A 50,431-nucleotide genomic window follows, 5' to 3' on the forward strand; every position below is an offset into this window, starting at 1 on the left:
GAGAACGCCTGCGCACGGTCTGCCTCGCGAGAGCCACGACGTCGTGGGCATCGCCGTGGGCATCGTCGTGGCCCTCTTGCCTGACGACGCCGTGCTGGTGGAATGCGACGGTGCCCGACTGCGCTGCCTGCGCGCGTATAGCTGCCTCGTTGCGCCCGAACCCGGCGATCGCGTCGTCGTCTCTTGCGCCGATCCGCAGCAGCGCTATGTGCTGGCTATCCTCGAACGCGTGTCGGCGAGTGAGACGCGGCTTCGCTTCGACGGCGACCTGCTCGTCGAAACGACGCAGAGCCTGCGTTTTTGCGCGGGTCGGGACATCGCCGTCGAAGCCACCCAGGTGCTGCAACTCGACAGCCGACGAATAACCGTCGCAACCGACGAAGCCGAACTCAGCGCCGCTACTGCGGCGCTCGATTGCCGCGACCTGCAGGCCCGCTTCGGCGCGCTACGCCTGATCGGAAAGACGCTGGAGACGGTCGTCGAACGCATCGTGCAGATCAGCAAAAGCAGCTTCCGCACGATCGAAGCCATCGATCATCTACGCACCCGTCATCTCGACTACGCGGCCTCCGCAAGCCTGCGCCTGCATGGCAAGAACGCGCTGTTGACGGCGGAGCGGCTGTCGAAGATCGATGCCGAACAAATCCATCTCGGTTAGGAGAACCTCATATATGGTCATGGTCAACTCAAGCTCGGGCGGCGCCAACGGTGCCGTCTGCGTCAACAAGACGCCCCCGTTCGGCGTCCCGGTGGCTTACGACAACAATGCGCAGCGCACCCAGGCCATCCCGAACGTCAGCAACATCCTGACCGGCGGCGCCCCGACGCACAACCTCGCCACCCTCATTCCCGTCACCAGCGGCGACGCGCCGGGTTCGATGGGCGGCGTCGTGTCGGGCACCGTCTGCTCCACCTCGCGCAATATCAACGGCGCGAATACGGTGCTGCTGCACGGCATGCCCACCACCCGCATGACCGATCCAACCCAGCAGAACGCCAACAATGCCATCGGCACCGGCACGTCGCCCAGTCAGACCCACATCCTGAACCTGGCGCCCTGATCCCTCCATGGCCACGTCATGATCAAACACACCCCCCGCCACGCCCTGCATCTGCTCGGCGCAGCCGTCCTGCTGAGCGCCTGCGCCGCGACACCCCAGGCCGTGCCGGTTCCGTACGACCTCTATCTCGCGGCCGGATCGCAGGTGAATCCGGACAGCCGCGGGCGACCCGCGCCGATTCTGGTCGGCATCTACGAACTGAAGTCCACAGCAGCGTTCGATTCCGGCGACTTCACGGCCTTGCAGGATCACGCGGCCGCCACCCTCGGCGACGACCTGGTCTCGTTCGAACAACTGATCCTGCTGCCGGGCGAGCACAAGCTGATGCGCCGGCCGGGGAATCCGGCGAGCCGTGCGCTCGGCATCGTCGCCGGTTATCGGGTGCTCGGCAAAAACGTCTGGAAAACCACGGTTGTGCTGCCCGAGGGCAAGGACACGAGCGCGTTCATGCTCTGGTGGTCCGCGCCGCAACCGCTGCGCTTGCAAGTGAAATTGGACGCCGGCGGCCTGACCGCCACAACGACGGACTGGACCCATTGATGAAGCATGAAAATCTGCCGCTGAAGGACTCCGGCGTGTCCAGAGGCAAAGTCGTCTGGTCGGAAGGCATGTACTTGCGGCCACAACATTTTCAGCAACTCGAGCGCTATGTCGAAAGCTACGTCCAGCAGCGCTGCCTGGGATTGCAGGGGGCGTTCTGGGGCTTCCTCGGCGTCGAGATCGATCACGACGCGCTCGCCCTGGGCAAGGTGTCGTTGACGATGGCGCACGGGGTGTTTCCCGACGGCACCCCGTTTCGGCTTACCAGTCCGGATGAGCTTCCGGCGCCGCTCGACGTTCCCGCCCATGCGAGAGACGAGATCGTGCTGCTCGCCTTGCCGCTCAGGCGGCCCGGCGGCGAAGACACGATCTTCGAAGAGCAGGCCGATTCGCCGGCGCGCTACGGCGTGTGCTCGCGCGAAATCGCCGACAGCAATGCCATCGCGCTCGGACCTGCCACCGTGCAGATCGCCCGGGCGCGTCTTCGTCTGGTGCTGGCATCGCAGCTCGGTAGCGAGTGGCAGGCGCTCGGTCTGCTGCGCATCGTCGAGCGGCGCAGCGACAACCACCTGGTGCTCGACCCCGGCTATATCCCGCCGATGCTCGTCGCCGGCCAGCACCCCACGCTCTTCAACTACCTGCGCGAACTGGACGGACTGCTCGAACAGCGCGGCGAAGCGCTCGCACAGCGGCTCTCGCAGCCGGGCCGCGGCGGTGTGTCCGAGGTGGCGGATTTTCTGCTGCTGGCGTTGATCAACCGCGCTCAGGCCGACACCTGGCACGTTCGGGAGACGGGCCAGGTGCATCCCGAGCAACTCTTTCAGCAGTGGCTAGGACTCGCCTTCGATCTCTGCACTTACACGCGCAACGAGCGCCGGCCCGTGGTACGTCCGGCTTACCGTCACGACGACCTGCAAGGCAGCTTCGTGCCGCTCATGACCGAGCTGCGCCGCGCCTTGTCGACCGTGCTCGAACAGAATGCCGTCGCCATCGAACTGCAGGAGCGCGCGCAGCGGGTCTGGGTCGCGCAGGTTCCCAATCTGGAACTCCTGCGCAACGCCGGTTTCGTGCTGGCCGTGCATGCCGACCTGCCGGCCGAGACGCTGCGCACGCGCTATCCGGCGCAGGTCAAGATTGGCCCGGCCGAACGGCTGGCGGAACTGGTGCATCTGCATCTTCCGGGCATCGCGCTGCGCCTGCTGCCGGTCGCGCCCAGGCAGATTCCGTACAACGCCGGCTATCACTACTTCGAGCTGGATACCGGCGGCGAGTTGTGGAGGCAACTGGAGAAATCGAGCGGCCTTGCCTTGCATGTCGCCGGCGATCTGCCGGGACTCGCCATGGAGTGCTGGGCGATCCGCGGCTAACCCACGCGCCAAGCGAAGCTAAACGAGACGAGAGCTGACGGAGAAGCCCGATGAGTGCCGCTGTTCAATCGCACACACCCCCACCGCCGGCGAGCTCAGCGAATGCGCTGGTCGTCGCCGCCCATACCTTGCTCGCCACGCTCGCGCAAATGCGCGTCGACGCGGCGATCCAGCCGGAGCGCTTGCGCGAATATCTGGTCGACGAAATCAGACAGTTCCAGACTCGCGCGCAGCAAGCCGCGATCTCCGTCGAGACCATCGTCGGCGCGCGCTATTGCCTGTGCTGCGCGCTCGACGAAGCCGCGGCGCTCACGCCTTGGGGCGGCGGCGGAGTCTGGTCGGCGCACAGCCTGCTGGTCGCGTTCCACAACGAGACCTGGGGCGGCGAAAAATTCTTCCAGTTGCTGGCGCGCCTGTCGTCGAGTCCGCACGAGCATCGAAACATTATCGAACTGCAGTACTTCTGCCTCGCGCTGGGATTCCAGGGACGCTACCGCGTCATCCAGAACGGCGCCGCGCAACTGGCGACGCTCATGCGGCGGCTGCACAAACTGCTGCACGAGACGGGCGGCGGTTACGCACATCCGCTGTCCCCTTCCTGGCGCGCCGCCGATCGCAAGGCTTCGGTCACGCTGCGCCGCGGGCTGCCGGCGTGGGCATGGCTGTGTCTCGCCGGTCTGCTCGGCAGCCTGAGCTTCGCCGTCTATCTGTGGTCGTCGAACCGCGACGGCGACCGGACCACGGCCGCCATCGACGCCATCCGTCTGCCGGCCATCAGCGCGGCCAAGCCTACCGCGTTTTCATCGGGCATCGCGCCGTTGCTCGATGCGGAACTGACAAGCGGCGCGATTACGGTGCGCGACGAAGCCGACCGCAGCGTCGTCGAAATCCGCGGCGACGGCCTGTTCGACTCAGGCTCCGCGACCACCAAAGCGGCCTATTTGCCGGTGCTGATGCGGATCGCCGAGGTACTCAACCGGCTCGAAGGAGACATTGTGATCACGGGACATACCGACAACCAGCCGATCCGCGACAAGCGCTTCGCCTCGAATCTCGAACTCGCGCGGGCCCGTGCGGAAGCGGTCAGGCAGTTGCTGCTGTCGGCCGGCCTCGACCGTACGCGCCCTATCGTGGCGGTAGGACGCGGCGACACCCAGCCCGTCGATACCAATACGACGGCGGAGGGCCGCTCTCATAACCGGCGCGTGGATATCGCGCTCCTGACGCCCGCCGTCACGCGGGATCTTTCCGGAACGACGCGCAGATGAACGTTCTCAAGCGGCTGTTGGGGTTGTTGCTGTCCCGTGAAGCATGGGTGCTGGCCGGCCTTCTATTGCTCGTGCCGGTGGTCTGGGTCTACGGCCCCTTGCTGGCGATCGGCGACATCCGTCCTCTGGCGGCGGCTGGCGCGCGCTGCCTGTGCATCGGGCTGGTGCTGCTCGTCTGGCTCGCCTGGGTGATCCACCGCAGCCCGGCGCGGCCAGCCAGCGAAGGCGTATTGGCGCGTTTGCGCCGACGCCAGGCGACACCGCGCGATAACCCTGCCGGCGACGCAGACGGCGAACGTATCGCCGAGTTGCGCACGCGTTTTCGCGAGGCGCTCCATCTGCTGCGTCACGCTACGGTGCATGCGGGCCGCTTCTCGGCCTGGCTCGACAGGTTGACCGGCCAGTATGTCTATCGGCTGCCGTGGTATCTGGTCGTCGGCAGCAGCGGCGCGGGCAAGACCGCCGCGCTTGTCAACGGTGGACTTGAATGGTCGATCGCCGAACAGTCGGGCGAGGCCGCGAGCCGCCGCGTCGAACCGACCCAGCAATGCCGCTGGTGGTTCAGCAACGATGCGGTCCTCGTCGACACGCCGGGCCCTTACCTGGAAGCAGCCGATGCCGGCGAGCGGCGCGGGGCCGAATGGGGAGAACTGCTCGCCCTGCTGAGAAAATACCGGCCGCGCCAGCCGGTCAACGGCGTGCTGCTGATGGTCGGCATCGACGATCTCCTGGCCTTGAACGAAGCCGACCGCGCAGCCTATGCAACGCGACTGCGCAAGCCATTGCAGCTCCTGCAGGCGAAGCTCGATGTCCGCGTGCCGATCTATCTGTGCTTCACGCGGATGGATCGCCTGAGCGGCTTCAGCGATTATTTTTCCGGGCTGAATCGCGATGACCGGGCGCAGGTCTGGGGGATGGCGGCGACGCCGGAGGACACGACACCTGGCCACTCGGGTTGGCTCTCCGGCGCCGCCTTCGATGCCCTGGCGCGGCGTTTGACCGACGGCTTGCGGGATGTGCTGATCGCGGACCCGGACCTCGACAGCCGCGCGCGGGCCTATCTGTTTCCACAGCAATTCGCCAGCCTGAAGGAAGTCATCGGAGACTTCTGCCAGACGCTGTTCAGGCATTCGCCGATCGAGACCAATCCGCGGGCGCGCGGCATCTACTTCACGAGCGCCCAGCAGAACGGACCGACGCTCGACCGGGTTCTGACGCCGATCAGGCAGGCGCTGCAGTTATCTGACGCAACGCCTGTGCGCGACGCTGCGCATCGCAGCCGAAGCTATTTCCTCAAGCAGTTCCTGCACGATGCGGTGTTCGCCGACGCGGGATGGGCTGGCGTGAGTCGCTCTGTACGGCGACGACGGCTGATGCTGCATGCGAGCGTGGTAGCGTTGCTCGGCCTCGTTCTGCTGACGTTGCTGTGTGGCTGGACGTTCAGCTACTGGAACAACCGGGCCTATCTCGGCGAAGTGAACGCGCATGTCGCGGCGCTCGACCAGCAGACCCAGCAGCCGCTGGAGCTTGCCGGCGGCGCGTTGCTGCCGCTTGTGCCGCTGCTCGACGCGTTGCGGAGCCTGCCGCGCAGCGAGCGCTTCGAGCTGGACGCGCCTTCGTTCCTGCGCTACCGGATGGGCTTATATCAAGGCAGGAAAACCGGCGACGCAGCCGATGCCGTCTACCGGCGAGCGCTCGACGAGCGGCTGTTGCCGCAAGCCGCTACCCGTCTCGAGAAGATTCTCGCCACCGCACCGGCCGACGACAGCGAATTCAGCTATGACGCGCTGAAGGCGTATCTGATGCTCCATGACGCGGCTCACTATGACGCAGGCTTTCTCACCGCATGGCTGATGCTCGACGCGGAAAAGACGCTACCGTCGAACACCGCGCCGGATGAAACCGCGCGGCTGGCAGCGCATCTCACCAACCTGTTCGGCTCGCGCACGGTGAGTTCGCCGTTTGCGCTGAACGAGTCGCTCGTGAACAGCGTGCGCGAGCGGTTAGTACGCGATTCGCTGGCACAGCGCACCTATCACCTGCTGCGTCGGGAACTGCTGCGCAGCGCGGGCGGTGAAACGGTTAGCGTCGTCAGTGCCGGTGGTCCGCAGGCTGGTCTCGTGTTCACCCGTCACAGCGGCAAGCCCCTGACCGACGGCATTCCCGCGCTCTACACCTATCAAGGGTACTGGGACGTCTTCGCTAAACGGGTCGACGGCGCCACAACCCGACTGGAGAACGAGGAACCGTGGGTGCTCGGTATCCAACCTGAGCCGCAGGGCGAAGAGGCGCGGCGCAAGCAATGGATCGCCGAGGTCAAACGTGCGTACCTCAACGACTACATCGACATATGGGACGCCTATCTGAACGACGTCGGGCTGATCGACAGCAAATCGCTCGCGCAAAGCATCCAGATCGCCCGCACGCTCTCCGCCCCCGATTCGCCGTTGAGGCAATTCCTGCAGGTTGCAGCGAACGAGACGACTTTGCTGCGCACACGCAGCAGCGGAGCGGCCGCGACCGGACAAGCGCCGAAGGGCGGCGCCGAAGCCGGTCAGGCGCTCTCCGCGCTGTTCGGCAGCGGGTCTTCCGGTCAGCCGCAATACGATGACGCGCGACCCGAGAGCATCGTGGACACTCATTTCGAGCCGCTGCGGCGGCTGGTCGCCGCAACCGGATCCGGCGGCGACGCGGGTGCCGCACCGCTCGAAAGCAACCTGCGTCTGCTCGACGAACTGTACGGTTATCTGAGCTCGGCCAATGCCGCCTTGAGCAGCGGAGCGCCTGCGCCGCAAACGGACGTCTTCGACAAACTGCGTGCGGACGCGGATCGCATGCCGACGCCGTTGCGGAACATGTTCGGCGACTTGTCGCGCAGCGCGGCAGGGCAGATCAACGGCGCCGCGCGGCAGAACCTCGCTCATGACGCGCAGGGCAGTATCGGCAAGGCGTGCCGGCAGACGATCGCCGGGCGCTATCCGTTCGCGCGCGATGCCGGCCGGGATGTCGCGCTCGACGATTTCTCACGGTTTTTCGCCGCCGGTGGCCTGATGGACAGCTTCTTCCAGAAGAATCTTGCGGCGCAGACCGACACCGGCGCAAGCCGTTGGACCTTCAGGCGCAACCTTGCCGGCGGCATGCCCGCCGACACGCACCTGCTCGGCTCCTTTCAGAATGCGGACACGATCCGCAACGTGTTCTTCGCCGGCAATGCGACGGCACCGTCGCTGCAGATCGAGCTCACACCGCTCGATCTGGACCCCGGCATCACGCAATACTCGCTGGACGTCGACGGTCAAACGATCCGCTACGCGCACGGCCCGCAGATTCCAGCGACAGTGAAATGGCCGGGCTCACGCGGCGCAAATCTGGTCAGCCTGCAGATCAGTACACCGAATGGTTCCGACGGCCTGCAAACGCAAGGCCCCTGGGCGCTGCACCGCTTGCTCGACAAAGCGCGTATCACGCCAGGTGCGGCGCCTGAGAGTTTTGTCGCCACCTTCGACTTCAGCGGGCGAAAGCTGGCGCTGCGCGTCACTGCCAGCAGCAGCTATAACCCGTTTCGCCTGTCGCAGATGGAGGCGTTCGCTTGTCCTTCGTGATCTGCATCCGACACGCCGCGTGGCGCGTGGCGCGGCGCCGTGAGCACGCGCTTCGCGACCGGCGGCCTCTCGCCTCGATTCGCTTTTTCGTTTGTTTCGTTTGTTTCGTCTGCCATCAGGAACCTGACGTATGCCCTCCTCTCACATCACACTGACTGTCGTTGCCTACCATGGCCAGGCGCTCGTCGACGGCGCTCGCGCAACGTTCGATACGCACGGCGGCACGATCGGACGGGACGGCAGCAACCTGCTGCCGCTGCCCGGCGACGACGGGCTGGTCGCGCGCCACCATGCCACTGTCAGCTCGCAAACTGGTCATTGGCAACTGCTCAACACCAGCGGCTACGCGGCGATCGCAATCAACGGCAAGATGCTGGCGCCGGGCGCGCAAACGAACCTGCAGGCGGGCGACATCGTCAATATGGGCGCCTATGTCTTGCGAGCCGGCGTGGATGCAGTGCCCGCTGCGTGGGACTTGCCGGCGCTTGCCGCGCTCGCCGGATCTGAGCGCACTGGCGTGCACGTGGAAGCTGCGGCGCCGCTGCGCTTCGGGATGCCCGCCGCCCCATATCCGGCGGATCCCCTGACAGGCTTCGGATCAAGCGCCGGGACGGCCGATCTGCTTGACACGCCGCTCGATCCGCTCCTGCTGTTCGGCACGGCTCCGGCCTGGTCCAGCGCAACCGCGCTGGAGCCGCCGGGGTTGTTTGCCGACCTGTCCGACACGCGGTCATCCTCTGCCTTCGACGCTTCGAGTCGCCCCAATATGCACGGGTATGCCGTGCGCGATGCGGTGCCGGAACACGGCAGTCATCTGCGCTTGCAGATTGCTTCGCTCGCGCCCGCTGCGGTTCAGGCGCAAGCGCAACCGGCCGCCGAGGTGTGGAACTTCGATCCATCCAGCTTCGAGCGCCCGAGGCCGGACAGTTCTGGCAGCGTGACGAGCGGGGATGCAGGGGATGCCACCGCTCCGGGCTTGCCAAACGTACCAGACGTACCAGGCGCACCAGGCACCGCCCGGACCGTCGCGCCGGAGTACGGTGCCCAGTTCGGGGCGCCGACCGTGTTGCGGCCAGCCGGTCCGATCAGGATTGTGGAACCGACTGCCGCCGCCCCGCTCGTCGAGCCGGCCGACCACCACGCACCCATCCTGCACGAGCTGGCCCGACACTTCCTTGAGGGCGCGGCGATCGAACCCGGCTCTGCAGCCGAGGCCGGCTTGAACCGGCAGGTCATGTATACGCTCGGGAAGCTCGTCCGCAGTCTGATGCCGCCACGCTAACGACGAAGGCGAAGGTGAGGAGCGACCCACTGAACCATAGCGACGCTCGCCCAGCGCCCGCCCGCCGCCAGAAAGCCAGGCGGCGCCAAACCGCGGGACAGCCGGCCAGACAGGCGGGTACGGTCCCCTCTGCTATATTCTTCCCATCCTGCCCTTTACCAGTTCGCGACACGTGGAACAACTACCGTTATGGGCGCAGATAGGCGCCGTCTTCCTGCTGCTTATCTGCTCCAGTTTCTTTTCGATCTCCGAAACGGCGATGATGGCGCTCAACCGTCACCGCCTGAAGCATCTGTCCAATCAGGGCGTGCTCGGCGCCAAGACGACGCAAGGCCTGCTCGCCCACACCGACGAGCTGCTGAGCGTCATCCTGATCGGCAACAATCTGTTCAACACGATCATCCCGGTGCTGACCACCTCGGTCGCGCTGCATACGTTCGGCCGCAACAATCTGGTGCTGTCGATTGCGACCGGTATCGTCGCATTCCTGATCATCGTCTTCGCGGAGATCACGCCGAAGATCGTCGGCGCGACGTTTCCGGAAAAAATCGCCTTGCCGGCGAGTCTGCTGATCGCCCCGCTGATGCGCGCGACGAAGCCGATCGTCTGGTTCGTCAACCTGTTCGCCAACGGCATCCTGCGCATCCTGCACATCAATACGAAGGGCGCGCACGACCAGCGACTTTCGACCGAGGAGCTGCGCACCATCGTCCTCGAGTCCGGCAGCTTCATGCCGACCAAGCACCGCAGCATCCTTCTGAACCTGTTCGATCTGGAGAACATCTCCGTCGACGACGTGATGATTCCGCGCCGCCGGATCGAAGCGCTCGATTTCGATGCGCCGTTCGAGCAGATTCTGCATCAGCTCGAAACCTGCTATCACAACAAGCTGATCGTCTATCAGGGCGACATCGACCGTGTGCTCGGCGTATTGCACGTGCGCAAGACGCTGTCGGCGCTGCACAACCAGGAGCTTGAGCGCGAGACCTTGCGCGAGCTGCTCGCCGAACCGTATTTCGTGCCGAGCGGCACGCCCGTGTTTCAGCAGTTGCAGTACTTCCAGGAGAGCCGTCACCGAACCGCGCTGGTCGTCAACGAATACGGCGAACTGCAGGGGCTGGTCACGCCGGAAGACATCATCGAGGAACTGATCGGCGAGTTCACCACCTCGATCCCGCGTAGCGCGAATTCGCGCGGCGGCTGGAACGAGAACGGCGAATGCATCGTCGCCGGCAGCATGCCGCTGCGCGAACTGAACCGCTGGCTGCAGCTCACCCTGCCGACCGACGGGCCGAAGACCCTGAATGGCCTGATTCTGGAAATCCTCGAAGAGATTCCGGATGGCGACGTGTGCGTGCAGATCGCGGGCATCAAACTCGAAGTGATGCGCAGCGACGATCAGGCGGTGCGCACCGTCAAGATTTTCAAGCCGGGCGCGAAGGGTGGGAAAAAGCTGCGGAGCTGATGGGTAGGTGTGCTGGGCGTAACTAGTGCCGGGATCTGTCCATCGAACGGATGGGCTTTCCGCGGCCGTCTGCCGTCTGCCGTCTGCCGTCTGCCGTCTGCGGCATACCTGGCCATCCGGCCGAATGGCGGCAACGCTCCGCCTGCCCGATGATGGAGTCGTCTTGTTCTACAGGCGGCTCCCGGCCGGTTTCCGATGTCATCCTCGCCCCGCTTCACACCGGCTAGCACCGCTGATCGTCTGGCGCCCACCGTTACAACGGGCGTGCCCTATCGTGCCATGGCACTCGAGGTCGAGCCTGCCGCCGCACCTGCCACGCCCGCACCCGCGCCGCCGGCCCAGCATTCGGCACGCGCGTTCGACAGTACAAGCCGCGACGACACGCCCCGCCGCGAGCCAACGCCCGGCCTCGCCGAAGCGGACAACACCCCCGCAGTCCGTCTGCTGAGCGACACGCTGCGGGAAGCCACCCGCCGTAACGCCTCGGACCTGCATGTCGAACCCACCGAACATGGCTGGCGCATGCGGTTGCGCATCGACGGCGTGCTGCACGCCATCGCGCAACCGCCGGCCCATCTGCGCGACGCCTTCATCACCCGCGTGAAAGTGCTCGCGCGCATGGACATCGCCGAACGGCGCGTGCCGCAGGACGGACGCCTGCGCATCGCCACCACCCCAGGCAAGTTCGAAGACTATCGCGTGAACTCGCTGCCCACGTTGTTCGGGGAAAAGCTCGTCCTGCGACGACTCGACGCGCTGCCCGCCGCCCTCTCGCTCGATTCGCTTGGCCTCGATCCCGCTCAGCGCGCCACGCTCGAGGCAGCCATCAGCGCGCCGCACGGACTGGTGCTGGTGACGGGTCCAACCGGCAGCGGCAAGACGCTCTCGCTGTACTGCTTCCTGCAGAAGCTCAACGCCGAATCGCGCAACCTCTGCTCGGTCGAAGATCCGGCGGAAATCCAGCTCGCCGGCATCAACCAGGTCAGCGTGCGCGAGAAGGCCGGTCTCACGTTCGCCGTCGCGTTGCGCGCGTTTCTGCGCCAGGATCCGGACGTGATCATGGTCGGCGAAATCCGTGACGAAGAGACCGCCGACGTCGCCGTCAAGGCGGCGCAAACCGGCCACCTCGTGCTCTCTACGCTGCACACCAACGACGCGCCGGCCGCCATCGCGCGCCTGATCGATATCGGCGTCGAGCCGTATCACCTGGCCGCCGCGCTACGCATGGTCACCGCGCAACGGCTGGTGCGGCGGCTATGCGTCGTCTGCCGGACAGCGGCGCCGCAATCGGCAGCCGCGTTGCGCGCGGCCGGCTTCAGCGAGGATCAACTCGACGGCTGGCATCCCTACGTCGCTGCGGGCTGCGACGCTTGCCACCGCATTGGCTACCGTGGGCGCGTCGGCATTCACCAGGTGATGCCGGTGTCGGACGCGATGCGCGAGCTGATCGTCGCGAATGCAGGCACGCTCTCGCTCGCCCGGCAGGCCCAGGCTGAACGGGTGGGCACGCTGCGCGAGGCCGCGTTGGCGCGCGTGCGGGACGGCACGACCAGTCTCGCCGAAGCACTCGGCGCAACCGAGGTCGTATAACCATGAGGACAACTGAAGCCGAAGCACGCGAAATGCGCTTTGCATGGCGCGGCGTCGATGCTGCGGGCACACAGCACAGCGGCACGCTTATCGCGGCAGACGCGAGTGCCGTGCGCACACTGCTCAAGCGCGACAACCTGTTCATCGTCGAACTCTCGCCGCGCGGCGTCGCGCCACGCCCTCAGGCACGCGCCTCGGAAGTCACGCGCTTCACCCGTCAACTCGCCAGTCTGCTGCGCGCCGGATTGCCGCTCGCGTCTTCGCTCGAACTGCTCGCGCAAGCCCCTGCGCCACGCCAGCGCGGTATGTCGCGCATCGTCGGCGCGCTGGCGCGCGACATCACGAGCGGCCTGAGTTTCTCGGCAGCGCTCGCACGGCATCCGGCCCAGTTTAACCCGCTGTATTGCCAGTTAGTCGCGGTCGGCGAAGCGGCGGGCGCGCTCCCCGCGGTACTGGCGCGCGTCGCCGACGACCGCGAACGGGGCGCCGCGCAACGCGCCAAGGTCAAGGCCGCGCTCACCTATCCCGTCGCGATCCTGCTGCTGGCACTCGCCATCACGGCTGCGTTGCTGGTATGGGTGGTGCCGACCTTCAAGCAGATCTTCGACGGCTTCGGCGCCCGCTTGCCGGCGCCCACGCAAATCGTCCTGGCGCTCTCCGACGCCACGGCGCGCTGGAGCGTGCCGGTGCTCGCGTCGACGGTGTGCGCCGGTTTTGCCATGGCTTCCCTGCTGCGGCGCTCTGAAGCAGCACGCGTGACGCTAGCCCGCCTGATGCTGCGCCTGCCGGTCGCCGGCACGCTGCTCGCGACCCTGTGTGCGGCACGCTGGAGTCGGGCGCTCGGTACGCTGCTGTCAGCCGGTACGCCGCTCGCCGACGCATTCGACTCGCTGACCCATGCCACCGGCAACGCCTGGTTCGATCGGGCCACGGTCGAGATCGCCGCCCGCCTGCGGCGCGGCGAACGGCTCGCCGCCGCCATGCGTGCCGCGCGTTGCTTTCCGGCCGAGGTGGTTCAGCCCGTCGCCGTCGCAGAGGAGTCCGGTGCATTGGATACGATGCTGATCGACGTGGCCTCGCTTAGCGATCGTCAGGTTGACGAAAAGATCGGCACCCTGGCGAGCCTCTGCGAACCGCTGGTGATTATCGTGCTGGGGACGCTGGTCGGCGGCCTTGTCATCGCGATGTATCTTCCCATTATTCAACTCGGCAACGTGGTGTAGCATCGCAGCCGAATCCAACTATTTCGCCATGCCGGCTACTCAAGCACTCGTGTCAGATACTTCCTTCAGCGCCCTTCATGGTCACGTCGCGGCCAGCCTCGGCGCCACCTTCGGCAGCTTGCCCGCCGGCGTGCAGATTGCGTTTGCAATCGTGTTCGGCCTGGTCATCGGCAGCTTTCTGAGCGTAGTCGCGCATCGGCTGCCCATCATGCTCGAGCGTGCATGGCGCGAAGAAGTCAGCGAGGCAACCGGCGTGCCGCTCGAAGACGACGGCCTGCCCGCGCGCTACAACCTGTGGCTGCCGCGCAGCGGATGCCCGCACTGCGGCCACGTCCTGCGCTCATGGGAGAACATCCCAGTGCTGAGTTATCTGCTGCTGCGCGGTCGCTGTTCGGCATGCAAGGCCTCCGTCTCCGCGCGCTATCCGTTGCTTGAGATCGCCAGCGCCGCGTGCGCAGCGGGTGCGCTGGCCGTGTTCGGCCCAAACGCCATGGCGCTGGCCGCCTTCGGCCTGTGCGCGGCCTTGCTGGCCATGAGCGCGATTGACATCGACACGCATCTGCTGCCCGACTCGCTGACGCTGCCGCTGCTCTGGGCCGGCCTGATCGTCAATTTCAACGACATGTTCGCGAGCTTGCACGACGCCGTGCTGGGCGCGATTGCGGGCTATCTTGTACTCTGGGTGGTGCACTGGCTGTTCAAGCTCGTACGCGGCGTCGAAGGCATGGGCTATGGCGACTTCAAGCTGCTCGCCGCGCTCGGCGCATGGCTCGGCTGGGCCGCGTTGCCGCAGATCGTGCTGATCGCCGCGGTGGCCGGTGCGGTCGTCGGCCTGGCGGCGACCTGGCGTGGCCGCATGCGCTTCGAGGAGCCGCTGCCGTTCGGTCCGTTCCTCGCCGCAGGCGGCGCGCTTACGCTGTTTCTCGGCACGCCCCTCTATCTGGCACTCGGAGGCTGAAGCATGTTTGCTGTGGGACTGACGGGCGGCATCGGCAGCGGCAAGTCGACCGTCGCCGACCTGTTTGCCGCGCGCGGCGCGGCGATCGTCGACACCGACCTGATCGCGCATCAGATCACTGCGCCAAACGGCGTCGCAATGCCGAAGATCGCCACTGAGTTCGGCGCCTCGTTCGTCGCAGCGGACGGCTCGCTCGACCGTGCCCGCATGCGCACCCTGATCTTCGGCGACGAGGGCGCACGCCGGCGTCTCGAAGCCATCACGCACCCGCTTATCCGGACCGAGACCGAACGGGCAAGGCATGAGGCCAGCGGCCCATATGTGATGCTGGTGGTGCCGCTGCTGGTCGAGTCGGGCAGTTGGAAAGCGCGCGTGAACCGGGTCCTGACGGTGGACTGCAGCGTCGAGACGCAGATCGCCCGTGTGATGCGCCGCAACGCCTTCAGCCGCGAGCAGGTTGTCGCGATCATCGCCCGTCAGGCGGCTCGCGAAGCACGCCTTGCCGCCGCGGACGACGTGATCGTCAACGAAAACGCTTCCGTAGAAGAACTCGGCGCGCAGGTCGAAGCGCAACATAGGCTGTATTTGTCCCTGGCAGACGCATGAGACTGCGGCACCCGCCCGCGGCGACAAGAAGGCGGCTTGCCCTGCTGTCGCAATAAAGCACGGACAGCACACTCAAACAGGCGCGAAACAAGCGCAAAAATCAGCGAAAGCGCATCGGGAAAGTGTGTGATTGCTAGGGTAGTCTCACGGCATTAGAATGTTCTGCATTCCCGTCACCGACCACGCCCGAGGCGAGCCCGCTTGATCCTTTACGAGTATCCCTTCAACGAGCGAATCCGGACGCTGCTGCGCCTCGAAGACCTCTTCGAGCGCTTCACGTTCTTTCTGACTCAGGAAGATGCCAGGGAACACCATGTCGCGCTGACAACGCTGTTCGAAATCTCTGAAGTCGCCGGTCGCGCGGATCTGAAGTCGGATCTGATGAAGGAACTGGAGCGGCAGCGGCAAACGCTTGCGCCGTTCCGCGGCAACCCGGGCATCGAGCAGAACGCGTTAGAGGCCGTGCTGGGCGAGATCGAACAAACCCTCTCGGGGCTCTCGCAGATGCAGGGCAAGACCGGCCAGCATCTGGCGGACAACGAGTGGCTCGCCAGCATCCGCAGCCGCGCCATCATCCCGGGCGGCACCTGCAAGTTCGACCTGCCGTCGTACTACGCCTGGCAACAGACACATCCGGACCAGCGCCGTCAGGACATCGCGAAGTGGGTGACGCCGCTCTTGCCGCTGCGCGACGCCGCCACCATCGTCCTGCGCCTCGCGCGCGAGTCCGGTCAGGCCTCGAAGGTCATGGCAATGCAGGGCAGCTACCAGCAGATGCTGTCGGGCCGCTCGTATCAGTTGATGCAGGTGCGTGTGTCGCCGGAATTGCGGGTAATTCCCGAGGCCAGCGCCAACAAGTACATGCTGTGGGTGCGGTTCACCGTGCAGGACGGCGATCTGCGGCCGCGTGCGGTCGACGTGGACGTGCCGTTTCAACTCACGCTTTGCAGTCTGTAGCGCAGATTACGCCGTCGCGGGGCAGCGCCTTTCAAGCAGCGAAAATGCCCCTATATTAGAAACTTGTCCCGTTTGCGATTGACTGCCTGAGCGAATGATCACTGTCGTTAAATGCCCCACCTGCGGCAAGGATGTCCGCTGGACACCGGAGAGCCGCTTCCGCCCCTTCTGTTCCGAGCGCTGCAAGCAGATCGACCTCGGCGCCTGGGCCGCTGAGAAGTACAAGATCGGCAGCACCGACGAAGAACCGCCCTCGGACGACGAGCCGAGCGGCGATTACAACCCGCATTAGGCGCGGGCTGGCCGGCGCGGTAAAACGTGCGGCCGGCGTACGGCCGCGTCGATCTTACCGCCTTGCCGCCGCTATTCGGCGGCAAGCCATTCAAGCACCGGAATGGTCGCCGGCAATAAAGGCGACACCTCGGCCGGCAGCGATTGCCAGACAAATGCCTGGCCTTCGCGGCCGTGCGGCTCGCCGGTCCACTGCGTCACCTTGCAGAAGTAAAGCCGCACGTAGGCATGCGGGTAATCGTGCTCCAGCGTATGCCAGCGGTGGCTCGCCTCTACCTCGATGCCCAGTTCCTCGTGCAGTTCGCGGGCCAGCGCCGCCTCGACCGACTCACCGGGCTCCAGCTTGCCGCCCGGAAATTCCCAGTACCCTTCATAGGGCTTGCCGGCCGGCCGCTGGGCCAGAAGATAGCGCCCATCCGGCTGCACCAGCACGCCGACGGCCACTTCCGTGACCGGGCGCCCGTCGGGGTTCACGGCGGGGTTGGCTGCGGTCGTGGAAGCCGTCATGCCTGCGACTTCCGGCCGGAGCGGTCACGGGCGAACTGCCACGCCACGCGTCCCGAGCGCGAACCGCGTTCGAGCGCCCACACCAGCGCGTCGCCACGCGCCGCCTCGACTTCGGCGGCATCGCAGCCGAAATGCTGCAGCCAGTGCCCGACAATCGTCAGATAGTCGTCCTGCTTGAACGGATAGAAGCTGACCCACAAGCCGAAGCGCTCGGACAGCGAGATCTTCTCTTCCACCACTTCGCCCGGATGAATCTCGCCATCGGACGTGTGCTTGTAGGTCTCGTTGTCGCTCATGTACTCAGGCAACAGATGGCGCCGGTTCGACGTGGCGTAGATCACCACATTGTCGGATTGCGCGGCCACCGAACCGTCGAGCGCCACCTTCAACGCCTTGTAGCCCGACTCGCCCTCTTCGAACGACAAGTCGTCGCAGAACACGACGAAGCGTTCCGGACGCTGCGAGATCAGGTCGACGATATCGCCCAGATCGTGCAGGTCGTCCTTGTCCACTTCGATCAGCCGTAGCCCGTCTTTGGCGTACGCATTCAGGCAGGCCTTGATCAGCGACGACTTGCCGGTGCCGCGCGCACCCGTCAACAGCACGTTGTTGGCCGGCTGCTTGTGCACGAACTGACGCGTGTTCTGCTCGATCAGGCCTTTCTGGCGGTCGATATTCTGCAGGTCGTCGAGCGTGATGTCCGAGATGGCCGGCACCGGCTGCAGGTAGCCGCGGCCCTGGCGCTTGCGCCAGCGGAAGGCGACCGCCGCCGACCAGTCGACGTCAGGCGTTGCAGGCGGAAGCACGGCTTCAAGGCGGCCAAGCAAGGCCTCGGCACGAGTCAAAAACTGTTCGAGTTTATCCATGACGAAGAATCAAAGCGGTTGAGGTGCGAGTCACCAGCGAGCGTACCCGCCAGGTGACAGACTGGATCACGAGCGATAGTCGGCGTTGATGCTCACGTAGTCGTGCGACAGGTCGCAGGTCCAGATCGTGGCCTGCGCATCGCCACGGCCCAGCACGACGCGGATCAGAATCTCCGCCTTTTTCATCACACGCTGGCCGTCTTCCTCGCGGTATTCGGGATTGCGGCCGCCTGCCTTCGCCACCAGCACGTCGTCGAGATACAGGTCGATCTTGCCGACGTCGAGGTCGGTCACGCCCGCGTAGCCGATCGCCGCGAGAATGCGGCCCAGGTTCGGGTCCGATGCGTAGAAGGCCGTCTTCACCAGCGGCGAATGGCCGATCGCGTAAGCGATCTGGCGGCATTCCGCCACATTCGAACCGCCTTCCACCTGCACCGTCATGAACTTGGTGGCGCCCTCGCCGTCACGCACGATCAACTGGGCGAGCGTCTGCGCGACCTCGGTCACCGCATCGCGCAACGCCGCGTAGGCGGGCGAATCGGTGGACGTAATCGCCGGCAGACTGGACTTGCCCGACGCGATCAGGATGAACGAGTCGTTGGTCGACGTATCGCCGTCGATGGTGATGCAATTGAACGAACGGTCCGCCACGTGCTTGACCAGCGCGTCGAGCACCGGCTGCGCCACCGCGGCGTCGAACGCGAGGAAGCCGAGCATGGTCGCCATGTTCGGCTTGATCATGCCCGCGCCCTTGCTGATGCCGGTCAGCGTCACCGTATGACCGTCGATGCTCACCTGACGCGAGGCCGCCTTGGGCAGCGTGTCCGTGGTCATGATCGCCTGCGCGGCGTCATACCAGTGTGCGGCCTGGCGGTTCGCCAGCGCGGCCGGCAGGCCGGCCTTCAGACGGTCGAGCGGCAGCGGTTCGAGAATCACGCCGGTCGAGAACGGCAGCACCTGCTCCGGTGCAATACCGGCCAGACGCGCCAGTTCGACGCAGGTTTCACGAGCGATCACGAGGCCCGGCTCGCCGGTGCCCGCATTCGCATTCCCCGTGTTCACCACCAGCGCACGAATCCCTTTACCGCTTTCACGCACATGTTCGAGATGCTCGCGGCAGACGATGACCGGCGCCGCGCAAAAACGGTTCGACGTGAACACGCCGCCGACCGTCGCACCTTCTTCGACGGAAATGACGAGCACGTCCTTGCGGTTCGGTTTACGGATGTTCGCCTCGGCCCAGCCTAGCGTAACGCCGGCGACGGGGTGAAGTTGGGCGGCATCGATGGAAGGGAAATTGACAGCCATGGTCGCGACCTGTTGTCCAAGTTGAAAATGCCGGCATGAAGCCGGCATCGGAAAATCATAAAAGGGTAGTGCGGCAGGAGCCTCACCACCGTGGAATTACCAGCAAAGCGCTGGGTAAAACAACGCGGCGCGCTTTACGCGCGCCGCCTTTTCAGTCTCACGCAATCTTGCCGTGGCACTGCTTGTACTTCTTGCCGCTGCCGCACGGGCAAGGGTCGTTACGGCCCACCTTCGGCACGCTGTCGCCCAGCGGCTCGGCGGAGGCATGCGTGCTGTGGCTCATGGCGTCGCCGATCATCGCGGCCGTAGCCGCCTCAGCGGCAACCGGCGCGGCGGCCTCGGCGAATTCGGCATGGCGGAACTCGACATGTTCCAGCTGGCTAGTACCCTGCTCTTCGAGATCTTCCGCCACCTGTTCCAGCTGCGCCGGCGATTCCACCTGCACGTTCATCACCACACGCGTGACGTCGAGCTTCACCGCGTCGAGCATGGCCGCAAACAGTTCGAAGGCTTCGCGCTTGTATTCCTGCTTCGGATTCTTCTGCGCATAGCCGCGCAGATGGATACCCTGGCGCAGGTGATCGAGCGCGGCCAGATGTTCGCGCCACGCGCGGTCCAGCGTCTGCAGCATGATTGAACGCTCGAAGCCGCTGAAGTTCTCGCGACCCACCAGTTCGACCTTTGCCTCGTACGCTTCGTCCGCAGCGGCAATCACCGCTTCGAGGATTTCATCCACGCTGATCGACGACGACTCGTTGATCATTTCCTGAATGGCGAGATCGAGCTGCCATTCGTTGCGCAGCACTTCTTCCAGCTCGGGCACGGACCATTGCTCTTCGATGCTGCCGGCCGGCACGAACTGATGGACGATGTCGGTAATCACACCATGACGCATGGCGCCGATGGTTTCGGTGATGTCGTTCGCCTCGAGCAATTCATTGCGCTGCTGGTAAATCACCTTGCGCTGATCGTTCGACACATCGTCGTATTCGAGCAATTGCTTACGAATATCGAAGTTGCGTGCCTCGACCTTGCGCTGTGCCGATTCGATCGAGCGCGTGACGATGCCCGCTTCGATCGCCTCGCCTTCCGGCATCTTCAGGCGGTCCATGATGGAGCGCACCCGGTCGCCGGCAAAAATGCGCAGCAGCGGATCTTCCAGCGACAGGTAGAAGCGCGACGAACCCGGGTCACCCTGACGGCCGGCACGGCCGCGCAGCTGATTGTCGATCCGGCGCGATTCGTGACGTTCGGTGCCGATGATGTGCAGACCGCCTGCGGCCTTCACCTTGTCGTGCAGTTCCTGCCATTCGTCGTGCAGCTTCTGGATGCGGCGCTGTTTCTCGTCGGCGGAGATGGCCTCGTCGAGTTCGATGAAGGTCGCCTGCTTCTCGGCGTTGCCGCCCAGCACGATGTCGGTACCGCGACCGGCCATGTTGGTGGCGATCGTCACGCGTTGCGGACGACCCGCTTCCGCCACGATCTCGGCTTCGCGCGCGTGCTGCTTGGCGTTCAGCACTTCATGCGGCAAGCCGGCCTGCTTCAGCAGATGCGACAGCAGTTCGGAGTTTTCGATCGAAGTGGTACCCACCAGCACCGGCTGGCCACGCTCGTGACAGTCGCGGATATCGCGGATGACGGCGTCGTAACGTTCCTTCGCCGTCTTGTAGATCTGATCCTGCTTGTCGATCCGCTTGGGCGGACGATTGGTCGGGATCACGACCGTTTCCAGCCCGTAGATCTCGTTGAATTCGTACGCTTCCGTATCCGCCGTACCGGTCATGCCGGACAGCTTGGCGTACATGCGGAAGTAGTTCTGGAACGTGATCGAAGCGAGCGTCTGGTTTTCGCTCTGGATCTTGACGTGTTCCTTCGCTTCGACGGCCTGGTGCAGACCGTCCGACCAGCGGCGGCCCGACATCAGACGGCCCGTGAATTCGTCGACGATCACCACTTCGTTGTTCTGCACCACGTAATGCTGGTCTTTGTAGAACAGCGTGTGGGCGCGCAGCGCGGCGTACACGTGGTGCATCAGCGTGATGTTCTGCGGCGCGTACAGGCTCTCGCCCTCGCCGATCAGGCCCCACTCGGCGAGCAGCCGCTCAGCCTTTTCGTGGCCCGATTCCGTCAGGAATACTTGACGACCCTTTTCGTCCAGCGTGTAGTCGCCCGGCTTTTCGACGCCCGTGCCATCGGCCTTTTCTTCGCCAATCTGGCGCTCGAGCAGCGGCGGCAGCGCGTTCATCCGCACGTACAGGTCAGTGTGATCTTCAGCCTGACCGGAGATGATCAGCGGCGTACGGGCTTCGTCGATCAGGATCGAGTCCACTTCGTCGACCACCGCGAAATTCAGCGAGCGCTGCACGCGCGCGTCGGTCTCGTAGACCATGTTGTCGCGCAGGTAGTCGAAGCCGAATTCGTTGTTGGTGCCGTAGGTGATGTCCGAGGCGTAAGCCTGCTGCTTCATGCCATGGTCCATCTGCGACAGGTTGATGCCCACCGACAGACCGAGGAAGTTGTACAGGCGCGCCATCCATTCGGCGTCGCGTTGTGCAAGGTAATCGTTCACCGTCACGACGTGCACGCCGCGGCCGGTCAGCGCATTCAGGTACACCGGCAGCGTGGCGACGAGCGTCTTGCCCTCACCTGTGCGCATTTCGCCGATCTTGCCGTAATGCAGCACCATCCCGCCGATCAACTGGACGTCGAAGTGGCGCATTTTCAGCACGCGCTTGCTCGCTTCCCGGCAGACCGCGAAAGCCTCCGGCAGCAGCTTGTCGAGCGACTCGCCGCTGGCGATGCGCTGGCGGAATTCACCCGTTTTGGCGCGCAGTTGATCGTCCGTCAATTGCTCGATCTGCGGCTCGAGCGCATTGATCGCCGTGACGGTCTTTTGATATTGCTTGACTAGCCGCTGGTTGCGGCTGCCAAAAATCTTTTGTAGAAAACCGGTGGTCATCGGATCGGTGTCTGCGTCGCGGCTTCGGCCGGCTCACGGCATGCGGTTTGCCCACATGCTGGCCCGGGGTCGGAAATGCCTCGGCGGCTTAGTCCAAGAGTGAATTCGAATCGGGCATTTTAGCACGCGCCCCAGCGCGCGCCTGTGTCAAGGGCGCGACGCAGGGACACCGTGCAGAGCCCCGGCCCAGGCCCCACTGGAGCCGGCCGCGAGCCTATCCCGCGCGGTACAATCCGGGCGTGGGTGCGCATTGTGCGCGCTCACGCCGTCACTATCCTACATGAGCCGCTCCCCGTCGTTTTCAAGGCCGCCGCCGAAGCAGTTCAACACGCGCCGTCCGCAACCGGTCGCCGAGGTGCTCAAGCGCACCGATGCGTTTGCCGCCCTGCGCGCCGGCGTGGAGCAGATCGCCGCGCTCGAAAAGGACCTGCGCCAGTTGCTGCCGGATTATCTGGGTTCGGGCGTCGAGCCCGGCTTCATCAAGGACGGCGTCCTGGCACTATTTGCCGCGCACAACGCGCTGGCGGCCCGTTTGCGCCACCTCGAGCCGCGATTGCTGTCCGATCTGCAGCAACGCGGCTGGGCGGTGAACGCGCTGCGCATCCGCGTGCGTCCGCAGGCGGTGAAGGAACCGCCGCCCATCAAGCAGGCCCGCATGACGCCCGTCGGGGCCGATGCGCTGCACGCGCTGAGCGAATCGCTCGCGCCCTCGCCCTTGCAGGCGGCGCTCGCCAGGATGGCGGCCCGGCATCTACGGAATCGCGAACCCAAAAAATAAGCGGCCCCGAGGGGCCGCTTATTTTTCATCCGCTTCGACTACGCGCCGGGCGCGCCTGAAAATACCCAAACGGGATCAGGCAAACGCCGTCTGCGTGTCGTACGCAAAGCCACGCGGGGCTTTCTGCGTGTCGTTGAAGGTGACGATTTCATACGCGTCTTCGTGCGCCAGCAGTTCGCGCAGCAGCGCGTTGTTCACGCCGTGGCCCGACTTGTAGGCGGTGTACGACGCCAGCAACGGATGCCCGACCACGTACAGGTCGCCGATGGCATCCAGCATCTTGTGCTTCACGAACTCGTCGTCGTAGCGCAGGCCGTCGTTATTGAGGATGCGGTACTCGTCCAGCGCGATTGCGTTGTCCATGCTCGCGCCACGGGCCAGGCCCATTTCGCGCAGCATTTCCACTTCGTGGGCATAACCGAAGGTACGGGCACGGGCGATGTCGCGCACATACGAGGTATGCGCGAAATCCACTTCCAGCGCCTGACCGGTTTTGTCCACGGCCGGGTGGCGGAAATCGATGGTGAACTTCAGCTTGAAGCCAAAAAACGGATCCAGGCGGGCGAACTTGTCGCCGTCGCGGACTTCGACCGGCTTCGTGACCTTGATGAACTTCTTCGCCGCGCCCTGCTCTTCAATGCCTGCCGACTGGATCAGGAACACGAACGACGCTGCGCTGCCGTCCATGATCGGAATCTCTTCCGCGGTGACGTCGACATACAGGTTGTCGATGCCGAGGCCCGCGCAGGCGGACATCAGATGCTCAACCGTCGAAACGCGCGCACCGTCTTTCTGCAGGACCGAAGCGAGGCGCGTGTCGCCAATCGCCATCGCGGACGCAGGAATGTCCACCGGCGTGGGCAAATCCACGCGCGAGAACACGATTCCGGTGTTCGGGCCGGCCGGGCGGAGCGTCAATTCGACCTTGCGGCCGGAGTGCAGGCCGATGCCGACTGTCTTGACGATCGATTTGATAGTGCGCTGCTTCAACATGGTGATCTTCTATTCGATTGAAAATCCCAATCGGGACTTTTTATTCCATAGCGCGAAGTATACTCCATTACCCTGGGATGCGTCGTTTCCAAGGGCGTATCAATCTGTTTCGCTACATTACCCAATCGGCAAAGCGTGACGGGCCGATGCCCGGAACGGAGGCGTTTCCGGACATCAGCCCGCGTTACGGCTTGTCACACGAATGCCTTGCGGCCGTTGCCCCGGCACAACGTCGCGCCGGAAAAGGGCCGTTCAGCACTCCAGAACTAGCTCAACGTAGCGAGGATACTCCCAGCATCGCTGACTTCGAACTTGCCGGGTGCCTCGACGTGCAGCGTCTTGACCACGCCGTCGTCGACCACCATCGCGTAGCGCTGGGAACGGATTCCCATGCCGCGCGCCGACAGGTCCTGCTCCAGACCGAGCGCCCGCGTGAAAGCCGCACTACCGTCCGCCATCATGCGCACCTTGCCCGAGGTGTGCTGATCGCGTCCCCACGCGCCCATCACGAACGCGTCGTTGACGGACACGCACCAGATCTCGTCGATGCCGGCAGCGCGCAACTGCTCGGCGTGTTCGACATAACCCGGTACATGTTTGGCCGAACAGGTCGGGGTGAACGCGCCCGGCAATCCGAAGATCACCACGCGCTTGCCCGCAGTCTGTCCGCGCACGTCGAAGCTGTTCGGCCCGATCGTGCAGCCCGCACGCTCGTCTTCGATCAATTCAAAGACGGTTGCGTCGGGTAGCTTTTCACCCACCTTAATCATGCTCAGTCCTTCACATCGATGCGGAGCGTGCCCGCACGTTGTCGTGTCGCAGTGGATCATGCAGTTGCGCACCTGCCCCTACTTGTCGCGCCATCTGCCGGCGACAGCCGCCCCTTCCGCTTCGCGAATCCGAAGAGGGCACCTGTCCTGGCCGCGTCTCACAAGAAAACGCAGCCTGCTTTGCCGTTCCACCCGCCACGCTCGTGCACTCCCTGCTGGCACGCAATCCACGTGCCGCAGCGAAAGCCTGCTCGTGCGCGTCAGTCCGCCTGCTTGCGCAGGAATGCCGGAATATCGTACGTATCGACGCCCTTTTCCTGCAGCGCCTGCACGTGCGAAGCCGCCGTGTCACGCGAAGTGCGCCACACTGCCGGCGTATCCAGCGCGCCGTAGTCTGCCGTGCTTGCGTGGTGTTGCGGAGCGTACGCGTGTTGCATTGCACCAATCGGCTGATTGTCCGTGCCGGTGCGCAGCAGCGTCATCGGAGCCGATTGCTGCTTCTTCGCCGCACGGCCCAGACCCGTTGCCACGACCGTCACGCGCAGCGCGTCGCCCATTGCATCATCGTATACCGCGCCGAAAATCACGGTAGCGTCTTCTGCAGCGTAGCTCTTGATGGTGTTCATCACTTCGCGCGTTTCCGACAGACGCAGCGAACGGCTCGAGGTGATGTTCACCAGCACGCCGCGTGCACCCGACAGGTCCACGCCTTCCAGCAGCGGGCTAGCCACAGCCTGCTCGGCAGCCAGACGGGCGCGATCGACGCCGGCGACCGTCGCCGTGCCCATCATCGCCTTGCCCTGCTCGCCCATCACCGTCTTCACGTCTTCGAAGTCGACGTTCACCAGACCGTCGACGTTGATGATTTCCGCGATACCGGCAACTGCGTTGTTCAGAACGTCGTCTGCGCACTGGAAGCACTTGTCCATCTCGGCGTCATCGCCCATCACCTCGAACAGCTTGTCGTTCAGAACGACGATCAGCGAGTCGACGTGATCCTCCAGTTGCTGCGAACCGGCTTCTGCTACACGCATGCGCTTGCCGCCTTCGAATTCGAACGGCTTGCTGACCACGCCAACAGTCAAGATACCCATTTCCTTGGCGATCTGCGCCACGACCGGAGCAGCCCCCGTGCCCGTGCCGCCACCCATGCCTGCGGTGATGAACACCATGTGCGCGCCACGCAGTGCGTCTGCGATGCGCTCACGTGCTTCTTCTGCTGCGGCGCGGCCCATTTCCGGCTTGGCGCCGGCGCCGAGACCGGTATTGCCGAGCTGGATCACCGCGGTGGCACGCGAACGCGACAGAGCCTGCGCGTCCGTGTTCATCACGATGAAGTCGACGCCTTGCACGCCGCGGTTGATCATGTGCTGAACGGCATTGCCGCCAGCGCCACCGACTCCGACCACCTTGATAATGGTGCCGTTGGTTTCGGTTTCCAGCATCTGGAATTCCATGTTGCCTCCGTCAAGATAAAAAATTGCAGCCACTCGGCCGTTATTCGGCAGGAGATCGGGCAACCTCCTGTCGCGCGCCAGCCGCCGGCACCAGCGCGTGTTTTGAAAACTGTTCGTACAGCGAATGCTTTAGAAATTGCCCAGGAACCAGTCCTTCATGCGCGTGAACACCTGGCCCATCGAACCGGATTGCACCGCCACCTTGCGGCCGCGCATCCGTTGCGAACGTCCTTCCACCAGCAGGCCCATCGCGGTCGAGTAGCGCGGATTGCGCACCACGTCGGCCAGACCGCCCGCGTACTCCGGCACGCCAATCCGCACCGGCTTCAGGAAAATGTCCTCACCCAGTTCGACCATGCCGATCATCATCGACGCACCACCGGTCAACACCACGCCGGAGCTCAGCAGTTCCTCGTAACCCGACTCGCGCACCACCTGCTGCACGAGCGAAAACAGTTCTTCGACACGCGGCTCGATCACCGCCGCCAGCGCCTGGCGCGACAGCGTGCGCGGACCGCGCTCGCCCAGACCCGGCACTTCGATCATCTCGTCCGGATCGGCGAGAGCCTGCTTGGCGATGCCGTAGTCCACCTTGATGTCTTCCGCGTCCGGCGTCGGCGTGCGCAGCGCCATGGCGATGTCGCTGGTGATCTGGTCGCCGGCAATCGGAATCACCGCGGTGTGACGGATCGCGCCTTCGCTGAAGATCGCGATGTCCGTCGTGCCGCCGCCGATATCCACCAGCACCACGCCCAGTTCCTTCTCGTCCTCGGTCAGCACCGCCAGCGACGACGCCAGCGGCTGCAGGATCAGGTCGTTCACTTCGAGCCCGCAGCGGCGCACGCACTTGACGATGTTCTGCGCCGCGCTCACCGCGCCCGTCACGATATGCACCTTCACTTCGAGGCGGATGCCGCTCATGCCGATCGGCTCGCGCACGTCTTCCTGACCGTCGATGATGAATTCCTGGGTCAGGATGTGCAGCACCTGCTGATCGGTCGGGATGTTGATCGCCTTGGCCGTCTCGATCACGCGGGCGACATCGGCCTGCGTCACTTCCTTTTCCTTGATCGCCACCATGCCGCTCGAATTGAACGAGCGGATATGGCTGCCGGCGATCCCGGTGAATACGTTCGTGATCTTGCAGTCGGCCATCAGCTCGGCTTCTTCAAGCGCACGCTGAATAGACTGCACGGTGGCCTCGATGTTCACCACCACGCCTTTCTTGAGCCCCTTCGATTCGCTCTGGCCGAGGCCGATCACCTCGTAGTGACCTTCGCCTTTCAGCTCGGCGACGATGGCCACGACCTTCGACGTCCCAATGTCGAGGGCGACCAGCAGATCTTTATAGTCTTTACTCATAGCGTGCTCATTGCGTGTGATGTTCCGTTACTTCTTGCCTTTGTCGGGTTCGCTGATAAAGCGCATGCCTGCTGCGCGAATCGCGAAACCGTTCGGATAGCGCAAGTCCGCATACTCAATGTCCTTCCCCCAACGTTGCGTCACTGCCGCCCACGCCGCCGTCAGGCGCCGGCTGCGATCGAACAGCGTCTGCTGGTTGCGCTCGCGCCCCAGCTCCACCTGCGTGCCGTTCGACAGCTTCACCGTCCAGGCGTAACGCGGCGACAGCGTCACTTCGTCCGGCGTCGCGCCCAGCGGCGCAAACCATTTCTTGAAGTCGCGATACCGCGCGACCACTTCTTGCGCCGTGCCGTCGGGACCGTCGAAGGCCGGCAAGTCTTCTTCGAGCTCGCCCTGGTTCGCCGTGAACAGTTCGCCGTCCACGCTCACCAGTTGATCGCTGCCCCACGTTCCAAGCGGTTTGTACTCTTCCAGCGTGACAGCCAGCGCATTCGGCCAGACGCGCCGCACACTTGCGTGACGCACCCACGGCATCTGCTCGAAGGCCTGGCGCGCCGCATCCAGATCCACGGTAAAAAAGTTGCCCTTCAGCCGGCCCACGACACCGGCGCGCACCGTCGGCGTGTTGATGTGCTCGGTGTCGCCGTCTATCTGGATTTCGCGCAGCGCGAAGCTCGGCCGCTGCACCAGCCAGATCCCACCTGCCGCCAGCAGCACGAGCACCAGCAACGCGTGCAGCGCGTTGGCGGCGAGATTGAGCTGGCGAACGTTGTTCCACATAGCGATGACGTCAGTCCTTCAGCGTGAGCGCCAACACGCTCACGACCAGTTCTTTGTAGCTGATGCCGACCGCGCGCGCCGCTTTCGGCGGCAGCGAGTGATCGGTCATGCCCGGCGCCGTATTCACTTCGAGGAAATACGGGTTGCCCGCGCCGTCCAGCATGAAATCGGCACGGCCCCAATCGGTGCAGCCGAGCACGTCGAAGGCGCGGCGCGCCAGCGTCTTCAGGCGCGCTTCCTCCGCCGGCGCCACGCCGCACGGAATCAGGTACTGCGTGTCGTTGGCGACGTACTTCGCGTGATAGTCGTAGAACTCGCCCGCCGGCACGATGCGGATCACCGGCAGATCGAGGTCGCCGGCGATGCATGCGGTGTACTCGCCGCCGCCTTCGATGCTCTTTTCCACCACCACGATCCTGTCGAACTTCGCGGCTTCTTCGAGCGCGGCCGGCAACGCGTCGGCGCTCTTCACCTTGATCACCGCGACGCTCGAACCTTCGCTCGCCGGCTTTACGAAAAGCGGCAAACCGAGCTTTGCGACGATCTCCGCGGCACGCGCCGCGTAGTCGTCACCGCGCAGCACTGCTTCGAACGGCGGCGTCGGCACGCCCAGTTGCTGCCACACGAGCTTGGTGCGGAACTTGTCCAGACCGAGCGCCGAACCCAGCACGCCGCTGCCGGTATAGCGAATGCCGTAAAAATCGAGCGCGCCCTGGATCTGGCCGTTCTCGCCATAGCCGCCGTGCAGCGCGTTGAACGCGCGCACAAAGCCCTCTTCCTTCAACGCCGCGAGCGGACGCTCGGCGGGGTCGAACGGATGCGCGTCGATGCCGGCCTCGCGCAGCCCTTGCACCACGAGGCGGCCCGAGTTCAGCGACACTTCGCGCTCGGCGGATTCACCGCCGAGCAGCACCGCCACTTTGCCGAACGCTTTAGGATCGATACTGCTCATTTCACACCTTCGTTTTGCGCGAGACGACCCGGCACACCGCCGATCGAACCCGCACCCATCGTGATCACCACATCGCCTTCGCGCACCAGGCTCGCGAGCGCATCCGGCACTTCATCCACCGTTTCGACAAACACCGGCTCGGTCTTGCCCGCGACGCGGATCGCGCGTGCGAGCGCCCGGCCGTCGGCTGCGACGATCGGCGCTTCGCCCGCCGAATAAACTTCCGTCAGCACCAGCGCGTCGACGGTGGACAGCACCTTCACAAAGTCCTCGAAGCAGTCGCGCGTACGCGTGAAGCGGTGCGGCTGGAACGCCAGCACCAGACGCCGGTCCGGGAACGCACCGCGCGCCGCTGCGATGGTCGCGGCCATTTCGACCGGGTGATGGCCGTAGTCGTCGACCAGCGTGTAGGTACCGCCGGTCTCGCCACCCGAGCTCACCGGCACTTCGCCGTAGCGCTGGAAGCGCCGGCCTACGCCGTTGAAATCTGCCAGCGCTCGCTGGATATCGGCATCTTTCACCTCAAGTTCAGTCGCAATCGCAATGGCGGCGAGGGCGTTCTGAACATTGTGGATACCCGGCAGGTTCAACACGATGTCGAGCGGCGCCGCATCTTCGCGCATCGCCGTGAAATGCATCTTGCCGTCATGCGCCTCGACGTTGACCGCGCGCACCTGCGCATCGGCCGCGAGACCATAGCGGATGATCGGCTTCGAGACGAACGGCAGGATCTCCTTCACGTTCGGATCGTCGACGCACAGCACCGCGATGCCGTAGAACGGCAAGCGGTGCGTGAACTCGATGAACGCCTGCTTGAGCCGCGCGAAATCGTGGCCGTAGGTGTCCATATGATCGGCGTCGATGTTCGTGATGACTTCGATCACCGGGAACAGATTCAGGAACGAAGCGTCCGACTCGTCCGCTTCGGCGACGATGAAGTCGCCCGTACCCAGACGTGCATTGGCGCCGGCACTGATCAGCCGGCCGCCGATCACGAAGGTCGGATCGAGTCCGCCCGCGGCGAGCACGCTCGCCACCAGCGAGGTGGTCGTGGTCTTGCCATGCGTGCCGGCGATCGCGATGCCCTGCTTCAGGCGCATCAGTTCCGCGAGCATCACGGCACGCGGCACGATCGGAATGCGCCGATGGCGCGCCGCCAGCACTTCCGGGTTGTCGCTGCGCACGGCCGTCGATACGACCACGGCGTTCGCCCCTTCGATGTTCTCAGCGGCATGGCCAATCGCAATGCGTGCGCCAAGCGCCGCGAGCCGGTCGGTCACCGCGTTCTTCGTGAGATCCGAGCCGCTCACCTGATAGCCGAGGTTGACCAGCACCTCGGCGATGCCGCTCATCCCTGCGCCGCCGATGCCGACGAAATGAATATGTTTGACGATGTGTTTCATTGTTGCCTTCCTTCTGTGCTCGGGCTCCGGCTCGGGGCGACGCCTGCCGCTTCCGCGCAAATCTGCGCGACCTGCTCGGTGGCATCGGGTTTCGCGAGCGAGCGCGAACGCTCTGCCATCTCCGCGAGACTCTCGCGGGTCTGACCGCGCAACCATGCAGCGAGGCCATCCGCCGTAAGGTCGCGTTGCTGCACCACCAGCGCCGCGCCGTGGTCGGCGAGGAACGCTGCGTTGGTTGTCTGGTGATCGTCGACCGCGAACGGAAACGGCACGAAAAACGCCGCCACGCCCACTGCCGCGATCTCGGCGACCGTCATCGCGCCCGAACGGCAGATCACCAGATCCGCGTTCGCGTAGGCGCTCGTCATGTCGTCGATGAACGGCACGAGTTGCACGTCCTCACCGGTCTGCAAGCCTGCTTCCGCGTAGTTCGCCCGCAGCCCGTCGATATGCTTCGCGCCCGCCTGATGCACGATGCGCGGACGTTGCTGCGGCGTCAAAACAGCCAGCGCGCGCGGCACCACTTCGTTAAGCGCGGTGGCGCCCAGACTGCCGCCCACCACCAGCACATTCAGCGGACCGCTGCGTTGTGCGTAGCGTGCTTTGGGTGGCAATGTGCGCGCAAGTTCCTCACGAATCGGATTGCCGGTCCATTCAGCGTGCGGCAATGCGTTCGGGAACGCCACCAGCACACGTCTGGCGAGCTTCGCGAGCACCTTGTTCGCGAGGCCGGCGATCGAATTCTGTTCGTGCAGCACGAGCGGACGACCGCTTAACGCCGTCATCACGCCGGCCGGGAAGGTGATGTAACCGCCCATGCCGAGCACCACATCGGGCTTCACACGACGCAGCACGCTCAGGCTTTGCGCGCACGCACGCAGCAGGTTGACCGGCAGCATCAGCTTGGTCTTCAGTCCCTTGCCGCGCACGCCGCCGAAACGCACGGATTCCATCGGGATGCCGTGCTTCGCGACGAGGGTTGCTTCCATGCCCGCGGGGTTGCCGAGCCACACGACTTTCCAGCCCCACGCCTGCATCAGATGAGCGACCGCCAGCCCCGGGAACACGTGTCCCCCGGTGCCGCCGGCCATCACCATCAGCGTGCGCTGTTGCGTGGGGGTCATACTTTCCCTCCGCGCATCAACACCCGGTTCTCGTAATCCACTCGCATCAGCAAAGCCACCGCCACGCAGTTCAGCAAAATGCCCGAGCCGCCGTAGCTGACGAGCGGCAGCGTGAGACCTTTGGTGGGCAGCAAGCCGAGGTTCACGCCCATGTTGATGAAGGTCTGCGCGCCGAACCACAGGCCAATGCCCTTCGCGACCAGTCCCGCAAACGTGCGATCCAGCGCCAGCGCCTGGCGGCCGATTTCGAACGAACGGCGCACGATCCAGTAAAACATCAGGATCACCACCAGCACGCCGACAAAACCGAGTTCCTCGCCGATCACCGCGAGGATGAAGTCGGTATGCGCTTCCGGCAGATAGTTGAGCTTTTCGACGCTGCCGCCGAGACCCACGCCGAACCACTCGCCGCGCCCGAACGCGATCAGCGAGTGCGTCAACTGATACGCCTTGCCTTGCGCGTACCGGTCGTCCCACGGATCGAGATACGCGAAAATCCGCTCGCGACGCCACGGCGACGCCCACACCAGCAAGCTGAACGTGCCGACCGCGGTGGCCACGAGGCCGCCGAACAGCTTGCCGTTCACACCGCCGAGGAACAGCACGCCCATCGCGATGGCCGCGATCACCATGAACGCGCCCATGTCCGGTTCGAGCAGCAGCAGCGCGCCGACCACGCCGACCGCGAAGGCCATCGGCAGAAAGCCCTTGGCGAAGCTGTGCATGTACTCCTGCTTGCGCACCGTATAGTTCGCCGCGTAGATCGTCACGGCGAGCTTCATGATTTCCGACGGCTGCATGTTCGTGATGCCGAGCGGAATCCAGCGGCGCGCGCCGTTCACGCCCTTGCCGACGTGCGGAATCAGCACGATCACGAGACTGACCAGCGCGAGCAGGAAGATCTTCGGCGCGTATTTGTCCCACGTCGAAACCGGGATGCGGAAAGCCGCCACGCCAATCACCGAACCCAGCACCACGAAGATGATCTGGCGGACAAGAAAGGCCCAGTCGCGATACGACGAGTACTTCGGCGAGTCCGGCATCGCGATCGACGCCGAGTACACCATCACGATGCCGAGGCCGAGCAGCGCGATCACCACCCACAGCAGCGAGTGATCGTAGTCGAGCATGCGCGAGCGCAGCGGACGCACGCCGTTGACGGCGCTCGCAAGCCCGCTCGCGGTGCGGCTGGCGCTTGCATCGCCGACTGAGCCGCGCTGTTTGGCGAGGCGCGAACCGAAGCGTTCCGACCAGCTCATATCATCGTCCCCCGTTCAGCCGCGATGTCTTCCACCGTGCTGCGGAACACCGCGGCACGATGCGCGTAACCCTTGAACATGTCGAAGCTCGCGCAGGCCGGCGACAGCAGCACCGCGTCGCCCGGCTGCGCGAGCGCCGTGGCGGCGCGCGTGGCGTCTTCGAGCGTGGCGTGATCGGTGAGGGCGATGCCGGTGTCGGCGAGCGCGGCACGAATCTGCGGCGCATCGCGGCCGATCAGCATGACCCCGCGGCACCAGCGCATCACCGGTGCGGCGAGCGGCTCGAAGTCCTGGCCCTTACCGTCGCCGCCGGCGATCAGCACCACACGTTGCGCCAGACCGTCGAGCGCCGCGACCGTCGCGCCGACGTTGGTGCCCTTGCTGTCGTCCACGTAGTCGATGCCTTCGATCGACGCGATCAGCTCGACCCGATGCGGTTCGCCGCGGTATTCGCGCAAGCCGTGCAGCAACGGTGCGCCCGGCAGGTCGATGGCACGCGCGAGCGCATAAGCCGCGAGCGCGTTGGCCGCGTTGTGCAGGCCGCGGATGCGCAGCGCGTCGGCCGGCATCAGGCGCTTGAGGCCGAGGTTCGGCGGTGCGGCGGTTTCGCCCTTGCGACGGCGGGTCGGCGCGGGTTCGTCCGAGGCGTCGCGGTCGTGCGCTTCCACCAGCCAGATGATGCCGTTATCGCGCAGCAGACCGTAGTCGCCGGGACGCGTCGGCTCGGTGACGCCGAAGGTAATCGCCGGTGCCGGGCTGTCGCCCGCTGCGGCGTCCTTCGCGGGGCTTGCCGCGAGCGCCATCACGCGGGCGTCGTCGCGATTGAGCACGCGCACGGTCTGCGGTCCGAAGATCCGGCCTTTGGCGGCGGCGTAGGCATCCAGGCCACCGTGCCAGTCGAGGTGGTCCTGCGTAATGTTGAGAATGACGGCCGCGTCCGGCGCGAACGTGTGCGCCGTTTCCAGCTGGAAGCTCGACAGTTCGAGCACCCATACATCGGGCAACGCGGTGTGGTCGATCGCTTCGGTGAGCTTGTCGAGCGCAGCCGGGCTGATATTGCCCGCCACCGCGACCTTCTTGCCGGCGCGTTCGCACAACAGGCCGGTCAGGCTCGTGGTGGTGGTCTTGCCGTTGGTGCCGGTGATCGCTATTACCTTCGGCGCGTAGCCGCTCTCGCCGAGCGTCTTCAGCGCCTGGGCGAAAAATTCGAGTTCGCCCCACACGGGGATGTCTTTTTCACGGGCTTCGCCAATCAGCGGCAACAGATCCGCGGCGAGCGGCGACAGGCCGGGGCTGATCGCCACCAGCTCGACACCTTCGAGCAGCACAGGCGAAAACGGGCCGCCGACAAAGTCGGCATCGATGCCGTGCGCTTCGAGTCCGGACAGATTCGGCGGCACCTCGCGCGTATCCGCCACGCGCAGCCGACACCCGTGCCGCGCACACCAGCGCGCCATCGCGAGACCGGATTCACCGAGTCCCAGCACGAGCACCATCGGCTTTTGCCGATCCCGAAACTTCTCGCCAAACATTGCTGACTTTCCCTTTGACTTCGAAAACGGCTTAACGCAACTTGAGCGTGGACAACCCGAACAGACACAGCATCAACGTGATGATCCAGAAGCGCACGACAACCTGCGTTTCTTTCCAGCCGGACAATTCGAAATGGTGATGCAGCGGCGCCATCTTGAAGAGACGCCGGCCTTCGCCGAAACGGCGCTTGGTGAACTTGAACCACGTCACCTGCAACATCACCGAGAGCGTTTCCGCGACGAAGATGCCGCCCATGATGAAGAGCACGATTTCCTGACGCACGATCACCGCGACCGTGCCGAGCGCGCCGCCCAGCGCCAGCGCGCCCACGTCGCCCATGAACATCTGCGCGGGGTGCGTGTTGAACCAGAGGAACGCCAGCCCGGCCCCACCCATGGCGGAGCAGAAAATCAGCAACTCGCCGGCGCCGGCAATGTGCGGAAACAGCAGATACTTCGAATAGACCGAACTGCCCATCACATACGCGAACACGCCCAGCGACGCGCCCACCAGCACGACCGGCATGATCACCAGGCCGTCGAGACCGTCGGTGAGGTTCACCGCGTTGCTCGCGCCGACGATCACCAGATACGTCAGCACGATGAAGCCCCACACGCCGAGCGGATAGCTGATCGACTTGAAGAACGGCAGCATCAGGTCGGCGTGCGGGGGCAGGCCCATCGACAGGCCGCTGCGCACCCACGCCATGAACAGGTCGTACACGCGCACGTTGCTCGCTTCGGAGACACTGAAGGCGAGATACACGGCGGCGAACAGGCCGATCACCGACTGCCAGAAATACTTCTCGCGCGACGACATGCCGCGCGGATCCTTGTAGACCACCTTGCGGTAATCGTCGACCCAGCCGATCACGCCGAAGCCGAACGTCACCAGAATCACGATCCAGATAAAGCGGTTGGTCAGATCGGCCCACAGCAGCGTCGATACCGCGATGCCGAGCAGGATCAGCACGCCGCCCATGGTGGGCGTGCCGGATTTGACGAGGTGAGTTTGCGGGCCGTCTTTACGGACAGCCTGGCCCACCTTCATGGCGGTCAGCTTGCGGATCACCGCCGGGCCGCAGACGAGCCCGATCAACAGCGCGGTAATCGTCGCCGCCACCGCTCGGAAAGTCAGATAACTGAACACGCGCAAGAAGCTTGCGTCATTCTGCAGCCATTGCGCCAGCGCCAGTAGCATGCTTCGGTCCTTCCAGTTCAATGCGCACCGGGCGCTGCGCCCGGTGCAGTGGGTTGTGGACTCGTTACGGCGTCCACCACGCGTTCCATTTGCATGAAGCGCGAGCCTTTCACGAGAAGCGTTGCCGCAGCGCCCTTGCCGGACAATTCCGGGGCCTGCAGCAGTTGAGCGACGAGCGTCGCGACGTCGTCGACATGATGTGCATCCGCGCCATACGCGGTGCAGGCATCGCGCGACGCAGCGCCGAGCGCGTACAGCGCGTCGATGCCGCGCTCTTTGGCGTAAGCACCGATTTCGCGGTGAAACGCCGGACCGTGATCGCCGACTTCGCCCATGTCGCCCATCACAAGCACGCGCGGCGAGGGACGGGAGGCGAGCACGTCGATCGCGGCCCGCATCGAATCCGGATTCGCGTTGTAGGTGTCGTCGATGACGGTGGCGCCCGCGAGCGTACCGAGCGCCGCGCGCTTGACCTGCAGACGCCCTTTCACCGCACCGAACGACTCGAGCCCGCGTTTGATCGCGTCGAGCGATACGCTGGCGGCCAGCGCAGCGGCCGTGGCCGCCAGCGCGTTGTGCGCGTTGTGGTCGCCGAGCACTTGCAGCGTGACGTCAAGGTGGCCTTCCGGCGTGTCGATGCTCAGCAGGTTGCCGGTGAAGACGCCTTTCACTGCGGCTTCGGTCGAACGGCCGTCGTTATTCAGCGCGAAGTCGACGATGCGGTTGCCGGTGGCCGCGACGCGCCAGATGCTCGCGTAAGCGTCGTCCGCCGGAAACACGGCAACACCTTCCGGCGACAACGCGTGAATCACGCTCGCATGCTCGAGCGCCACGGCCTCGACGGTGGCCATGAATTCCTGGTGCTCGCGCTGCGCGTTGTTCACCACCGCCACGGTCGGCTCGGCGATCTTTCCGAGCAACGCGGTTTCGCCCGGGTGATTCATCCCGAGTTCGACCACCGCCAACCGATGCGCCGCGCTCAGGCGAAACAGCGTCAGCGGCACGCCGATGTCGTTGTTGAAGTTACCCGCAGTGGCAAGCCGCGCGTCCGCGCCGACAGCCGCGGCGAAGATCGACGCAATCATTTCCTTGACCGTGGTCTTGCCGTTGCTGCCCGTCACTGCGACGAGCGGCATCGTGAAGCGGCGCCGCCAGCCGCGCGCGAGCGCGCCGAGCGCGACGCGCGTGTCGGCGACCTGCAAGGCCGGCAGATTCCAGCCGGCCGGGGTGCGCGTCACCAGCGCCGCTGCGATCTGGCGCGCGGCCACGTCCGGCAGAAAGTCGTGCGCGTCGAAGCGGTCGCCCTTGAGCGCGACGAACAGATCGCCGGGACCGGCGGTGCGGCTGTCGGTCGAGACGCGTTCGAAGGCCACACTGTCGTCGCCGAGAACGGTCGCGCCCGGGATCAGCGCGGCGGCTTCGCGCAGGGAAAACATCGCTTCACCTGGCCGGGTCATTCGCCACCTCCGCGCGCCTGCGTAGCACGGGCGGCGAGCGCCAGACGTGCGTGATCCTGATCGGAGAAAGCGCGTTTCTTGCCCATGATTTCCTGTGTTGCTTCATGCCCCTTGCCGGCCAGCACGATTACGTCTTCACGCGCCGCGCCGCGGATGGCCTGCAGGATGGCGCTGGCGCGATCCTCGATCCGGCGGGCCTTCGACGCGTCCTTCATGCCCGCGGCAATCTGGTCGAGAATCTTCTGCGGATCTTCGCTACGCGGGTTGTCGCTCGTCACGACGACGCCGTCCGCCAATCTTTCCGCAATCGCCCCCATCAACGGACGCTTGGTCGCATCGCGATCGCCGCCGCAGCCGAACATGCAGATCAGCTCGCCGCCGCGCGCGGCCGCCATCGGGCGCAGCGCTTCGAGCGTCTTTTCCAGCGCGTCGGGCGTATGCGCGTAGTCGATCACGACGAGCGGCTCGTCGTTTTGCAGACGGCCGCCGAGGCGCTGCATGCGGCCGTTGACCGGCTCCAGTTTTTCCAGCTCGGTCAGGGCGGCGTCGAACGGGACGTCCGCTGCAAGCAGCGCGCCCAGCACGCCGAGCAGGTTGCTGACGTTGAACGCGCCCAGCGTCTGCACTTCGACTTCGGCGTCGCCCCAATCGGAGGTGCTCAGATGGAAGGCCGTGCCGGTTGCGGTGGCGCGCACATCGGCCGCGTGCAGCCAGGCGTCGGCCTGCGGTGCGGCGGCGTCCGGCGCTTCGGTGCGTGTGCCGATACTGTAGGCGATGGTGCGAGCGTGGCCCTGGGTACTCGCCAGCAGCCGGCGGCCAGCCTCGTCGTCGTGATTGATCACGGCGCAACGCAATTCCGGCCACGCGAACAGCCGCGCCTTGGCGGCCTCGTAGGCAGCGAAGGTGCCGTGATAGTCGAGGTGGTCCTGAGTGAGATTCGTGAACACGGCGATCTCAAACGCCGTGCCGTTCACCCGCCCCTGATGCAGCGCATGCGACGACACTTCCATCGCGACCGCCTGCGCACCCGCATCGCGCAACTGCGCGAGACTGCGCTGCAATTGCGGCGCGTCCGGCGTCGTGAAACCGGTATGCACGAGGTGGCCCGGCAAGCCGGTGCCCAGCGTGCCGATAATCGCGCAGCGCGTGCCGAGCGCGGTGAGCGCCGCGGCAATCCACTGGCTCGATGACGTCTTGCCGTTGGTGCCCGTGACGCCGATCACCCGCATCGCATCGCTCGGGTTGCCGTACCAGCCGCTTGCAATCGAGCCCGCCAGCTCATTCAGCGCGGGCACCGCCAATCCCACCGACGCATCCACCGCGCCAGTGAAGTTTTCCGGCTGATACAGCACCGCGGCCGCACCGCGCTCGATCGCGCTGTCGATGAACGGCCGGTTGTCGGCGCCGTCGACCGCATACGCCAGAAACACGTCGCCGGCCGCGAGCGAGCGCGTATCGGCGTGCAGATGAGCGTCCGGCTGCGCGCGAGCGTGCAGCCAGGTGAGGGCGGCGGCGATCTGCCGCTGCGCGGGATGCTTCGAACGTAGCGCGCTCATCGCACGACTCCGGGATGATTTTTCGCGTTCGAGGCGATGGTCATTTTCTTGGCGCCGCCGCTGGTGGCCAGTTTCTTCGCCGACGCAGGCGGCAGGGTCGGCGCGGCGGGCGCAACCGGCGCCGAATCGTCCGACACCACCATCTGTTTGACCGGCATGTCGGGCGGAATATTGAGCGAGCGCAGCGTGTCGCCGGCGATGGCCGAGAACACCGGCCCCGACACCTGTCCACCGAAGTGGCTGCCGGCCGTCGGTTCGTCCACCGACACCGCGACCACGATGCGCGGATCCGGCATCGGCGCCATGCCGACGAACGACGCGCGGTACTTCGATTTGTCGTAGCCGTGCGCACCGTGCTTGTATGCCGTGCCGCTCTTGCCGCCGACGCGGTAACCCGGCACCGCTGCATCGGGCGAGGTGCCGCCGGGCGCGACCACGGTTTCGAGCATCGCGCGCACTTCGCGGGCGGTGACCGGCGAGAAAATCTGCGGACCCGTGGCGGGCTGATCGCCCGGCGAGCGGAAGATGGTCACCGGCATGATTTCGCCGTCGTGAGCGATAGCGGTGTAGGCGCGCGCCAACTGGAACAGCGAGGCGGACAGGCCGTAACCGTACGACATGGTGGCCTGCTCGATGCGGCGCCAGCTCTTCCACGGACGCAGATGGCCCGCGGTGGCGCCGGGGAAACCGATCTTCGGCGCCTGGCCAAGACCGATGCTGGTATACATATTCCACATCTCTTCGGGCTTGAGCGTCATCGCGATCTTCGTCGCGCCAATGTTGCTCGATTTCTGAATCACACCGCCGACCGTCAGCACGCCGAACGCGCTGTCGTCGGTGATCGTCGCGCCGTCGAGATTGAAGTGGCCCGGCCCCGTATCTACCAGTGTAGTCGGCGCCACGCGATGCAGATCCAGCGCGAGCGAGATCGTGAACGGCTTCATGATCGAGCCCGGCTCGAACTCGTCCGTGAGCACGCGGTTGCGCAACTGGTCGCCGGTCAGGTGCGAGCGGTCGTTCGGGTTGAAGGTCGGATAGTTGACGAGCGCCAGCACTTCGCCGGTGCGCACGTCGATCACCATGGCCGCGCCGGCCTTGGCCTTGAATTTGTCGACCGCGGCCTTCAGGTTCGTATACGCGATGTACTGGATCTTGCTGTCGATCGCCAGATCCACGTCCTGGCCGTTGTGCGGCACGACCTGTTCGTCGACGTCTTCAATGATGTGCCCCATCCGGTCCTTGATGACGCGGCGGATGCCCGGCATGCCCTCGAGCTGCTTCTGGTCGCCGAGTTCGACGCCTTCCTGGCCTTCGTCCTCGACGTTGGTGAAGCCGATCAGGTGCGCGGCAATCTCGCCTTCCGGATAGAAACGCTTGTACTCGTCGCGCTGGTAAATGCCCGGAATGTCGAGCGCCGTCACCTGCGCGGCGACATCCACCGGCACCTGACGTTTGACGTAGACGAAGTTCTTGTCCTCGGACAGCTTGGCGCGCAATTCGGTATTCGTCATACCGAGCAGCTTGCCGAGCGCGGCCAGCTTGTCGGCGCCGAGATCGTCAGGCACCGCTTCGGGAATCGCCCAGATGGCGCGCACCGGCAAGCTCGTGGCCAGCACGAGGCCGTTGCGGTCGAGAATCTTGCCGCGCGTCGCCGGCATCTCCAGCGTGCGCTGATAGCGGCTCTCGCCCTGCTTCTGATAGAACGCGTTGCCTGGGCCCTGAATCCAGAACGCACGGCCGGCCAGCGCGACAAACGCCATGAACAGCATGAACACGACGAGCTTCGAGCGCCACATCGGCAGGCGCACGGACAGAATCGGGTTCGACGCGAACGGGACGCTCTTGCGATTCGACGACTTTTTCATCGCACGCCCCCATGACGGGTGGCGAGCGGGGTCGACGCGGACAGCGGCGCCGAAGTCGGCACCGGCGCGTCTTCAGCCGTAGCCGCGCCCGGGTCGAGCGTCAGGTATTGGGTGCGGCCCGTCGTGACGGCCTGCATTTTCAGCGAGTCCGTCGCAATCCCTTCGATGCGCGAGGTCTTCGACAGCGCGCTCTGCTGATATTGAAGCTGCGAATAGTCCTGCTGCAGCTGGCGCTCCTGCGACTGCGCGCGCTGCAACTGGATAAAGATCTGACGCTGCTGATTCGTTGCGTTGACTACAGATAATGCACAACCCATCACGACAATCAGCAGGAAGATATTGAGGCGGCTCATGGCGCGATACGCTCCGCCACGCGCATCACAGCAGAACGGGCGCGCGGGTTCGCGGCGACTTCAGCGTCGCTCGCGAACACGCGGCCGATGATTTTGAGCGGCGGGCTGGGCAGGTCGACGGCACGAATCGGCAGGCGACGGTCGACCGTAGGCGTACTGGCGTGCGCCTGCATGAACCGTTTGACGATCCGGTCTTCGAGCGAATGAAAGCTGATGACCACCAGCCGCCCCCCTTGCTCCAGCAGCGCAAGCGCCGCTTCTAAAACGACTTGCAGCTCCGCAAGCTCTTGATTGATGTGAATCCGTATAGCTTGAAAGGTGCGGGTTGCCGGATCCTTGCCCTTCTCACGGGTCTTGACGACGTTAGCCACGATTTGGGCAAGCTCGCCCGTGCTGACGAGAGGCCCAAGACGGTCGGACTCTGCCCGGCGAGCAACAAGCGCCTTTGCAATCTGAAAAGCAAACCGTTCTTCCCCATAATCTCGTATTACCTCCGTCAGTTCCTGCACCGTGGCCCGCGCCAGCCAGTCAGCAGCAGACTCGCCGCGCGTCGGGTCCATCCGCATGTCGAGCGGGCCGTCGGCGCGGAAGCTGAAGCCCCGCTCCGGATCGTCGACTTGCGGCGACGACACGCCCAGATCCAATAAAACGCCCGACACCCGCCCTACCCCGCGCTCCGCAATCGCTTCGCGCAGTGAAGCAAAACTCTCGTGCACGATCTCGAAACGCGGATCGGCGATTTTCTGAGCCGTGGCGATGGCGAGCGGGTCTTTGTCGAACGCAATCAGCCGCCCCGACTCGCCCAGCTTGCTCAACACCGCACGGCTATGACCGCCGCGTCCGAACGTGCCGTCCACATAAACGCCGTCGGGGCGCTTGACCAGCGCCTCGACCGCCTCTTCCAGCAGCACCGTGCGATGCTGCAATTCGTTTCCCATCGCAGATGCCATATATGTATGCCGCGATCAGAACGTGAAATTCTTCAACGCATCGGGCATGCCCTGCGCCATCGCCGCCTGTTCCTTGGCCGCGTAGGTTTGTGCATCCCACAACTCAAAGTGACTGCCCATGCCCAACAACATCACTTCCTTTTCCAGCAAAGCCGCCATCCGCAATTCAGGAGACACCAGCACGCGACCGGCGCCGTCGAGATCGACATCCGAAGCATTGCCAAGGAAAATCCGGCGCCACCAGTGAGCGTCCATGGGCAGCGCCGCGATTTTGGTGCGGAAGACTTCCCATTCCGGGCGCGGAAATAGCAACAGGCAGCCGTCCGGGTGCTTGGTGATCGTCACCCGGCCTTCTGCCTGTCCTTGCAGCGCGTCCCGATAGCGCGACGGGACGGACATCCGCCCCTTCGCATCGAGTGTCAGCGCCGACGCCCCTTGGAACACTTCCGCTCTCCCCTGTCGATCAGAGTGAGCGCTTCAGCGCTTTACTCTGGTCCCTTGCAAACTCGTTGCGATCGCGACACGGCACGCCGCTCGCCTGTTCTCGAAAATCTACCCGAAACCCCCTCGGGAATCACACAAAAATACACTTTCTCACACTGTCTCCCACTTTAGAGGAAGCCCAAACAGGGGTCAAGGGAGAAGCGCGGATTTTTAACGAAATTTGTTTGTTAGAACAAGGACTTAGCGCGACTCCTTCACGTCAGACCTAAAACGGAAAACCGTTATAAATGAATGCACTAGTGCAACTTGTGAAGGTGATACGTGAAAAGTCCGGGCGAAGCGCGTGGAATCTAAGCGATCTGCGGCGGGGGATAAGCGGAATCAGCGGAGGATTTGAGGCGATTAACCGGACGACGCGCGTTGCGCCGTCCCACTTCGCAGCGATTAAACGTAATAAGCAGTACGGGTCATGATTTTCGACGCGGCGCGCATCAAGGCGCGAGCCGGAAAAGGCAGCTCGACACCGCCGGCATCGATCGCGGCTTTGCCATGAGCGGCTTCGTCCGCGCGCATCTGCTCGACGATGGCGCGCGACTCGAGATCCGCCTCGGGCAGCGCTTCCAGATGACTGTCGAGATGCTGCTCCACCTGGCGCTCGGTCTCCGCCATGAAGCCGAGGCTCACCCTGTCGCCGAAGCGGCCGGCCACCATACCGAGCGCGAGAGCACCGGCGTACCACAGCGGATTCAGCAGACTGGGCCGAGACTCGAGCGCCTCGAGCCGCCGGGCGGTCCACGCCAGGTGATCTTCCTCCTCGCGTGCCGCGTGCTCGAAGGTCGCTTTCAAGCTGGGCGAGCGAGTGGCAAGCTTTTGCGCCTGATAAAGCGCCTGCGCGCACACTTCGCCGACATGGTTGACGCGCATAAGGCCCGCCGCATGCTCGCGCTCTTCCGGCGACAGCTCCGGCATGTCAGCCGACGCGTTCGGCACCGGCACCGGCCGGCTCATCCGCGACACGCCCGTCATTGAGCGTAAACCCCGATCCAGCTCGGTAATCAGTTCATCCAGCACCATCCAACTCTCCTGGTTCGACACCTCAGTCCGAATCTCCCAAACGACCGCGCGGCGTGCGTTTGCGCAGCAAAATCGCACGCCGGGAGCGCTTGCTAAGGACTGATTTAATAGCCAATTTTCAATTTTAGACCATGTTGCGTAAACGAAACAGCGGCGTTCCACGCAACCTGCTTTTTCTTTGTGCAGGGTATGCCTTTTGTTACATTACCTGCAACTTCTCGCGAAGTTAGATAGCAAGGTCCAGACGTACCAAAAATATTAGCCTTGTACAAAAAATTCGCAGTTCCTTGGAGATTAATCGATGAAAAAGTCGCTTCTCGCTCTCGCAGCATTGGGCGCGTTTGCTGGCGTCGCTCATGCGCAGAGCAGCGTGACCCTGTACGGTATCGTTGACGAAGGTTTCAACATCAACACCAACGCCGGTGGCAAGCATCTGTACAACCTGTCCAGCGGCGTTCTGCAGGGCAGCCGCTGGGGCCTGCGCGGTACGGAAGATCTGGGCGGTGGTCTGAAGGCCATCTTCGTGCTCGAAAACGGCTTCGACGTGAACACCGGTAAGTTGGGTCAGGGCGGTCTGGAGTTCGGTCGCCAGGCTTACGTCGGTCTGTCGAGCAACTACGGTTCGATCACCCTCGGTCGTCAATACGACTCCGCGGTCGACTACGTCGGCCCGCTGGAAGTCGGCGATCAATGGGGTGGCTACATCGCTGCTCACCCGGGCGACCTGGATAACCTGAACAACGATTACCGCGTCAACAACTCGATCAAGTTCACGAGCAACAACTACAACGGCCTGACCTTCGGCGGCTTGTACAGCCTCGGCGGTGTGGCTGGCGAAACCGGTCGCAACCAGATCTTCTCGCTGGGCGCCGGCTACGCGAATGGCCCGTTGGTCCTGGGCGCGGCCTACCTCAACGTTCGCAACCCGAACGTGAGCTTCTTCGGCAACAGCACGTCGGGCACGGTTTCGACGACGACGTCGAATGTCGCGTCGCCGGTGTTCTCGGGCTACGGTTCGGCCAACACGTATCAGGTTATTGCTGCAGGCGGCGCTTACACGTTCGGCGCGGCAACGATCGGCGGCACGTACTCGAACATCAAGTTCATGAATCTGGGCGCTTCGTACGCCTCGCCGTTCGCAGGTCAAACGGCTACGTTCAACAACGCCGAAATCAACTTCAAGTATCAGTTGACCCCGGCATTGCTGATCGGCACAGCGTACGACTACACGCGTGGCAGCAAGATCGAAGGCGACTCGGCAGCCCAGTATCACCAGGTTTCGGCTGGCGTCGACTACTTCCTGTCGAAGCGCACGGACGTCTACATCATCGGCGTGTATCAGCACGCTTTGGGCGAGACGCTGAACGCGGCCGGCACGGCGCCCACCGCGGCCGTTGCAGCAATCAGCAACCTGACGCCTTCGGCGAACCAGAACCAGTTGACGGCGCGCGTCGGTATTCGCGCCAAGTTCTAATAAGTCGTAACAAAGCTGTATGCCTCAAAGGCGCCTTCGGGCGCCTTTTTTTTGCGTCGACGCTTCCCGATTGCCGCCTGGATGCGCATTCGCGCTCGCGCTCGCGCTCAGTATGCGGCTCGGAAATAGGAACGGCCCAACGAGCGGAGGCTCGTTAGGCCGTTCTTTGGGTCACGCCAGTCAGGCTGATGCGCTTGCCTGTGCGGTGGGGTGAGCCTGTCGTCGTCACCCTTTCCCGCGAGCCCTTATACGCGCCCGTCGCGCAATTCGCGCCGCAAGATCTTGCCGACATTGCTCTTGGGCAGCTCGGTACGAAACTCGATGATTTTCGGCCGCTTGTAACCCGTCAGTTGCTCCTTGCAGAACGCGAAAATGTCCGCGTCGGTGAGCGCCTGATCCTTCTTCACGACAAAGAGTTTCACCGCCTCGCCGGAATGCTGGTCCGGCACGCCGACCGCCGCGACTTCGAACACGCCCGGCAGCTTGGCGACGACATCTTCGACCTCGTTCGGATAGACGTTGAAGCCGGACACCAGAATCATGTCCTTCTTCCGATCGACGATCTTCACGTATCCCGCTTCGCTCACAATACCGACGTCGCCGGATTTGAAGAAGCCGTCCGGCGTCATGACCTTCGCGGTTTCATCCGGCCGGTTCCAGTAGCCCGCCATCACCTGCGGACCGCGGACGCAGATCTCGCCGGGCTGGCCGAGCGGCACCTCGTTGTTTTCGTCGTCGCGAATCGAGATTTCGGTCGACGGCAGCGGCAGGCCGATCGTGCCGCTGTACGAGGTGACGGTCACCGGGTTGCACGTTACACAAGGCGACGTTTCCGACATACCGTAACCTTCGACGATCGGGCTACGCGTCCTTTCATACCAGCGCTTCGCGACGGCTTCCTGCACCGCCATCCCGCCGCCGTTGGCGACGAGCAGCTTTGAGAAGTTGAGCTTGTCGAAATCGGGATGGTTGAGCATCGCGTTATAGAGCGTGTTCACCGCGGGGATGGTCGTCACCGCATAGCCCTGCAGTTCCTTGATCATGCCGCCGATGTCGCGCGGATTCGGAATCAGCACGCCAAGGCCGCCCGTACGCACCGTCAGCAGTCCGCAGACCGTCAGTGCAAAGATGTGATACAGCGGCAATGCGACGACAGTCACGAACTGCTCGATGTCGTCCCGCCCCGCGCGAGCCGGATCGAGCCAGACCTGCGACTGCAAAACGTTAGCGATCAGATTCCGATGCAACAGCGTGGCGCCTTTCGCGACGCCGGTCGTGCCGCCCGTGTACTGGAGGAACGCGACATCTTCCGGACCCTGCTTGACCGGTTTGAACTCGTGGCGTGCGCCTTCGGCAATGGCGGTGTTGAACTTGACGTGACCGGGCAGGCTCCACGCCGGCACCATCTTCTTCACGCGGCGCACGACGAAGTTGACGATCAGCCCCTTCGCGCCCATCAGGTCGCCCATCGCCGCCACGACCACGTGCTTGATCGCCGTGTTGCGCACCACCGCTTGCAGCGTCACCGCGAAGTTCTCGAGGATGATGATGGCTTCGGCGCCGCTGTCCTTGAGTTGGTGTTCGAGCTCACGCGGCGTGTACAGCGGATTCACGTTCACGACCACATAGCCGGCGCGCAGAATGGCGGCGATCGCCACCGGATACTGCAGCACGTTCGGCATCATGATGGCAATGCGGGCGCCGCGCACGATGCCCTTGGACTGGAACCATGCGGCAAGCTTGCGCGACAACGTGTCCAGCTCGCCGTAAGTGATCTGCTTGCCCATGCAGACGAACGCCGGCTTGGTGCGATATTCGCGGAAACTTTCCTCGAACAGGTCGGCAACGGACGAGTACTGACTCGGATCGATCTCTACTGGAACGCCGGGCGGATATGATTTCAGCCAGATTTTTTCCATGCGGCGTCTCCTCCTTTATTTTCGTATGGTCGTGCTAAAAACGCATCGTAGCATGCGACTTACCCCACGATTCGTGAAAAGCACCCGTGTTAGACGCCGCCCTCGAACGCGATTTCCGAGAACCGACGAGCGGTGTGGATGGGTTTTAGCCCGGGATTTCAAACGCGCTCGACTTCGACGAGGCAGTCGTAGAAAGTCGCCGAGCCGCCGAGGTCGGTGAGCGCCTGGCTCGTGACCTGATTGGCATTGCAGCCGTCGGGCGCCAGTTTTTTCCACCAGATGGACAGCCCGACCACCAGACCCTCGCGCGCCTTGTCCGTCACGCGGGCACGCGCCTGCATCGAACCACGGTCGTTAAAGATGCGCACCAGATCGCCATCGAGCACCTGGCGCCGGCTTGCGTCGGACGGGTGAATGTCGATGTGAGGTTCGCCCTCCGTGGAACGCAGACTTTCCACGTTGACGAACGTGCTATTCAGAAAGTTACGGGCAGGCGGAGAGATCATGGCCAGCGGATAACGCGCCGCGAGTTCGGGGTCGCCGTCCGCGGATTCATAGGGCGGCAGGTAGTCCGGAAGCGGATCGAATCCTTGCTGCGCCAAACGTTCGCTGGAAAACTCGCATTTGCCCGACGGCGTGCGAAAACCACCGTCGGCAAATGGCGCGTCCGGCAGGTTGAGCTTGGCCCAACCGGTGCGTTTCAACGACTCCCAGTCGACGCCTTCGAAAACTGGATCCTCCCAGCGGAAGGCATTCGCCGCGACAGACTCGTCCGACTCGAATAGCGCCGGTTCCTGCAGGTTCATGCGGCGGGCGATTCCGCGGAAAATCTCGGTATTGGGCCGTGCCTCCCCTACCGGTTGGATGGCCGGGAGGTTCACCATGACGTGCGTGTGGCCGTAGGACTTGTGAAGGTCGAGATGCTCGAGCTGCGTGGTCGCGGGGAGCAGCAGATCGGCGTAGTCCGCGGTATCGGTCTGGAAATGTTCGAGGACGATCGTGAACAGATCTTCCCGTGCGAAGCCGGCCGCTACCCGCGCCGAGTCAGGCGCCACCGCGACAGGATTCGAGTTATAGACGATGACCGCCTCAATTTTGGGACCAAAGCCGGCGTCGCCCGGATGCAGCAAGGCGTCGCCGATCGCATTCATATTGATCACGCGCGCCTGCCGTGACGGCCAACCGGGCATCAGGTCAGGACGCTGCAGCGCTTGGGTGTTAACCGGCGCCCAGCCCGACGAAGAAAGCAGTGTCCCGCCCGAGCGCTCGCGCCAGGCGCCGGTCAACGAAGGCAGACACGCGATCGCACGCACTGCGTTACCGCCGCCACGTACTCGTTGCAGTCCGTAGTTCATGCGGATCGCCGCCTTTCTGGTGCCACCGTACAAACGCGCGAGATCGACGATGGTTTGTTCGTCGACGCCGCAAATCTGGGCGACGCGGCCAGGCGAATAGGTGAGCGCGCGAGCCTTTAACTGCTCAAAACCGAGCGTATGGTCGGCAATATAGGCGTGATCGAGCAGATCTTCGGTGATCAGCACGTTCATCATGCCGAGGGCTAGCGCACCGTCGGTGCCAGGCTTTAGCGCGATGTGCTGATGGCATTTTTCTGCGGTCAACGAGCGGTAGGGGTCAATCGCGATCAGGCGGGCGCCGCGCCGCTTGGCTTCCTGTGCGCGCGTCCAGAAGTGCAGATTGGATGCGATCGGATTCGAACCCCAGATCAGAATCAGTTCGCTCTCGGCGAAAAACTCCGTGAGCATGCCGAGGCTCGCGCCGTAGGTGTACTTCAGTCCAGCCGCACCGGCTGCCGCGCAGATTGTCCGGTCCAGCTGGGACGCGCCCAGCTTGTGGAAAAACCGCTGTGCGATGCTATCGCCTTGCACGAGACCCATCGTGCCGGCGTAGCTGTAGGGAACGATTGCCTCGGGAGCGCGCGCCGCGATCTCCGACAGACGCCCGGCTGCGAGTTTTAGCGCTTCATCCCAGCCGATGGGCTCGAAGCGGCCTTCGCCTTTGGCGCCGACCCGACGCAGCGGCGTGGTCAGCCGCCGCTGATGATGCACCCGCTCGGCATACCGGCTGACCTTGGTGCACAACGCCCCTTGAGTGGGCGGATGGTCGGGATCGCCGATGACCTTGATTGCACGCCCGTTTTCCACGGTGACTCGCATCGCACAGGTATCCGGGCAGTCGTGCGGGCAGACTGCACGGGCAAACTCAGTGGGGGCATTCATTGGGACGATCCGTGAAAAGGGCGACATGACGCGAAGTGTAATTTTATTACGTCCTAAAGGCCTGCAAGCTGCGGCACCGCCAAAAATGCCGGGGGGCGTAGAATTGACCATCACCGAGCCCGGGCGAAGGCGTCTCGAGCCACTCCATGCACAGCGAAACACAACGCACCATGAAACTGATCCCCGAAATCCAGGCCGCTCACGGCGAAATCCAGACCCTCCGACGAACCATCCACGCACACCCCGAACTGCGCTACGAAGAGACTCAGACGTCCGATCTGGTGGCGAAAAGCCTCAGTGACTGGGGTATCGAAGTGCATCGCGGCCTCGGCAAGACGGGGGTGGTCGGCATCCTGAAGCGCGGCAGCAGCAAACGGTCAATTGGCCTGCGAGCCGATATGGACGCCCTTCCAATTCACGAGCTCAACAGCTTTGAACATCGCTCCCGTCACGAAGGAAAGATGCACGCGTGTGGGCACGACGGCCATACTGCGATGCTGTTGGGCGCGGCCCGGCACCTGGTCAAACACGGTGAGTTCGACGGAACGATCGTATTCATCTTTCAGCCGGCCGAAGAAGGCGGTGCGGGCGCGCAGGCGATGATCGACGACGGTCTTTTCACGAAATTTCCCGTCGATGCGGTGTTCGGCATTCACAACTGGCCGGGCATGCCGGCGGGGCATTTCGGCGTGACCGAAGGGCCGATCATGGCGTCGAGCAACGAATTCCGTATCGAGATCACGGGCGTCGGGTCTCACGCGGCGATGCCGCACAATGGGCACGACCCGGTTTTCACGGCAGTGCAGATCGCCAATGGTCTGCAGGGCATCATCACGCGCAACAAGAAGCCGCTCGATACCGGTGTGCTGTCGATCACGCAGATTCACGCCGGGGACGCAGTGAACGTCGTTCCGGATCAAGCGTGGATCGCAGGCACGGTGCGCACATTTACGACGGAAACGCTGGATCTGATCGAAACGCGCATGCGCAAGATTGCCGAGAACACCGCGGCGGCGTACGACTGTTCAGTGAAGGTGGTCTTCCATCGCAACTATCCCCCTACCATCAATAGCAGCGAAGAGACCCGCTTTGCTGCTTCGGTCATGAAAGAGGTAGTGGGTGCGGAAAGGGTCAACGACGCCGTAGAGCCGACGATGGGCGCCGAAGATTTTTCGTTCATGTTGCTGGCGAAGCCGGGGTGTTATGCGTTTCTTGGGAACGGCATGGGTGGACATCGCGATGCTGGCCACGGAGCCGGCCCTTGCATGCTGCATAACGCAAGCTACGACTTCAACGATGAACTGCTACCCGTCGGATCGACTTATTGGGTACGGCTGGCGCAGAAGTTTCTCGCGCAGGCATAGCTTGTGGAGATGCGGTTTGGGAATGCAGGATTGTGCTGACCGTTCGTTGGGTGAACGGGGGTTGCGTTAGCTTCACTGCGTGATGAGCGGTTGTAGCGGGTCGCACGCGTTTGCACAGCGTGCTCGCGTGTTTTTCCACGCTTTCCGGTTCACGCGCGTAAACGCACAAACCCCACCTTTGTGGGGTGGGGTTTGTGCTTGCTGCTGGGGAGCCTGACGATTACCTACTTTCACACGGGTAATCCGCACTATCATCGGCGTGGAGTCGTTTCACGGT

41 protein-coding genes (1 of these 41 cut by a window edge) are annotated in these 50,431 nt (G+C 64.2%); 17 read left to right on the plus strand and 24 right to left on the minus strand.

Features of this window, described 5'->3' with window-relative positions:
- From P3T42_RS15695 to yacG, 14 genes are all read left to right on the plus strand, one after another.
- A protein-coding gene (locus tag P3T42_RS15695) for a DUF3540 domain-containing protein (protein ID WP_429306540.1) crosses the window boundary here: on the plus strand, window positions 1–658 show its 3' portion. It extends 23 nt beyond the left edge of the window; the window shows 658 of its 681 coding nt (coding positions 24–681); its start codon lies beyond the left edge, outside the window; it ends in the stop codon at window positions 656–658.
- A gap of 13 nt (window positions 659–671) precedes the next feature.
- The gene (locus P3T42_RS15700) at window positions 672–1,061 is read left to right on the plus strand and encodes a DUF4150 domain-containing protein (protein ID WP_429306541.1); all 390 of its coding nucleotides are present in this window, start codon (window positions 672–674) and stop codon (window positions 1,059–1,061) included.
- 18 nt (window positions 1,062–1,079) lie between these two features.
- Complete coding sequence (gene tssJ / locus P3T42_RS15705) at window positions 1,080–1,601, plus strand: type VI secretion system lipoprotein TssJ (RefSeq protein ID WP_429306542.1); 522 nt, start codon at window positions 1,080–1,082, stop codon at window positions 1,599–1,601.
- The gene (gene tssK, locus P3T42_RS15710; protein ID WP_074302632.1) at window positions 1,601–2,968 is read left to right on the plus strand and encodes a type VI secretion system baseplate subunit TssK; all 1,368 of its coding nucleotides are present in this window, start codon (window positions 1,601–1,603) and stop codon (window positions 2,966–2,968) included. Before tssJ ends, tssK begins: the two co-directional genes overlap by 1 nt.
- Before the next feature lie 50 nt (window positions 2,969–3,018).
- A complete protein-coding gene (gene tssL / locus P3T42_RS15715; protein ID WP_429306543.1) occupies window positions 3,019–4,236 on the plus strand; it encodes a type VI secretion system protein TssL, long form in 1,218 nt (405 codons plus the stop codon).
- Window positions 4,233–7,838: a type VI secretion system membrane subunit TssM gene (tssM, locus tag P3T42_RS15720; RefSeq protein ID WP_429306544.1), complete on the plus strand. Its 3,606-nt coding sequence runs from the start codon at window positions 4,233–4,235 to the stop codon at window positions 7,836–7,838. The genes tssL and tssM overlap by 4 nt, the downstream gene beginning before the upstream one ends.
- Before the next feature lie 130 nt (window positions 7,839–7,968).
- The gene (locus P3T42_RS15725) at window positions 7,969–9,120 is read left to right on the plus strand and encodes an FHA domain-containing protein (protein ID WP_429306545.1); all 1,152 of its coding nucleotides are present in this window, start codon (window positions 7,969–7,971) and stop codon (window positions 9,118–9,120) included.
- A 172-nt stretch (window positions 9,121–9,292) separates the two neighbouring features.
- Window positions 9,293–10,585: an HlyC/CorC family transporter gene (locus P3T42_RS15730; protein ID WP_074302638.1), complete on the plus strand. Its 1,293-nt coding sequence runs from the start codon at window positions 9,293–9,295 to the stop codon at window positions 10,583–10,585.
- A gap of 195 nt (window positions 10,586–10,780) precedes the next feature.
- Window positions 10,781–12,175: a GspE/PulE family protein gene (locus P3T42_RS15735; protein ID WP_429306546.1), complete on the plus strand. Its 1,395-nt coding sequence runs from the start codon at window positions 10,781–10,783 to the stop codon at window positions 12,173–12,175.
- A 2-nt stretch (window positions 12,176–12,177) separates the two neighbouring features.
- Window positions 12,178–13,398 (plus strand): type II secretion system F family protein, encoded by a 1,221-nt coding sequence (locus P3T42_RS15740; protein ID WP_429306547.1) that lies wholly within the window; start codon window positions 12,178–12,180, stop codon window positions 13,396–13,398.
- Window positions 13,399–13,426: 28 nt separating this feature from the next.
- Window positions 13,427–14,356, plus strand: coding sequence for a prepilin peptidase (locus P3T42_RS15745; RefSeq protein ID WP_429306548.1), 930 nt, complete (start codon window positions 13,427–13,429; stop codon window positions 14,354–14,356).
- Between the two features lie 3 nt (window positions 14,357–14,359).
- Window positions 14,360–14,962, plus strand: a complete 603-nt coding sequence (coaE, locus tag P3T42_RS15750; protein ID WP_429306549.1) for a dephospho-CoA kinase — start codon at window positions 14,360–14,362, stop codon at window positions 14,960–14,962.
- A 201-nt stretch (window positions 14,963–15,163) separates the two neighbouring features.
- Window positions 15,164–15,919 carry a cell division protein ZapD gene (zapD, locus tag P3T42_RS15755; protein WP_074302647.1) on the plus strand — a complete coding sequence of 252 codons (756 nt, stop codon included), beginning with the start codon at window positions 15,164–15,166 and terminating at the stop codon, window positions 15,917–15,919.
- 94 nt (window positions 15,920–16,013) lie between these two features.
- Entirely contained in the window at window positions 16,014–16,211 is a 198-nt protein-coding gene (yacG, locus tag P3T42_RS15760; RefSeq protein ID WP_074302649.1) for a DNA gyrase inhibitor YacG, read from the plus strand.
- A gap of 71 nt (window positions 16,212–16,282) precedes the next feature.
- On the opposite strand, the gene P3T42_RS15765 is transcribed toward yacG, so the two are convergent.
- The 4 genes from P3T42_RS15765 to secA form a co-directional block, all read right to left on the minus strand.
- Complete coding sequence (locus P3T42_RS15765) at window positions 16,283–16,717, minus strand: NUDIX domain-containing protein (RefSeq protein WP_429306550.1); 435 nt, start codon at window positions 16,715–16,717, stop codon at window positions 16,283–16,285.
- Window positions 16,714–17,583, minus strand: coding sequence for an ATP-binding protein (locus P3T42_RS15770; RefSeq protein ID WP_074302654.1), 870 nt, complete (start codon window positions 17,581–17,583; stop codon window positions 16,714–16,716). Before P3T42_RS15770 ends, P3T42_RS15765 begins: the two co-directional genes overlap by 4 nt.
- Window positions 17,584–17,649: 66 nt before the next feature.
- Window positions 17,650–18,891 carry a bifunctional glutamate N-acetyltransferase/amino-acid acetyltransferase ArgJ gene (gene argJ / locus P3T42_RS15775; RefSeq protein ID WP_074302656.1) on the minus strand — a complete coding sequence of 414 codons (1,242 nt, stop codon included), beginning with the start codon at window positions 18,889–18,891 and terminating at the stop codon, window positions 17,650–17,652.
- A 157-nt stretch (window positions 18,892–19,048) separates the two neighbouring features.
- Window positions 19,049–21,850 carry a preprotein translocase subunit SecA gene (secA, locus tag P3T42_RS15780; protein ID WP_429306551.1) on the minus strand — a complete coding sequence of 934 codons (2,802 nt, stop codon included), beginning with the start codon at window positions 21,848–21,850 and terminating at the stop codon, window positions 19,049–19,051.
- Between the two features lie 280 nt (window positions 21,851–22,130).
- On the opposite strand from secA, the gene P3T42_RS15785 reads away from it, so the two are divergent.
- Entirely contained in the window at window positions 22,131–22,628 is a 498-nt protein-coding gene (locus tag P3T42_RS15785) for a DciA family protein (RefSeq protein ID WP_429306552.1), read from the plus strand.
- Between the two features lie 75 nt (window positions 22,629–22,703).
- On the opposite strand, the gene lpxC is transcribed toward P3T42_RS15785, so the two are convergent.
- From lpxC to coq7, 18 genes are all read right to left on the minus strand, one after another.
- Window positions 22,704–23,621, minus strand: coding sequence for a UDP-3-O-acyl-N-acetylglucosamine deacetylase (gene lpxC / locus P3T42_RS15790; protein ID WP_074302662.1), 918 nt, complete (start codon window positions 23,619–23,621; stop codon window positions 22,704–22,706).
- Between the two features lie 266 nt (window positions 23,622–23,887).
- Complete coding sequence (locus tag P3T42_RS15795) at window positions 23,888–24,391, minus strand: peroxiredoxin (protein ID WP_074302664.1); 504 nt, start codon at window positions 24,389–24,391, stop codon at window positions 23,888–23,890.
- A 260-nt stretch (window positions 24,392–24,651) separates the two neighbouring features.
- On the minus strand, window positions 24,652–25,848 hold the full coding sequence (gene ftsZ, locus P3T42_RS15800) for a cell division protein FtsZ (protein WP_074302666.1): 1,197 nt from the start codon (window positions 25,846–25,848) through the stop codon (window positions 24,652–24,654).
- Between the two features lie 129 nt (window positions 25,849–25,977).
- Window positions 25,978–27,210 carry a cell division protein FtsA gene (gene ftsA, locus P3T42_RS15805; RefSeq protein ID WP_074262553.1) on the minus strand — a complete coding sequence of 411 codons (1,233 nt, stop codon included), beginning with the start codon at window positions 27,208–27,210 and terminating at the stop codon, window positions 25,978–25,980.
- A gap of 27 nt (window positions 27,211–27,237) precedes the next feature.
- Window positions 27,238–27,990 carry a cell division protein FtsQ/DivIB gene (locus tag P3T42_RS15810; protein ID WP_074302668.1) on the minus strand — a complete coding sequence of 251 codons (753 nt, stop codon included), beginning with the start codon at window positions 27,988–27,990 and terminating at the stop codon, window positions 27,238–27,240.
- Between the two features lie 10 nt (window positions 27,991–28,000).
- On the minus strand, window positions 28,001–28,942 hold the full coding sequence (locus tag P3T42_RS15815; protein WP_429306553.1) for a D-alanine--D-alanine ligase: 942 nt from the start codon (window positions 28,940–28,942) through the stop codon (window positions 28,001–28,003).
- Window positions 28,939–30,345 carry a UDP-N-acetylmuramate--L-alanine ligase gene (gene murC, locus P3T42_RS15820; RefSeq protein WP_074302672.1) on the minus strand — a complete coding sequence of 469 codons (1,407 nt, stop codon included), beginning with the start codon at window positions 30,343–30,345 and terminating at the stop codon, window positions 28,939–28,941. The genes P3T42_RS15815 and murC overlap by 4 nt, the downstream gene beginning before the upstream one ends.
- A complete protein-coding gene (gene murG / locus P3T42_RS15825) occupies window positions 30,342–31,469 on the minus strand; it encodes an undecaprenyldiphospho-muramoylpentapeptide beta-N-acetylglucosaminyltransferase (RefSeq protein WP_429306554.1) in 1,128 nt (375 codons plus the stop codon). Before murG ends, murC begins: the two co-directional genes overlap by 4 nt.
- Window positions 31,466–32,728: a putative lipid II flippase FtsW gene (ftsW, locus tag P3T42_RS15830; RefSeq protein ID WP_074302676.1), complete on the minus strand. Its 1,263-nt coding sequence runs from the start codon at window positions 32,726–32,728 to the stop codon at window positions 31,466–31,468. The genes murG and ftsW overlap by 4 nt, the downstream gene beginning before the upstream one ends.
- Entirely contained in the window at window positions 32,725–34,260 is a 1,536-nt protein-coding gene (murD, locus tag P3T42_RS15835; protein ID WP_429306555.1) for a UDP-N-acetylmuramoyl-L-alanine--D-glutamate ligase, read from the minus strand. Before murD ends, ftsW begins: the two co-directional genes overlap by 4 nt.
- Window positions 34,261–34,291: 31 nt before the next feature.
- The gene (gene mraY, locus P3T42_RS15840) at window positions 34,292–35,461 is read right to left on the minus strand and encodes a phospho-N-acetylmuramoyl-pentapeptide-transferase (RefSeq protein ID WP_074302680.1); all 1,170 of its coding nucleotides are present in this window, start codon (window positions 35,459–35,461) and stop codon (window positions 34,292–34,294) included.
- 17 nt (window positions 35,462–35,478) lie between these two features.
- The gene (locus P3T42_RS15845) at window positions 35,479–36,918 is read right to left on the minus strand and encodes a UDP-N-acetylmuramoyl-tripeptide--D-alanyl-D-alanine ligase (RefSeq protein WP_429306556.1); all 1,440 of its coding nucleotides are present in this window, start codon (window positions 36,916–36,918) and stop codon (window positions 35,479–35,481) included.
- Window positions 36,915–38,474, minus strand: coding sequence for a UDP-N-acetylmuramoyl-L-alanyl-D-glutamate--2,6-diaminopimelate ligase (locus tag P3T42_RS15850; RefSeq protein ID WP_429306557.1), 1,560 nt, complete (start codon window positions 38,472–38,474; stop codon window positions 36,915–36,917). Before P3T42_RS15850 ends, P3T42_RS15845 begins: the two co-directional genes overlap by 4 nt.
- Window positions 38,471–40,339: a peptidoglycan D,D-transpeptidase FtsI family protein gene (locus P3T42_RS15855; protein ID WP_429306558.1), complete on the minus strand. Its 1,869-nt coding sequence runs from the start codon at window positions 40,337–40,339 to the stop codon at window positions 38,471–38,473. The genes P3T42_RS15850 and P3T42_RS15855 overlap by 4 nt, the downstream gene beginning before the upstream one ends.
- Window positions 40,336–40,692: a cell division protein FtsL gene (gene ftsL / locus P3T42_RS15860; RefSeq protein ID WP_074302688.1), complete on the minus strand. Its 357-nt coding sequence runs from the start codon at window positions 40,690–40,692 to the stop codon at window positions 40,336–40,338. The genes P3T42_RS15855 and ftsL overlap by 4 nt, the downstream gene beginning before the upstream one ends.
- A complete protein-coding gene (rsmH, locus tag P3T42_RS15865) occupies window positions 40,689–41,642 on the minus strand; it encodes a 16S rRNA (cytosine(1402)-N(4))-methyltransferase RsmH (protein ID WP_074302690.1) in 954 nt (317 codons plus the stop codon). The genes ftsL and rsmH overlap by 4 nt, the downstream gene beginning before the upstream one ends.
- A gap of 15 nt (window positions 41,643–41,657) precedes the next feature.
- Window positions 41,658–42,086, minus strand: a complete 429-nt coding sequence (mraZ, locus tag P3T42_RS15870) for a division/cell wall cluster transcriptional repressor MraZ (RefSeq protein ID WP_074302692.1) — start codon at window positions 42,084–42,086, stop codon at window positions 41,658–41,660.
- Window positions 42,087–42,530: 444 nt separating this feature from the next.
- Complete coding sequence (gene coq7, locus P3T42_RS15875) at window positions 42,531–43,160, minus strand: 2-polyprenyl-3-methyl-6-methoxy-1,4-benzoquinone monooxygenase (protein ID WP_429306559.1); 630 nt, start codon at window positions 43,158–43,160, stop codon at window positions 42,531–42,533.
- 301 nt (window positions 43,161–43,461) lie between these two features.
- Here coq7 and P3T42_RS15880 point away from each other — a divergent pair, with 301 nt between their 5' ends.
- Window positions 43,462–44,634 carry a porin gene (locus tag P3T42_RS15880; RefSeq protein ID WP_074302696.1) on the plus strand — a complete coding sequence of 391 codons (1,173 nt, stop codon included), beginning with the start codon at window positions 43,462–43,464 and terminating at the stop codon, window positions 44,632–44,634.
- Window positions 44,635–44,879: 245 nt separating this feature from the next.
- On the opposite strand, the gene P3T42_RS15885 is transcribed toward P3T42_RS15880, so the two are convergent.
- Window positions 44,880–46,553 (minus strand): long-chain fatty acid--CoA ligase, encoded by a 1,674-nt coding sequence (locus tag P3T42_RS15885; RefSeq protein WP_074302698.1) that lies wholly within the window; start codon window positions 46,551–46,553, stop codon window positions 44,880–44,882.
- 158 nt (window positions 46,554–46,711) lie between these two features.
- Window positions 46,712–48,790, minus strand: coding sequence for a molybdopterin-containing oxidoreductase family protein (locus P3T42_RS15890; protein ID WP_429306560.1), 2,079 nt, complete (start codon window positions 48,788–48,790; stop codon window positions 46,712–46,714).
- 170 nt (window positions 48,791–48,960) lie between these two features.
- Between P3T42_RS15890 and P3T42_RS15895 the strand changes: the two genes are divergently transcribed.
- Window positions 48,961–50,154 (plus strand): M20 aminoacylase family protein, encoded by a 1,194-nt coding sequence (locus P3T42_RS15895; RefSeq protein WP_074302847.1) that lies wholly within the window; start codon window positions 48,961–48,963, stop codon window positions 50,152–50,154.
- The last annotated feature ends 277 nt before the right edge of the window (window positions 50,155–50,431 follow it).

It is taken from the genome of Paraburkholderia sp. GAS38 (genome assembly GCF_050434965.1).
Taxonomy (GTDB): Bacteria; Pseudomonadota; Gammaproteobacteria; order Burkholderiales; family Burkholderiaceae; genus Paraburkholderia; species Paraburkholderia phenazinium_A.

Excerpts from the sequence above, each read along its gene's own strand:
- P3T42_RS15885 (WP_074302698.1), bottom strand. The coding sequence starts at position 46,553 with ATGGAAAAAATCTGGCTGAAATCATATCCGCCCGGCGTTCCAGTAGAG.
- ftsZ (WP_074302666.1), bottom strand. The coding sequence starts at position 25,848 with ATGGAATTCCAGATGCTGGAAACCGAAACCAACGGCACCATTATCAAG.
- P3T42_RS15735 (WP_429306546.1), top strand. The coding sequence starts at position 10,781 with ATGTCATCCTCGCCCCGCTTCACACCGGCTAGCACCGCTGATCGTCTG.
- P3T42_RS15725 (WP_429306545.1), top strand. The coding sequence starts at position 7,969 with ATGCCCTCCTCTCACATCACACTGACTGTCGTTGCCTACCATGGCCAG.
- P3T42_RS15785 (WP_429306552.1), top strand. The coding sequence starts at position 22,131 with ATGAGCCGCTCCCCGTCGTTTTCAAGGCCGCCGCCGAAGCAGTTCAAC.
- P3T42_RS15740 (WP_429306547.1), top strand. The coding sequence starts at position 12,178 with ATGAGGACAACTGAAGCCGAAGCACGCGAAATGCGCTTTGCATGGCGC.
- tssL (WP_429306543.1), top strand. The coding sequence starts at position 3,019 with ATGAGTGCCGCTGTTCAATCGCACACACCCCCACCGCCGGCGAGCTCA.
- coaE (WP_429306549.1), top strand. The coding sequence starts at position 14,360 with ATGTTTGCTGTGGGACTGACGGGCGGCATCGGCAGCGGCAAGTCGACC.
- argJ (WP_074302656.1), bottom strand. The coding sequence starts at position 18,891 with ATGGCTGTCAATTTCCCTTCCATCGATGCCGCCCAACTTCACCCCGTC.
- P3T42_RS15880 (WP_074302696.1), top strand. The coding sequence starts at position 43,462 with ATGAAAAAGTCGCTTCTCGCTCTCGCAGCATTGGGCGCGTTTGCTGGC.
- P3T42_RS15890 (WP_429306560.1), bottom strand. The coding sequence starts at position 48,790 with ATGAATGCCCCCACTGAGTTTGCCCGTGCAGTCTGCCCGCACGACTGC.
- ftsW (WP_074302676.1), bottom strand. The coding sequence starts at position 32,728 with ATGAGCTGGTCGGAACGCTTCGGTTCGCGCCTCGCCAAACAGCGCGGC.
- ftsA (WP_074262553.1), bottom strand. The coding sequence starts at position 27,210 with ATGAGTAAAGACTATAAAGATCTGCTGGTCGCCCTCGACATTGGGACG.
- P3T42_RS15850 (WP_429306557.1), bottom strand. The coding sequence starts at position 38,474 with ATGAGCGCGCTACGTTCGAAGCATCCCGCGCAGCGGCAGATCGCCGCC.
- tssM (WP_429306544.1), top strand. The coding sequence starts at position 4,233 with ATGAACGTTCTCAAGCGGCTGTTGGGGTTGTTGCTGTCCCGTGAAGCA.
- mraY (WP_074302680.1), bottom strand. The coding sequence starts at position 35,461 with ATGCTACTGGCGCTGGCGCAATGGCTGCAGAATGACGCAAGCTTCTTG.
- P3T42_RS15770 (WP_074302654.1), bottom strand. The coding sequence starts at position 17,583 with ATGGATAAACTCGAACAGTTTTTGACTCGTGCCGAGGCCTTGCTTGGC.
- P3T42_RS15855 (WP_429306558.1), bottom strand. The coding sequence starts at position 40,339 with ATGAAAAAGTCGTCGAATCGCAAGAGCGTCCCGTTCGCGTCGAACCCG.
- murD (WP_429306555.1), bottom strand. The coding sequence starts at position 34,260 with ATGTTTGGCGAGAAGTTTCGGGATCGGCAAAAGCCGATGGTGCTCGTG.
- P3T42_RS15810 (WP_074302668.1), bottom strand. The coding sequence starts at position 27,990 with ATGTGGAACAACGTTCGCCAGCTCAATCTCGCCGCCAACGCGCTGCAC.
- tssJ (WP_429306542.1), top strand. The coding sequence starts at position 1,080 with ATGATCAAACACACCCCCCGCCACGCCCTGCATCTGCTCGGCGCAGCC.
- P3T42_RS15845 (WP_429306556.1), bottom strand. The coding sequence starts at position 36,918 with ATGACCCGGCCAGGTGAAGCGATGTTTTCCCTGCGCGAAGCCGCCGCG.
- ftsL (WP_074302688.1), bottom strand. The coding sequence starts at position 40,692 with ATGAGCCGCCTCAATATCTTCCTGCTGATTGTCGTGATGGGTTGTGCA.
- P3T42_RS15895 (WP_074302847.1), top strand. The coding sequence starts at position 48,961 with ATGAAACTGATCCCCGAAATCCAGGCCGCTCACGGCGAAATCCAGACC.
- murC (WP_074302672.1), bottom strand. The coding sequence starts at position 30,345 with ATGAAACACATCGTCAAACATATTCATTTCGTCGGCATCGGCGGCGCA.
- P3T42_RS15745 (WP_429306548.1), top strand. The coding sequence starts at position 13,427 with ATGCCGGCTACTCAAGCACTCGTGTCAGATACTTCCTTCAGCGCCCTT.
- P3T42_RS15765 (WP_429306550.1), bottom strand. The coding sequence starts at position 16,717 with ATGACGGCTTCCACGACCGCAGCCAACCCCGCCGTGAACCCCGACGGG.
- coq7 (WP_429306559.1), bottom strand. The coding sequence starts at position 43,160 with ATGGTGCTGGATGAACTGATTACCGAGCTGGATCGGGGTTTACGCTCA.
- P3T42_RS15700 (WP_429306541.1), top strand. The coding sequence starts at position 672 with ATGGTCATGGTCAACTCAAGCTCGGGCGGCGCCAACGGTGCCGTCTGC.
- rsmH (WP_074302690.1), bottom strand. The coding sequence starts at position 41,642 with ATGGCATCTGCGATGGGAAACGAATTGCAGCATCGCACGGTGCTGCTG.
- yacG (WP_074302649.1), top strand. The coding sequence starts at position 16,014 with ATGATCACTGTCGTTAAATGCCCCACCTGCGGCAAGGATGTCCGCTGG.
- P3T42_RS15815 (WP_429306553.1), bottom strand. The coding sequence starts at position 28,942 with ATGAGCAGTATCGATCCTAAAGCGTTCGGCAAAGTGGCGGTGCTGCTC.
- murG (WP_429306554.1), bottom strand. The coding sequence starts at position 31,469 with ATGACCCCCACGCAACAGCGCACGCTGATGGTGATGGCCGGCGGCACC.
- tssK (WP_074302632.1), top strand. The coding sequence starts at position 1,601 with ATGAAGCATGAAAATCTGCCGCTGAAGGACTCCGGCGTGTCCAGAGGC.
- secA (WP_429306551.1), bottom strand. The coding sequence starts at position 21,850 with ATGACCACCGGTTTTCTACAAAAGATTTTTGGCAGCCGCAACCAGCGG.
- P3T42_RS15795 (WP_074302664.1), bottom strand. The coding sequence starts at position 24,391 with ATGATTAAGGTGGGTGAAAAGCTACCCGACGCAACCGTCTTTGAATTG.
- lpxC (WP_074302662.1), bottom strand. The coding sequence starts at position 23,621 with ATGTTGAAGCAGCGCACTATCAAATCGATCGTCAAGACAGTCGGCATC.